We start from the raw sequence: 57,671 nt of genomic DNA, 5'->3' as shown, positions 1-57,671 counted from the left end.
TTTTAATGAGCTTTGTGGATTATTTGAGCTCTAAAATTAGGGCTACTATAGAGCATAGCTGTTTTTGGGAATACTATAAGGATGTAGACGAGCATATTCGTTTTTATATCCAAGATACTGCAATTGCCCAACGGAGATTTTTGCAGACTGTATTTAATCAGCCAAATCATGAAGCACCATTTATGACCGACTTGAAACAACACATTGAGAATATTGACGATTCGTATGTATATGGTCGTATAGATGATGCGTCTCATACTCATACGATTCAGCATGGTAGCAGCTTTGGTACCCCTTGGTCTTTAATGCATTTTTGGACACGTTCTCTAGACCGAACTGTTGATGCCGATTATTGGGGCTTTCAAAATACAAATGAGGACAATTTAACCGTTAAACCATATATGTTTTGGCGTATTGATAAAATTAAAGAAGGTCCAGTTTTGAGTTTACGTTACTATACGTGGTGGGAAAAGGGCGCCGGTGATAATGGTGAAAGCAATACCTGCTCATATAAAACCCGTGTGTATAACTATATTAAAGAGCATATATTATCATTAGAGAAGATTTCTGCTAAATTGGAGGCTATTAATGAGCTATATTGTTGTACAGCTGATAAGGGAGATATATGCTCTGAAGGTAATTTATATAAGCAATATGAAAACACTCTATTACAATTTAAATTGCATAAGATACTAATTGATTGGAATGATGCGGATAAGCGTGCACAATTTATATCCTTAATGCGTGATTTAAATGCAGAATTAACGCAGGAGATCGAGGACGTGAAATGGGACCTTGTGCGTAAAGGGGTGCTAAAGTAGAGGTGACCTTATGACAGAGGAAGAGTTATATAATCGTTATCATGAAATACAATCAACATATGTAGAGGTTAGATTTATTGATGGAGAGTCATTAATAGGTAAGTTGGACTCTTTTGTTTCTGGTGTAAATAATGAGCCAGATGAGGCCTCGATATATGTTGGTTGTTATGAATTATTTGCTAGTGAAATTAGTGAAATAGTAGAGATCTCATGATGTATGAGTAATAGTAGTTAGCATTTATAATTTTAGGGATAGTAATAGCATAGATTATAAAAGACTCGTATCACAGCAAATGATACGAGTCTTTTATGTTTATGTATTTTATTCGTAATAGGAATCAGCTAATTGACCATCTTGGTCTTGAATGATCCAGTTATTGTTGTTTTTTACCATGGTTACATTGCCGGTGAATGTTTGATGTTTGATACGGCCGTTAATGAGGTCTTTACTTTCAATGCGATAATTATATACGACGGTGTCTGGTGAGACGGATACAGCTTTTGCTGAAAGTAATGTGGTGGATAGGGTTGATTTATATCCATTGCGCCAGTAGTCGTAGGTACCGAGGCTAGCACGTTGTTCATCAGAGAGGTACGTGTAGGCATTAGCAAAGTCTTTATTGGTTAGGTAGCGATAGTAGTTCTGCAACGCTTTTGTACTTTCTTCAACCGCATTATTTTGTGCCACAGATTGTGTATTTGTTGATGCTGGTTGTGGGGCAGGTGTAGCTTTCACAGACGAATTATTACTGTTAGTATTCGTAGAATAGTGGGTAGGTGTTGTATTGTTTATGGAATTAAAACTAGTAGCGATAGTAGCAGCGCTCAAGCCAATGCTTATGCTTATGAGTACGACATAGGCAATGATATACAATGCGGTAGATGTGGAGGTTGGCGATGGTCGGAGCCCATATTGTCGTTGGATATCTGGGGTGATTTGGATATAGGAGGTTCTTTCACCATAGTTATTAGTATATGTATCACCTTTGGTTAGCATTAAGATTAAGAACCAAATAGGTCCTACGATAGGAATAAAGTTGATAAGGAAGAACCAACCAGATTTATTGGTGTCGTGTAGACGGCGGACGGCAATAGCTAAGCCTGGAAGTATTAATGCTAATTCGATAATACCTAGTAGGACATATAAGACGATAACAGTCATGATATTATTAGACACTAATTTAATGATACCCATTATAATAGGGATGATTGTTAGACAAAGAGAAATCATCAAATTATATCTGAAAAATTCGCTACGGCTGGCACGACCTTGAAATTCAGTATATTTCTTGGTGAGCACAAACGTAAGTGTATCTAATTCATTGAGTTCAAAAGGATCCCAGTCATAAACAGGACTGGTCTTTTGTGTTGGTGGAGTTCTTACTGCTTCTGGTGCAGTTGATGTTTTAGTAACTGGTGTTCCACAATTGCTACAGAATAATGTATTGGGCTCTAATGGGGTGCCACAATTGTTACATGTTAATTGTGCTTGAGGTTGGCCGCAAATACTGCAAAATTTAGCGCCCTCCGGTAAGGGGTTACCGCAATGTTGACAAATCATGATTCTCTCCTTGTCTTACTTTGTATATGATAAGAATATATTTTAATTTTAATCCTATAAATCATAGTGCTTCAAGTGATTTAATTCCTGAATTTTTTCTTAAATGTTTCTGAATTTTTCATCTTATTGAAATAGACTGCTTCTTTTGATTTTATGCAGTGACAAAGAATGTGAATTGGTTTGGCACTTGTTTTTGAATACGCATAATATAATCGATATCCATCAGCGGTTTCCATATGATAAATAGGGAATCCCAATGAATTGATTTTACTATTATGAGTGGCATCAATTTGTGTTGGATCATCGGTTACGTATAGGCGAGTGAGCATTTTTTGGATATAAACGCGCACTGTTTGATTAGTACTTGTATAATCCGCTAAGAATTGTTTTTCTAGTTCAAATTTTTCGTAAATTTGTTGTAAATCCTTAGCATCATTTAGACGCTTTGGATCGTTTTCATATTCTTTTTCATCTTCCGCCATCAATTGTAGTTGCATTTCTAGCTCATGAATTTTTTGTGCCGATTGATTTTCTTGGTCCGTCATCCTTTGTTGGAGCGATTTATTTTTCTCTTCGAATTCATTGCTACATTCTTGGTAATAAGAAGATTCCTCTTGTAATGATTTATTTTGTGCTTTTAATTCTTTATTACGGGCTTTAAGTGCATCGGACTCTTTAATTTGTGCTTGATATTGCTTTTCTATATGTTTTCGATTTTCTTGTACCGTATTTAGCTGTTGCGACATTACTTTAATCTGCTCTTTTAAATCATCCACAACATGTTGGTTTGTATGACTTGGATTTGCTTGTTGTTTTTGTAATTCCTTTTCCAGCTTTTGCTTAGTCGCTTCTATTTTTTGAGCTTTTTCTTGTGAAAGCGTTAAATCTTTGGAAAGAATTTTTACCTTATCATTTAATTGGATAATTCGGTATTGGTTATTTTGATACTCTTGATATTCAATGGAATCACTGGTAATCCATAAAGGCGCTCCATTTTCGTCGACGGAGAAGCTTTTACCATAAATCGTCATAGCGATGAATACAACAACAGACATCATGGCAGATGTTAATTTTCCAGAGGTTTTAATGAAGGAGTAAATAGAATAGCCACCTAATGCGCACCAACCAATTGGTCCTGCGATGATAGAAACACCTTTAGCCACACCGGTATAGACGGCAAAGGGAATGGTGATGCCTAGGAAACTCGTAAATATGGCATGGATGATTGTATTGATAGCGATGTAAGCCCCAAAGGAACTACCGACGGTGATAAGTGAACCAATACCTATGCCAGATTTTAAGAAACTATTACGCAAGACCTCACCACTTAGATGATCCGTTTGTAAGGATTGTTTGATTAACTCTTTTCGGTCAGATGATAAGCTATCGAGCTCTATATCGAGTTGACGAATCATTTCATTGCGCTCTTCATCACTTTGTTTTTCTAGGCTAGAAATGATGGATTGCAGTGTTTTTTGGTAAATAATATCCGCCTTTTGCTCGATAGTTAACTCTTCATTAATTGAAGAATCTGTTTTAGCTGCACTGGCAATAATTTTGTTAGATAATAGGGCTAGACTACTATCTGGTACATCTAATTCCTCGCGAACTTCTTCAATAAATAATGTATAGAGTTGCTCTTGAGAATAACTTTGTAATGCGCGAATCTCTTCTTTAATTTTGTTGTTGATATCTTGATGATTCTCTTTACTTTCACGGTCGATATCATCATTGGTTTTATTAGTTTTTCCAAAGAACTCATAACTGAGTTGAAAGCTTTTTTCCCTGTAGTTACAGTGTTATTGAATTTATCTGAGAAAATATTCTTCATCGTTTGCTGGCGAAGCAGTGCGATTAAATAGGATAGTTCCTCTTTAGAGGCCTTTTGCAAGCCGTCAAACAGTGTAGGTGCCTGATGATTTTTATAAGTAAATTTCGCAGTAGCCATAACGTAACCCTTCTCTTATATACACATTCATAAAACCTTCATATTTCATATAGTATCATACAACAACCTTTCGGAAAATCGTTTATGTGAAAGCTTTGATATCACTTACTATTTATTGTATATAGTTAAAAAGACAGAGTTGATATACGGAGTAATGTAGATATACTATAAACACAAAAAACTCTACCCTGGATCTCCTAAGGTAGAGTTTTCATTTATAAATCTCTATAATACGATACTTATTGTATCGTATGTTTGTTTGATATATAATTAACATAAGATAGTTAGACGAGGTTGGGCCTCTCTTCGTTATTGAAGGGAGGGGTAAGCCTATGAGTGATTATGAAATCATTATGCTCCTATTACAGGTGATGACTGTGGTTATCGCCTTTGGGGCGTTAATAGCGCTTATTTGTCTAGGAAAAGACAAATAGCCCTTCATTTCCACTAATCTGGAGATTAGTAAAAAACGAAAAGGCCATTTCTACATTATCATATAATTCAGAGATGAGCCTGACGTCACTACTCGTCTAGCTATCTTCTTATATTATAACGATGGTTGCGTTCATCGTCAAATATAGATGATCATAGTTATCGCCTTAGGGGCGTTAATAGCGCTTATTTGTCTAGAGAAAGACAAATAGCCCTTCATTTCCACTAACCCGGAGATTAGTAAAAACGAAAAGGCCATTTCTCAAAATTTCATGTTTTCCGAGATGAGCCTGACGTGTCTACTCGTCTGACTATCTTCTTATATTATAACGATGGTTTTGTTCATCGTCAAACACAGATGAACAAGCATATTCTTGTTTATATTATTATATGTTCTGTCATTTATGTAGGGTACGGACAACCAGGCAATCCGGATTATTTGGACACGTTGAAAAATATATTTGTTTCTACACATCCAGATACGTTGTGAGCCGCCTATAGTCAAGCCGCAGTGTTAATGATACAGGATATTCTACAGGCTATGGACGGAGAAACGGAATCGGACGCGCTCAAGACCTTGTCGAAGGATGTATTATTACAACATATTTGTGAGTTCATGTATAAAATGTACATGGCGCCTTCTGAAGAGGCAGCTATTGACGTCTATGATGACTGTGAACGTTGGCTGAATCCGTTGATCCGGCAATGTTGGAATATCCAATATACGATGGTCCGTCGTACCCTAAAGCAGGTGCCTACTTATGATGATGGCGTGCTCGGTTATGTGAAAGAACAGCAGGTATTTCCTCTTGTGGCACACATAATTCGGGAACTTTCAACAGAGAATCTGGGCGTCGAATTGCATCCGAAGGTGCATCAGTATAAGCAGTATTTGGATGTTCTCGTTCCTTATGTAGACCGCGTGGAGGAATTGTATCGCAAGCGGTATGTCGGGGTGGGCGATGAGCTCTTGTCCGTGATTGATGAATCCAATCCGTTCGGTATGAATCGTCCGTTTGGCAGGGATACTTCATTTGGCCTAGAAGGTTTGATTGATACGGATGATTCCTTTAGATTTGATGCCCCCTTTGGCATGAATAAAGCGGATGATATGCCGCCGGTGGACGTGGAATTATGTTGCCACGTGTATTGTGCGCTAGATGCGTGTCAACGTGCCATTCGCTGCGAGCGCATGTACCACAATGTGATTCCTATCGTGAATTTCCTTGACGATTTGGTCGCTCGTGCGGACATTCCTTCGCCGGATTCGTGGCAGTACGAGTATATGTTGAAAGTAGGTCGCCTATCCAAGTGGTATCGGGTGCTAGCCTATGCTTTCACAGGGCGTAGTGAGGCTGAAAGTCTCTTTAAAGAGTTGATTCAGGCTCAGGAGAAAGATCCATTAGAGTATGAAAGTTGTTCGGATGCATTTATTTATAACTTGGCAAATCCATCGAGTGCCTTTGATCTTAAGTATTTACAGCTTGCGTTATTGCATTTTTATGTAGAAACGGATAATCGCATAGGCTATGAGCGCTATATTAAAACCGTGTATCCACCGCTTTTCTCCATGCGTTTTGACTGGATTAGTCAGATGCATGTGCTCTTAAATGAGAATGGCCATGAGGTGGAAGATGAGTATACACAGGGCAATCATTATTGGAACTATACGAATGCGGTATTCTTGTTGTGGGTTAAGGCCGTATGGCACTTTCACCTAGACCATATGGATCAAGCCAGCTGGGACGAACTTGGTACCTTGTGGGATGCGACCTATGACAATCCAAACTACCAGCGTCATACACAGGATCATTACGCGTACCTTGAATGCGTCAAATACATGGTAAAATTGGCCGTTCATTTTGGCGACACCCATCGGGCCGAGATGTACAAGCGGAATTTACAAACCCTCATCGATGAGGAGTATCGATTTGGCTGGGCCGGTACTGCATTAGGCTATCCATGGAATGCATCGGATTATAGTATTATGGCTCAGATTAATGAAAACCTAGGCAAACTAGACCTTGCGAAGGAACAATATGATAAGGCCTACGCCTTGGTGAGCTTCGCCCAAGACAAATGGCGCTACTTTGAAGGCAAACATGGTAACATCTGGGATTTACCCATTGCCGTAGACCCAGAGGCGACACAACCTACACTAACCGAATGGTTAACAAACTATACACCGAAATTTTCTACCATTGAAGAGTACAAGAAGGCACTGGTATCTTGGATGAGCTATGTATTTCACTAAATAATGTTGTTTGAATAGTATATATGCATGAAAATGGGGGCTGTACTTAGCCCCTTTTTTTATATATGAAACATGAATAAAATATGAATTTATTGTTGACGGTGAATATATAAGAATCTATAATGAATATGATATAAGTTCGACAATATTCGATTTATCCTATAGAAAATAGTGTGGAGAGTAGCTAAGGGGTAAGAAAGAGGTTATACATGAAATTATATAAAGTGTTATTGGTAGCTAGTATATTAGGAACTATAAGTATGCCCGCAAGAATGGCAGATTTATATGCTAATGTCGATTTAGGGACAGATAATACCATTACGGCGAACACATCAGCTAATATTGCTATTGGTAATATGAATACTACGGATTGGGCTATGGCGGTAGGTTCAAACAATACCGCAAAACACGATTCTATTATCGTTGGTCGAAATAATTCCGGTAATGATAGCCATATTATTGTAGGTGCTAATAATACAGCGACTACGCCGCGATATAGACAAGCAATTGGGACAGGGAATTTTATCTTTGGTGTTCATAATAATGTCGAAGGTGATGGGTCCATTGTTGTTGGCCGAGCTAATACAGCTACATCAGAAAATCCGCATCAACCTAATACTATTATTGGTAATTCATCGACAGCTGAAGGTAATGGTATCGTAATAGGGTCTAGTTCGATGGCCACAAGTGGCAATATTGCTATTGGTAATTATGTGCGTGCCATTGGTACCCCAGATGCCGTAGACCCTAATAATGAATTTAAATTTTTAAAGAGTGATGCTAAACGTGGTGCAACTAGTTTGGTTTCCTTTGGTGGCAGACAGTTGAAAACAATTGCGCCTGGCGCCATGACCGAGACCTCTACCGATGCTGTCAATGGGGCCCAACTATATAGTGTGGCTAAAGAGGCTATGCGACATTCTACCGTTGCAGCTGAAACGTATACATACGATATTATCGTTACCGAAGGTAAGAATCCAGATGGATCTACTAAGTATAAATTAAAGATGGCTGATAACTATGTTACATCCAAAATTCCTACGGTGAATAGTAGTAGCTCTAATATTACGGTCGACAAGTATAGGCAGTTTAATACGACAAAAGATGATTATTATGTGTCGTTAAATCAAGACTTAGAGGGGTTAAGCTCTGCAAAGTTTGTAGCGTATGAGAATCCTGATTTTGCACCTTCAGTTGATGCTAATAGTTCTGAAATAAATAGTAATGAAGTACGATTCAACAATATTAGAGAGAACCTAAATTCCTCCTTGACTGCTCAAGGCGCTTATTTTAATGCTGCGCATAATACGGCCTCTTTACAAAGCACAGCGTTAACTTTCAATAATAGTATCGATGGCAACTCAAGTCAGTTTGGCACGAATGGTTTCTCTAGCCAAACGCATGATGGTAGACACATTGAATTCTCTACGAATCGCATTATGGCTGGTAATCAACAGATTCATGATGTGGCTAGAGGTGTAGACAACGCGGATGCCGTGAATGTGGCGCAATTGAAAGAGGTTGAAAGCAAGATTACAAATATTAATTCTGATGTGATTAATCAATCACGGGCGTATACCGATGCTCAAGTTGCTAAGGTCGGTGCAGGTGCGGCCGCATTGGCTGGATTGCACCCTTTGGAATATAATCCAAATGATAAGTGGAGCTTTGGTGTAGGTATAGGTAACTATAAAAATGCTAAGGCCACTGCATTAGGGGCCTTTTACCAACCTAATGACCATACCCTGTTTAATATAGCGACGACTCTTGGGGATAGTCGTAATATGGTGAGTTTAGGGGCAAATGTGAAAGTAGGATATCAAGATCCATCACTCAAAACGAGCCGCTTTGAACTGGCACAACAAATCAAAGACCTACAAGCCGATAATGCATCTTTACGCGCCGATAATGCATCCTTACACGCCTATAATGAAGAACTACGGGCTGAAGTGAAGGAAATTAAAGTAGCACTACAAAAATTAGAATAATGGCAAAACCTTAGCGTTAAACCTTGTGAATATCAAGCTCCACGACAAACCTTGTTCTCATGAACATAACGTGAAATTTAAGGTTGATATAAATTGTTAAATGTCTTACACTACAAAGTAATAATAAAACTATTTTTTTCGATATGCAGAGAGTTTGTGAATTAAATGGGGGTGCATTTTGTCCTTTCCGTAAAAGTTCTTTTAATTTATTGCTAAGTCTAATGAATATTGGTTTTTTAAGGACAGCTATTGCAACAGCACTTACCGATTGCAGTATTGAAAAACCATTCGTATTCCAAACAATGAGAACAACTATAATGAAAAAGAAATTACTTGTATTAGGTGCATTATTAGCAATTGGTGCTAACGTAAACTTTGTTGAAGCAAGCGGTAGTTCAACTTATACGACTGCAGTGGAATTTAAAGATGAGTCTACATCTTCTAGTATCTTTACCAATCTCACACATCTCGACAACTGGCCACATTTTGATAAACGGGGGGTGACTAAAATCGATGGATCGGTTATTCAATTACATAGTACAGAACCAAGAGATAGCTATGAGCCAAATCAATTAACAACTTTGACTGGTAAAGAACTTAGTTTTAGAGAGTCTGGTCAATTCTTGGCTACATACACTATGCATGGTATGGATGTATCGGATCATCGTAAGGGTATTACCGCAGTTGGTGGTAGTATTACGCTGTACGGTCATCCTACTGATTATGAGTATGATGGTGAGTATGATGATAATTATTATAGTACTCACCCAGAAAGAGATATGGAATTTTCTATAGATAATGTAGATGTGGGTGGCCAACAAATTCACGGTGTTCTTGCAGGAAAAGACGACACAGATGCTGTTAATGTAGGCCAATTGAAGGAACTTAGATCTCAAGCGGATATCAATACGAATGATATCGCTGATTTAAAAAATAAACTTGGTAATTCCAACATACTAAGCGAATCTAAACAATATACTGATCAACGTATTGCGAAAGCTGGTGCAGCTAATGCTGCATTAAGCGGTCTTAAATATTTGGACTATGACGCAAATCATAAGGTATCTGCTGCGGCATCCTTTGGTCAATATAAAGGTGCTACCGCTGGTGCTGTTGGTTTAGCATATCAACCAAATGAAGATGTATTAGTACATCTTGGTGCTACGGTTGGTAGTGAACATATGCTTAATGGTGGTGTATCTATTCGTGTAGGTGATACGACTAAAGGTGTTAAAGCTAACACTAAAAACATAGCTAAAGAAATGGACGCGATTAAAGCAGAAAACGCTGAGTTAAAAGCAGAGCTTGCTGAAATCAAGGCTATGTTAACTAATAAATAAAAAAAGAAGAACCTTTATGGTCCACTTCTTGAGGATATTGAATGGGGCCGTCCAGCCGAATCTTATGGCGACATCTACCATGGTTATGATACAGTGCGTATTGCTACAATCTCTAAGAGGTGAGTATATTGAAACATTTGCTTGTAAAACTCTTATTAAGCTCTATTCTTATCGTTAGTTGTATAGGGCAAACTGTGTTTGCCAAAACTGATGATGCAGGTGTCTTAGCTGGATTAGAATCTAATTCGGATATGTATTCTTATTTGAATTATTACCATTATTCTTTATGGCTAGCGGATCATCGTTATTCTAATCATGATATGTATACCTCTGCTGACCAATCAGTTCTTATTTCATTATGGGATTATAGTACACCGCCGAGTATGATATATATTATAAAATCAGGATATGCAACCAATAAAGGGGCCATGGTAGGTATGACACGAAGTGAAGTAGAATCCCTTTATGGGCCACTTCTTGAGGATACTGAATGGGGACGACCAGCCGAACCATGTGGAGACATCTATCATGGATATGATACATATACAGGATACTATGTGGGTGAATACGTAGGTTACCACAATGAAGGTTTATCTTTTGTATTCAATAAGTATACGAATCAAGTTGTATTGATTCGGTACCAACGTAATCGATATGGCAATAGTAATGTGCTAAGTGATGTAAAAGAATATAACTTATTACCTCATTTACTATAGTGGATAATATAATGTAGATATGAAAAGAAACCTCTACCTAGAATTTTTAGGTAGAGGTTTATCTATAAATCGGTATAATACGATACTTATTGTATCGTATATTTGTTTGATATATAATTAACATAAGATAGTTAGACGAGGTTGGGCCTCTCTTCGTTTTTGAAGGGAGGGGTAAGCCTATGAGTGATTATGAAATCATCATGCTCCTATTGCAGGTGATGACTGTTGTTATCGCTTTTGGAGCTCTAATAGCTCTTATTTGCCTCACTAAAAGCAAATAGCCCTCCGTTACCGCTTGGTAGCTAGATAAACGAAAAGGCCATTTCCTAAGTGATTTAATTTTCGAGATGAGCCTGACGTTACGACTCGTCTGGCTATCTTCTTATATTATAATAAGGTTATGATATATCGTCAAATTAAGATGAATGAGTGAGTTATAGTGTTTATATTATAATCTCTAAGAGGAGAGTCTTATGTTAAAACGTATTTTTATAATGTTCGCAGTAGCGTTAGCTTTCACCATACCTAGTCAAGCGATATCGATACAGGAACTCAAGTCGTCACCACAGTTTAAGGTGATGTATGAGGTAACGCCTGATGTTCCTAATGCGGATGAGCATACTACGTGGTATCTAGATACGAGTTCCATAGAGGTATTAGAGTATGCACCACCTATGTATAAAATTAAAGCTACGGTATACAATGCGTACCAATCACCGCGGAAACATGTTATTTATAGTGATTCCTGGATTGTATCCTATGACACTCGTTTGTCGCTGGCGAGTCAGGTATATCATGCAAAACAAGCCGGTGCTTCGTTGACGACGGTTATTGATGCGGCACAAATGAAAACAGGCATGGTGGGCTCCGAGGAACCCTTAGGCGTATTCTCTTTTGATGGGCAGTCGTTGCCGATTCAGGTGAAAGCCTCGACTCGTGCTATTGTGCGCATGGCTCCAAATACGACGCGTTATGATATAGCAGATACATTATTCTATGAAGCGTATCGTATGCATTTTGAGGATGTGGTGGTGAAATGAGGCCCATGATGAAAGTACTATATATAGCAATGGCGTTGGCGCTGTCTTGTGTGGTGCCCGCGCATAGCATGTCCATGCAAGAATTACAAAATACTTGCCGCTATGAAATGCTTCATGGCTTTGGTGAAAGCGGCAATGGTGATGGCACCTATATAGATAAGGATTCCATCAAGGCCTCTAACGGGCTGAATGGAACAAAGCAAATTACCATCACACAGTATGTACTTATGCCTGCTGGTGATACGATTCAGGAAAAGCAGGTTCTTTACACCTTTGATACAAAGCAGTCCTTTGCCAATTTAATTAAGAAATTGGATGCCCATCAATTAGCATCGTATAAAGATCTATGGTTGTCTAAACAAAAGAGTTCAGGGATTTCATCTACTATTATTGATTTTAAAGTGTTCCATGTAGATGGAAACCGATATGATGCACAAAGCGAAGCGAGAGATAGAAGGATGGCAACGGCCCCTGTAGACTTTGGCTTTGCAGGATATCTTTTGGCTAACCGCTTGTATGAACATGTGTACGGCCTGCAATTTGATGATGTAGTTGTGAAATAGGAGCGCTTATTTGCCTTACAAAAAAGCGAATAGCCAGTACTGCGATTGCGGTACTGGCTATTGCTTTATTTCTTGAATTTAATATAAAAATATTAAGCTTTCAAAATAGATGAAAGTAAGATGAAAATATCGTTGACGTAAAAATAAGCAGCTCTTATAATAATAGTAACTGTATAGTTTTGTCAGGATATATCTCTATTTATAAGGAGTTATAACTGAAAATCTATAAAGATATGTTGTGTGTGACTGAGACCGTGTAGGTTAGAGGGAGAGTTATCATGAATAAGCGATTATTAGTATTAGCAGCAATGATGTCTGTTTGTAGCAGTAATGTTATCGGTGCATCCGTAGATGTGGGCGCTGAGACGATTAGCGTTGGTACTCAACCAGCTGACCAACCATTTGTTGGTACCATTATTTCAAGTGATCAAATCATGATTAATGATAATTTTCCAGATGGGAGTAATGAGCGTACCATTATTACTTCTGGCACTTTAGATGTAGCGAATCATCAAAGAAGTATGAGTTTTAATGGCGATGGATTAAGCATTGTTGATGTGGCAGGTGCTAACTCTATGGCACCAGGGCCAGATCCAGATGCAGATCCAAGTACTATAAAAATATATTCTACACAGGTTAAGACTACAGGTATAACAGTTAGTGATGGTCAACCCAATGGCCTTATGCTGACATATGATGCTGAGGCTGGTATCCATGCAGGCAATATGCAAATACATGATGTAGCTGCTGGTGAGGCGCCTAATGATGCTGTCAATGTGAGTCAATTGCATGATGCTACTAGTCATATTAATAATGCCATGGTAAATGTGGATAACAAAATTAATAATGCTATGGCTACTATGGATCGTAAAATTAATAAGGCTGGGGCTGCGACGGCTGCTTTATCTGGATTACATTATTTAGATTATAATCCAAATGATAAATGGTCCTTTGCAACCAGTGTAGGCCATTATAAAAATACAACAGCGGGTGCTATTGGTACATCTTATCAACCAAATGAGAATACCATGGTTCATTTTGGGGTTGCTTTAGGTAGTGAAAGTACATTTAATCTCGGCGCCTCTTTTAAATTAGGCTATCAAGATCCTAATTTAAAAATGAGTCGCTTTGAAATGGCACAGCAAATCAAAAATTTACAAGCTGATAATGCTTCCTTACGCGCAGATAATGAAGAACTTCGGGCTGAAGTTAAGGAAATTAAAGTAGCACTACAAAAATTACAATAATGATATATAGGCACGCTCTCGTGAATATAGGATAGTATATTAATGAGAGAACGTACCTATTGCTGTTTGCATGGTGTTGAAACTAATTTTGAATTATATTCACAATATAATGAACTTAAAGTGAAAAATAAGATTGATGTAAATTGTCAGATGCTTTATACTATTCAACATGAGGAAAATTATTTTTTTCGATATATAAGGGTTTTGTGGTATGGTGAGATACAAGGAGAAGGGGATATGAATAGAAAATTATTGTTAATGGTAGGCGTATTATCTGTATTTAGTATGAATGTAATGGCAGAAAAAATTGATGGAAGACTGGTAGATAATACAAGTTATGTTTACTCACAGGACAAGAATCTTGACGTTTCGGCACCTGGACATACTTATACTAATTTAATGCCTGCATTAGATCCTGATGATGTAATAGTATCCGAGCAGATGTTTTCAATAAATTTAAAAAGAGATTTAGTTGATATGAATAGTGCTACATTTGAGACGTCCCTTGATGAGGATCAGCCAGATTTTGATGCTAATCCTGATGCAGACGACGTAGTTCGGCGTACTGTGATCAATGGCAATGGTATTACTATTACTAAAGAAAAGTATCTAGATCCTAATGATAATCCTCCACATGATGATAGCGAACGTGAAATATATAAAACTGTATCTTTAACAAATGACGGCCTTGATAACGGAGGAAATCGTATTACTAACGTTAAAAACGGTGAAAATAGTACGGATGCGGTTAATGTTAGTCAATTAAAGGAAGTAGAGTCTAAAATTTCTAATATCGGTCAAACAGCTATTTCCGCAGCCAATCATTATACAGATTTACAAGTAGCTAAAGTAGGTGCCTCAGCTAATGCATTAGGGGGACTTAAATATTTAGACTATGACCCTAATGATAAATGGAGCTTTGCAACTAGTGTTGGGCATTATAAAAATGCAAGTGCAGTAGCAATCGGGGCTTCTTATCAACCTAATGAAAATGTTATGATTCATGCTGGTTCAGCCTTAGACGGTAATAGTTCTTTTAATATTGGTGCAAGTTTTAAAGTCGGCAGTCAAGACCCACAACTTAAAATGAATAAATGGGAAATGGCACAACAAATTAAGGACTTACAAGCTGACAATGCAGATTTACGTGCTGAACTTCAAGAAATTAAATTGGCACTACAAAAAATAAGATAGTATATATTTTATAAATTATAGGCACAGCCTTATTTGCATAGTATACTTATGCTAATAAGATTGTGCTTATTTTTATGAGAGGAGACCTTTATGTCTAAAAAGAAACTGTTTATTGCTGCATTAGTCGCTGTTGTGGCGATTGTAGTGGGTTGGTATTTCTTGTATTTCACGAAAACCCCTGTGTATTCCTTGAATCTTGCTCGTGAAGCCGTAGAAAAACACGATGTGAATGCTTTCAAAAAACATGTTGATGTAGATTCTATCATCGGTTCAGGCTATGATGATGTTGTGGCTATGCAACTGGAAGATCCTGAAATTAAAGACAACCCACTTAAAGGCCTTGCTGAGGTGATGTTCCAAGGTTTGAAACCTAAGATTGTGCCTATTTTGAGTAATGAAATTTACAATGCCATTGCAAAGCAACCTGAAGATTCAAATCAAAATGCTCGTGAAAAACAAGCAGCTGATGATATGAAAGAAAAAACTGGTATTAAAGATCTTGAGTTCAAAAGCATTGGTTCTGCTACTGTTGATGGCAATAGTGCCGTTGTACCTGTTACATTTAATTCCAAAGAACTTAACCAAGACGTAACATTCAACCTTGCTATGAAGAAACTTGATGATGGTACATGGCAAGCCGTTAAAATCAACAACTTTAAAGAATTTCTTGCTCTTGTAGAACAACATGAAAAACAAGGCAAGAAAAAATAGAGACCTCAAAAATTCTAAATAGTTGTATAATAACAGAATAGAATACACTACACATACAAACAGCCAGTACTGCGATTGCGGTACTGGCTATTTGTGTATCTTAAGATAGCAGATTAGTTGTATTTAGTTTTCTAGTTAGCGATTCTCTGGAAACACAACATGCTCTTGTAGTTTAAACTCCGGATTATTCGTAGAATCAAAGAACTCAATCATATTCCGTAATTTTTGAACTTCATCAGCACTTAAAAAGTTCGGATAAAAGATGGTATAGATAAAACCATAGGTGCCATCATAGGATTCAAAGTTTAGGATTTGAATATCACTATATGGTTCATAACTATGTATGGATAGGCCAGGTATATTATTATTCCATACAACAGCGTAATTAATATACTCTGGTGTTGGGTGGTACCGGTATATATTCCAGAATGAATGTAAATTCCTACTGAAATTGTAATGCCCATCAATGATAAGATTACGAGTATACGGATTATTAGTAAGATTGATAGTAGAAACAAAAAAGGTTATGGATCCTTTTTTGTAATATCTAATATCTTGATAATCTTCTTTACTTTCACCTTCGAATAGGGCATCTTTAGGTACGCGATATTGTATGCCATTTAGATTTTCTATGCGTGAATATTGATTCAACTCATTGAGATTTTTTACCGATGGAAGCACGTAATTGGCGAGTAGATTGTCAGTAGGCACCTTATTCAACACCGGTTTATTATCGAAATAGGCGATACCTGCATGATATAGAGGATACCGTATGGCAAAGCCCATATGTTTAAAGTTGATGGTATCCACGGTCATCGTCGTTTTTTGACCGTTTTTGAGGTAAGGCATTTTCATGCTGTCCCAGGTGCTATAGCTAACAGTAGGGTATGAAAATACAGTCGCCTTTATATCAGAAATATGCTTTTCTGGACTCTTCTTTGCTTTATCTTGTAAGAACTTACGAACGTCCTTATCTGTTAGTTTTTCATAGGCAATTTTAGTGTTGCGCCAATCCTGATCTTTGTAATCTGCATAGTCGATTTCTAGATTAAGACTGCCATTATCAGTTATAACGCGATAATCCTCTATGGTGCGATCTGGATTTTTATACCGGCCAATATTATATTCGCTTTTTATGCCTGCTACGGGGAATGAAAGCCGGATTTGGCTGTATCGATTGTGAACGGAAATAACCGTATTGTGGTAATGCTCGCCACGATATATGGAGGCCTCTTTGGCATAGGCTAGTTCGTTTCTACTAATACCGTTGGCTTTATCGGTGCTCTTTAACGTTTCTACATAATTGGCCACATCCTGTTCAATGGCTGGGGTTGAGGCCTGATAATTTATATACGCATCTTTTGGAATTTTCGCATCCGCATCAGGAATGTTGACGTTGATGGCCTTTACTGGCGACAACATAGTGCTCATGATGAAAGCACCTACTAATAGTGGTAGTTTTTGCATATTAACCTCTCCTGCTTATATCATCTCTTTTATAGGAGCTATAACAATACTTATATTCTCTTTATTAAGTATAATTATATAACTTTCCTATATGTTAAGCAGTAATAAGTTTGCATGCCTCTATGCACTAAATTTTACACATCTACTCATTTATACTAAAGGTGTAAACAGCGTTAGCTTTCATCAAGATTAGTAAGGTAAAAGGGGGATGTCCTATGAATCAAGGTTTAGTGCGCCAAATTAATGATATCGTTAGACCCTATCGCAAAGCGCGGATGGGTCTGCTCATTGTGATTAGCGATCCTGTTGGCCAAAGTGGTCCGACGCCACCGTTGGCATGGCAGTATATGATTGGCCGAAATTGGTATAAGCATACGATTCATGGCACGGCGTCCGTGAATGGTGTACATGGACAGCAGCCGGTGGAAATGACCTTGTTTGCATGGCCTGAAAATCGGATTGCGGACTGGCACAGCGTGGGCGGTTGGTATACGCAGCGGTATGGGTATCCTTGCGTGCTCTGCGTGTCTCCTACGGGGCATACCAAGATGCTTCGTTATGATCATGGCAAGATGCGGTATGGCGATGACTTAGGGGACTGGGATCCTCATCAGATTGAGACCTATGGTAGCACTGTTTTAGGTGAAAGCTACGCTTGTACGGGCATTGACGTTGATTATCGGCGTATGCAATTTCCTGAGTTTAATCGTCAAGATGGCATTCATTTTGGTGCTTTATCTGATTATATTGGCAGTGAATATATTTTACTATTCCCCAAAAGGCGTATTAGTTTAGTACGTAGAGGAATATGGCGCCATTCGATTGAAGACCTCGCTAATATATGTAATGTTCCCTTTGATATAGTGGAGCAAACCTATCTCGATACGCCTGATGACCCAACGGAATATAGGGAAACCTTTTATGCTCTGTATGTGCGAAAATCAAGATTACAAGAAGTATTTGGCGTTTTGAAACGAACCCTTATGTCTAGAGCCATTACTTGGATGCTTTGTATCACACCAAGAGGGTATATGTATCATATTTCCCCATGTACAAATAGTGATACGGGGCTAACAACCAGCACCTTACCTAACATTGCATATGACCCACACGCCGATGAATTTTTGGACCTTCTCGCTAAAGATAGATGGGAACTATGTGGTAACTATGGACTGTTTTCACTTGATACATACAAATCATTTATGGAAACACAAGATTGCTACATCAAAACGATTTTGCCAGATCCAGAATTTACCTATTGCGCTCCATCAGTCATGACCGTCATAACAGGGCACAATATCATTCAGAACTTGCTGAAAACGCCATGTGTATGGGCATAAAAATAGCATATATATCGTCAAATACGAATAAACCATAAAACAATAGGCACAATGCTTCTCAGCATAGTATACTTATACTAAGAAGTGTTGTGCTTATTTTATGTTGAGAGAAGAGGGTGTAATATGATGCGTCGTAGCTTATTTATGATGGCGATGGCATTAGCTTTTACTATGAATGTTAATGCCGTAGAGATTGAGGTGCCGGCCGGACAACCTTCTGTACCTGGTGCAGACAGGAAAATTCCTGCAAATGCCTATGAAAATTATTCACATATCAATGAGCCTGCTGTTAAGGAGGTAGACGCATATGTGGCGTATGTTAAGTCTCATCCGAGAGCCTCAGATTCATTGATAACAAAAATTAATCAAGAGAAACCTGGATATGATAAAGCCGTTAGATTAGCAGAGTTTTCACAATCTACTGTTGTTTTGGTGCATGACAAAGCTAATGCGATTCGTTTCTCTGTGCCTGATGTTAGTATTCGAGGCGACGTGGTTACATCAAATACAGAAAAAAGACCATTATATGCTATTCGGAGTCTTACTGGATTTTTGCTTGTAGGTCCTCCTCATAGTAAGCAAATAAAGGGTTATGAGCATGGAAAGTATACATATGACAATTTAAAACAGACCTCTTGGAAATTCGTGTCGGATGCTAAAGAACATGTGATGTATACTGAATTCACTCCGTCTAATTCCAACCATACGTATGGCATTACATATGGTCGTTCTGTGACGAAGAATGATCCGTTTCAAAATCGACCTGCTGAAGTAGTTATGAGTAATTATATTATTCCGTCTATTGAATCGCTAGTGGGATTGGATTCTTATTCTAAGGCTGAAAGCTGGGGTAATTTTACGTATCGTATTCCCAAAACCGCTAAATTGATTAGTCAAACTATAGAAGAAGGTCGGTATGAGGTGCGAACCTATGAAGATAAGGGAATCATGATTCGTGTTATACGTCATGTATTTAAGAAAGATAATATAGATCGTTCTGGCGCCAGACCTCAAATACTGTGGTTTTTGGATAAATATGGCGACCTTGATATGCCTACACAATATGCTACTGTATGGAATAATGGCTTGCCAGGATTCTTGATTGATCGTCAAATAACCAAAGGTAACTCGTACTTGAGACACTATACAAAAGATTCAGTATATGCTTATAGTTATCGAATTCTTTATGATGAAAGTATGTCCTTATATAATCATAAACAGTTGAGAGATATGATTGAATATGTAGACTTTGATAATACAAGAACACTTCAAAAGGAACCGCAATGGAGAGTAGACGGGACCTATAAGAAGCAGTTAGAAGCAAATTCGGTTTATATTCCTTCGTATATGAAGAAAATAGCACTTTATAATCAATAAGATTATATTAATTTATAGTTTTGAGAGACTAGGAGAGAATGATGAGAACAAAATTTATAGTATTTAGTTTGGGTATTGCTGTATTACTGGCTGGCAATATGAGTTCTGTTGCTTCTTTGAACATAATGGGAGCAAAGTGACGAAGATTATCATAAGCGATAATTAAGTGATTTTTTATAAGAGGAGGTGACTATTAGTGTCATAGGCAGGTGTTGAGATTATCCGTGTAGAAAATCTTTATAGAATAAATCATCGTAGTTTAGTTTTATATATTTACCTGTGAAATATGCAGTGATATTGAATTATACCTGTATAACAGGTATAATAAAGGAGAAATATTCTATGATTATTAGTTTCAAGGATAAGGACACGGAAAAAATTTATCATCAATTATTTACTAAACGATTTTCTCTTTCTATTCAACGTTTAGCATTGAGAAAATTAATTTTGTTAGATAATGCTGCCTCGATTAATGATTTACGATGGCCTCCTGGTAATAGATTAGAATTGTTAAAAGGTGACAGAATAGAGCAATATAGTCTTAGGATAAATAATCAGTATAGGATTTGCTTTCAAGTAAAAGATATAAATTGTTTTTATAATGTTGAAATTGTGGATTACCATTAAAGAGGTTATACTTATGAAAAATTATATTCCTACTCCAACAATTAGTGAGATGTTAAAAGAAGAATTTATGGAACCACTTGGCTTGACAGCTTATCGACTCGCCAAAGATATTAAAGTACCTGTATCAAGAATTCAAGAAATTTTACATGATAAGCGGAGAATCACTGCTGATACGGATTTACGGCTTTGTAAATATTTTGGTATGTCTAATGGTTTTTTCTTGAGAGTTCAAATGGATCTTGATTTACGTGAGGCTCAAACAAATAGTCGTTTACTTGAAACGTTACAGTCAATAGAACGGTGTAGCGCTATTCCAACAGATGATATATAAAACAATAAATTGAAATTAATCGATTTATCTGCTACACTATACATATGAATAATGATTCTTAATGTTATATGTAGATAAAGGAGTTCCTATGTTATTTGTAGAATATCCAAAATGCACAACGTGCAAAAAAGCAAAGAAGTTTTTAGATGATCATCATATTGAGTACACAGACCGTGATATTAAATCTGAAAATCCTACAGCTGAGGAAATCGCTGCATGGTATCCTCAATCTGGTAAGGATTTGAAAGCATTCTTTAACACGTCTGGCTTGATTTATCGTGAGCAACAATTAAAGGATAAGTTGCCAGGTCTTAGCGAAGAGGAAAAATTAGCTTTGTTGGCATCCAACGGTATGCTCGTAAAGCGTCCAATTTTGGTATTAGAAGATAAGGTCTTGGTAGGCTTTAAAGAAAAAGAATGGATGGAAGCTCTCAATTTGTAAAAAAGTGTATATGCGATTTTTAGTGTATGTGTTGTGTGGGGTATTACTGGCTCCTACTGTGTGGGCCAGTGATACGGCGCCATCTACGAAAAATGGACAAGTGAATACTGAGGAATTTCATATTTCGCCGGCCTATTTGCCGGACCATCAGATTGGTGAAAGCGGACCGTTGGTAATGGATACAACAGAGCGTAAAACGACGCGGTATTCTAATGTTGATGCGGTGAATTCCGCTATCAATGCAGTGGCTGTGTCCAATATCAACAATGATATGCATACCAATGGTAAAGCATGGATGAAACGAACCACCGTGGCGCTTAGCTTTCAGAAGGATTGGAAGCCCCTCTACAGCGCAGAAACGGTGCAGCCCATAGGCCATTATGATGACAAATCCCGCCAAGTTTGGTTTACCCAAGGTTCCGTGGCGCGCGCTGCGGACATTGGTACGACCCTTAACAGCGGTTTTGGCTATCGCCGCATCAGCAGTGATGACCATCATTTGCATGGCGCGAACCTGTTTTATGATCACCGTTTCAAGGGCCAGCATAGACGTATGAGTGCTGGTCTTGAATATCTTTCTGGTGAAAGCGAGTTCCGTTTCAACTATTATCGTGGTATGAGTGATGAACATATGGTCAATGGTGCATTGGAACGTATTACCGATGGCTATACCGTGTCCTATGGAAAAACCTTTAAAAATGCGCGCTGGGCTCGCATCTATGGAGAAGCCTATCATTGGACTCTGGACCGTAGTGCTGATAAAAACGGATTGCGACTTGGCACTGAACTGCAACTAACACCGCGGGTGTCCATTGATATGGGATTCAATAAACCAGAACACTCTTCCGGTAGTGCCTATGGCAAAATCATGTTCCGCCTTGCTGGTACCGATATGGCGTGGTACGGTGGAAAACACAAACTCGATACAGAATCTACAGTGCGATCTAAAATGCTTGAAACAGTGAGACGAGCTAATACGATTGTTGTAGAATAATAGAATGGGGCTGTAACAAACAGCCTCATTTTTAGACTCATCGGAAAATATCCGCGAATGTTATTAAAAAAGATATAAGTGCATAGAAGTACACAATTTAAAACGTTAAAAATATGCTATAATTAATATACTATTTATAATTTAGAGAGAGTGTTTATTATGCATATTACAAAGCCTCTACTATGGCTGTTAGAACCGTATATCGTATACAAAGCCTATTTGTGGGGGCTTCGTTTTTATTCGCATCCTGTGACTTGGGAAGGGGAACCCGATTGGTTTTCTTTAACGCTAACCACATTACTTGCCATTGATGCCATTGTATTGCCGTTATTACTGCTATATCTGCCTGCGTGCAATCCAGATAAGAACGTTCCACGATGGATTATAAAAATCGTTAGCCCTCTAGATCGTTTTGTGGCTTGGGTTGAAAGTAAACAACTTGGGGCCGTATGGATGAAAATTATCGGTGCCTTATGGGCATTTTTTATATATCTCGTGCCTGTCTATATCGGTGGACAATTAGCTATGGCCGTTGTTGTAGCACTTATTTATGATGTACTCATCTGGGCAACCATGCAAGTATAATCAATCCATATAGGGAATTGTGGAATCCTTATATAAATATAGAAATAGAAAAATCGCGACTAGTTAATTAGTTTCTAATCAACTAGTCGCGATTTTTAATTTATTAGACATCAGTAAGTCCTTTTTAGAATTAGAACAGGCCTGTTTTAATTTGCAGAACATATATAAGGCTCATTAGAAATAGAACAGGCCTGTTTTAATTTGCAGAACTATATATAGGGCTCATTGGAATTAGTACAGGCCTGTTCTATTTTGTAGGACACATATATTTGTCTATTGGCTTTTATCTCCAAGTGTGAGCATTAAGAATACGATGGATAGGATATATGAATAACCGCTCATGTATTTCTGTAATAAACACATGCATAATTAGAATACAGTTAATAAAATCAGTAATTATCTAGCTTTATCCAAACACATGATGCGCACTATTAAAATTAATCTAAGCTTTGCCCTTATTCTGAATGGTATTGCCATTATCTTAGCCATGATTGGTACACTTTCACCAGTATGGGGCGCCCTCGTACACAATGGGGGGGCTTACTCGTAGTACTTAACTCTGCATTATTGTTGTCCTGGAAATATAAAACTAATTCTGACGAAGACAGAAATCCATATGTAGGCAAACTTGTAAGTAATCAATAATCTATATGTAGGAAAACTTGTAAGCAATCAATAATTCATAGTAGAATACTCTCAAAAGGAGGTTTATCATGAATACATTAGAATGCATAAAAACACGTCATAGTACACGTAAATTCAAATCTGAACCGATTGCACAAGAATTGCTCGACACCGTTATCGATGCAGGTCGTCGCGCGCCAACAGGGGGCAATTTACAACCTACACATTTTATGGTCATTACCAATCCGGATGTGTTGAAAGAACTAGTAACCCTTGTTCAAGAAGAGTATGGTAAGACAGAAGTAACGGAACAAACGCCACCATACATGGTGAACATCATTAAAATGTCCAAAGAGGGCAAATTTGTATTCCACTACAATGCACCGGTGCTCATCGTATTGGCTCATAAACCTGTGCTAGCCAATAATTTCTCTGATACAGCTTGTGCTATGGAAAACATGATGCTTGCCTGCAACGAACTAGACTTGGGATCCTGCTGGGTGAACCAATTACGTCACCTACAAGACAACGAACGCATAATCAAACGCCTTCGCGAACTTGGCATGGGCGATGATGAAAAAGTATATGCAAGCCTTGCCATCGGCTATCCAGACTTGCCAAATGGACTAAATCGCAGAGAACTCAATATCAAAGGAAATCCTGTAACCTATATTGACTAATAGCTACACACCGAAGGGTCGCATATGCGACCCTTTTCATTTTTTAAAAAAATGAAAATACACTTGCAAACATACCTATATGGGTATATAGTATATATAATAGTAAATACCTATGGGGGTATAGATATAAATTAGTAATACTATTACTAATGATACAGTTTAGTTGGAGGCAACTATGGCAACGCGAAGCACAATAAAAGATTGGTTTGTCAATCATACGAAATTAATACAAAAGGCAATGAACACACTAGATCATTCAGATGTAGTATCTATGCCTGTTATGCCCATCCATTGGAATAGCGTATCGCAAGAAGTTTTAACCTGGACCATGCTCGTTGATATGGCTGTTGTAGATGAAAAAACAACTCATACAAATTCATATCATACTTAAGGATAAATATATTCCTAATACTAAAGGGTGCATGTGGTTGCACATCGAAAATGAGTTTTTGATGTGCAATCCCATGCACCCTTTTTTTTATAATCTTTATAAATTCCTAATGGATTCTAATGTAAAATGCTATATTGCGATTAGCTAAATATAGATTAGCGTCCATGGCGGATGTGTGGGTGTTTTGAAGCCGACTTTGGCCCTGCGGAGCCCACAGGGCGGAGACAGACCCTTGCTTTATGCAGTTTTATAAATTCTTAAAGCACTTATTGTGTGGAATAGATGAGGGGGCAAAATGACTTCGGGCTCCGCTTGCGCAGTAGCGTGTCATTTTTCCCCCTCATCTATGAGCTTATAAGTTGCTGAAGAATTTACAAAGATGCATTGACCGCTTAATGGAAAATTGTGTACAATTATTTTAGAAATATTAATGTGTGTGTAATGGAGGGCTAGTTAATGGCAAAAATAGGTACATTAGCAGGTTATAATCGCGTTTCAGAGGTTCCAGAAGATGATTATTTAATGTTGGAAAATCAATTGGGATTTCCTTTGTATGTAGTAGCTAAGGAAATCGTAAATGCTTATCGTCCGCATTTGGAACCTTTGAATTTGACATATACTCAATACATTGTCATGATGGCATTGTGGCAATATGGTGAATTATCCGTCAAGGAATTAGGGCAAGTGTTGCGCCTCGATTCTGGTACATTGACGCCGTTGCTTAAGAAATTAGAACTAAAAGGGTTCTTAAAACGTAAACGCAGTCGTAATGATGAACGGGTGGTAATGGTTACTCTTTCAGAAGAAGGCCATGCACTTCGCAAGAAAGCTATCGATGTGCCTAAGAAACTAGTAGCTAGCACGCAAGAAGTTTTTACTGTTCATGAAGCTGCTGAATTGAGAAAGTTGCTTAATAAATTATTAGATACCATTGATGCAGCGCATGGTGTTATCAATCCTGAAGATATTAAACGATAAATATGATATAATTTAATTAGATATTGTATTATTGGGTCATTGGGAGTAGACCTAGTGTTACCCGTTTAGGGTGGAGGCGAACATTATGAATAAGAAATTAGTGACTACATTTGCTCTTGCAGCAACATTATTAGTTGGTTCTGTGGCGAGTGCTGCTGACTGGAACGGTTTGGCAAATTACCCAGAAGTGCCAAACAGTGCTAACGGTACAGAAACTTACTACTTTGACAAAGCATCTCAATTTAATTTGATCGATGGTAGCCGCAACTATGTATTCGGTATTAATGTAGTAAATATGCATAACAACCAATACGGCGAAGCTACATTGTTCAAATATATTGTACATCCTAGCTTGCACACTGTATATCGCTTTGCTCCAGATGGTCAATTGTACCAAATTAATCCTGGCACAAACGAATTCAACATGTTCAAAGCTGCTTGGAAAGAAGTATATGGCACAGAGTTTGCATTCCCTGATGTAAATGCTGTTCCTGCAACTGTAAACGTTCATGCATAATAATTAAATACTTATAATGATACGTATAATGGTGAAAGTTCTTTATAAGGGGCTTTCACCATTGTTGTATATATATGAATGTATAGATATCATATAATTATGATGTTGATAGATTGTATGTTAGGTGAAAGTCTATTAATTGTATGTTAGGTGAAAGCTTAATAATTATTTTAGGAGGTAAGGATGGCAAAATCTGAATTTGCGCAGGCCTATACGGAACGCATGTTCCCCGATATTGCATCGCCAGCAGGATATATAGACCCTGAGTTTGAAGATCTATTTGAAAACTTTGCCTTTCACGAGGTTATTATAGAGGATGGCTGTAATGTAGCAGCGCATAGCCGTTTCTTGGCCATTTTAGCTACCTTGGTTGGGGTAGGTGCTACAGATGAATACTCGTTGATGATGCCAGCTGCGTTAAATTTTGGTGTCATTCCCGATGAAATCGTGGAACTTATTTATCAAGCGGTACCGTATCTTGGCATCGGGAAGGTGCGTCCGTTCTTTAAGATTACTAATAAGATACTCGATTACCGAGATGAAGAAATTCAAAACCCACATCGTAGCACGATTACCAGTGAAAATCGCCTTGAAAAGGGCATCGAAAAGCAAGTGGAAATCTGGGGCGAAGGAATGCATAACTTTTACCAATCGGGATCTGAAGATACGCGTCATATCAATAAATGGTTAGCCAATATGTTTGGCGATTACTATACTCGTAAAGGGCTTAGAACTAAACAACGCGAGCTCATTACCTTTTGTTTTCTCATGGCGCAAGGCGGTTGTGAAGCGCAGCTTAAGGCGCATGTCATTGGTAATTTGAACGTAGGAAATGATAAGAGATTTCTGATTAGCATTGCCTCCCAATGTGTGCCGTATATTGGCTTTCCTCGTGTGTTGAATGCATTGTCTTGCATTAATGCGGGCTTTGCCGAATGGGAAGCAAATCAATAAATGGAACACAAATCAATAAATGAGAAGCCAATTAATGAATTGGAAATAAATCAATACATGATGTAGTAGCCAAGTGCTATTAGATAACAAGGAGTAGTATGATTCTTTCTGGATTAAGTTTAATTATGATTATCGCGTCCATTCCGGCGCTAATCATTGCTGCTGCAGGGCACGAGTATGCTCATGCTAAGGCAGCAGATTTACTGGGTGACCCTACACCGCGTATGATGGGGCGCCTTACGATGAACCCTTTTGTACACCTTGATCTCATTGGATCTTTGGCCTTGATTATAGGTGGATTTGGCTGGGCCAAACCAGTTGTTGTAAATCCCACCAATTTTAAGGACCCGCGGACCGATGATATGATTGTATCCATCGCAGGGCCTATGGCGAATCTTGTGATGGCCTTTATCGGCTACGTTGTTATGCGATGCTTGGAAGCAGCGAACCTATTGGGCAATGACTCCTTGTACCTCGTATTGTTTCTCATCGTCGTGTACAACATTAACTTTGCCATCTTAAATTTGATGCCTGTGCCACCACTCGATGGTAGCCATATTTTGATGAACTTCTTGCCTCTTAAATGGCAAATTCATGTAGCACGATTTAGCATGGTTTCCTTGCTCATCTTGATCGTTATATTAAATTCACCGATTGCTTCGCACATCTTTGTGCCCTTGCAAAAATCGATTCTTGGTGGTTTTGAAAGTATCGTTAACTTGGTGCTATAACCCAACAAAACAGTCCTTTAAATTTAAAAAAGCTATTAGTTGATTGTATATAATCAACTAATAGCTTTTGTGTTTTAGGTGAAAGGGCCCTATATGTGGTCCTGCAAAATAGAACAGGTCTGTTCTATTTTAAAACAAGGGATAATGTTAAATGCGTCCTTGTTCTTTTAGTTCCGCTAGTAATTTTACGATGCGCGGGCCACAGCCTTTGCCACCACAGGCACCAGTGCCTGCTCTAGTCGCTTCTTTGACAGCTGGAAATGTATGAGCCCCATTAAAAATGGCCTCTTTAATCGTTTTGCGTGTAATGCTACGGCATGTACACACCTTTGTTAATTTGTCCAGAATTGCCTCTGGTACTTGGTTATTTTCAAATTCCATATATTCCTCTTTGACTCACACGAGTCATTATATACTAAATTACATCGAAACTTTACGATATAGTTTAGTATAGCATAGAAAAGGTTGTTTTGTTAAGTACATATAACATGGTCGAAGATGATATACTATAAGCATTATAAATTATACTTGGAGGTTAATATGTTACGACGTATAGTAGCAGCGACTATGATTGGTGCTTTAGCACTCACATCAGGTTGCGCATTTCATAATCCCTTTGCCAAGAAGGCAGAGCCTGTAACCTATGAAGCGGTGGTGCAGAGTGAGCTTTCACCAGAAGAAAAGGTAGATAAGCTTGTGGCTAATATGTCCGATGCAGACAAGGTAGGCCAGCTGTTGATGATTGGTATTCACGGCACAACCTTGAATGATGATGCGAAATTTATGCTCAATGAATATCGAGTGGGTGGCATTATCCTGTTCGACCGCAACATGGAGAGTAAGGAGCAGGTGAAAACACTCATTACCGATATTAATAAGGCCGGTAAAAGTGCGGGACTTACGCCATTGTTCATCGGTATCGACCAAGAGGGCGGCGCCGTGGCGCGTATGGAGGACAAGTTGATTAAGGTGCCCCCTGCAGAAGAGCTGGGTCAAGGTTCTGTTGACCATGCAGCAAATCTAGCCAAACAAGTAGGGACTGAACTTAAGGACCTTGGATTTAATATTAATTTTGCGCCTGATGCGGACTTGGGATTAACCTATGGTCGCTCATATAGTACGAATCCCGACCAAGTCGTGAAGTTTGCAGGTGCGGTAGGCAAAGCTTATGACGAATCTGGCTTATGGTATTCGTACAAGCATTTCCCTGGCATTGGTAAAACCGATGTAGATTTACATGCAGACACTAGCGTGGTGCCTGTGTCTAAAGATGCGTTACTCGCTGAGGATACAAAGGTATTTGTAGACCTTATTAAACAGTCGAAACCGAATACGTATATGATTATGGTATCCCATGCGATGTATCCACAAATCGACCCTAATCATCCGTCTAGCTTATCCAAGAAAATCATCACTGATTGGCTTCGTAAAGATATGGGCTATAACGGCGTCGTCGTTACCGATGATATGGACATGGGCGCCCTTGCCAAACACTATACCTTCGGCGATATGGCTGTTCAATCCATCCAAGCTGGCAGTGACATTTTACTCGTATGCCATGAGTATGAACATATGCAAGAGGCCTATAATGGGCTTATGAAAGCCGTTAAAGATGGCACTATTTCTAAGGAACGTCTTGATGCGTCTGTAAAACGAATTTTGCTCATGAAAATGAATCATGGTGTATAAATACTAGGTTAATCCATAGTATATAGTGTATTCATAACAACGTATTTATCCCCTCATACAGGACTTTTTGATACCGATAGAGAATTACTAAGTATAGTTATTCTCTATCGGTTTATTTTTTATTCGTTAGGAGTGAAGTATATGTCTCGGAGAATTATGTTGAACGGCACGTCGTATTTTGGGCAAGGTGCGATTCAGGAGATTGTAAACGAAATTAAGAATCGCCATTTTAAAAAGGTTCTCGTTACATCTACGCCTGATTTATTTGAGTTTAAGGTTGCTACGAAGGTTACGGATTTGCTTGATGCGGCAGGCATTGCTTACGATGTATATGACAATATTAAGCCGAATCCAACCATTGAAAATGTAACATCTGGTGTGGCTACTTGTAAGTCGGCTGGTGCTGATGTAATCGTTGCTGTAGGCGGTGGCAGTGCTATCGACACGAGTAAGGCTATTGCTACGATTATGACAAATCCTGAATTTAGCGATGTGCGTAGTCTTGAAGGCTTGGCGCCTACAAAACATCCTTGCTTGCCGATTATCGCTGTGTCTACTACATCCGGTACGGCAGCAGAGGTTACCATCAACTATGTTATCACTGACGTGGAAAAGAACCGCAAATTTGTTTGCGTAGACCCTCATGACATTCCAATTATCGCTATAATCGATCCTGATATGTCCGCGTCTATGCCAACCGGCCTATGTGCTTCTACGGGGATGGATGCCCTCGTTCATGCCGTAGAAGGTTACATTACTAAAGGTGCGTGGGAACTCACTGATATGCTTCATTTGAAAGCTATCGAAATCATCGGCCGTTCCTTGCGCAGCGCAGTGGCTGGCGAATATGCAGGTCGCGAAGCGATGTCCGTAGGCCAATATATTGCGGGCATGGGCTTCTCTAACGTAGGACTTGGCATTGTTCACTCTATGGCCCATCCATTGAGTGCTGTGTACGATATCCCTCATGGTAAGGCTTGTGCCATGCTATTAACAGCCGTATTGAAATTCAATGCCCCTGAAACAGGTGCTAAATACCGTGAAATTGCGCGCGTTATGGGCGTGCCTAATGTGGATGCTATGGATGAAAGCGCCTACCGTCAGGCTGCCATCGACGTTATCCAAAAACTAGCCGACGACGTAGGTATTCCTAAATCCCTCAGCAAAGCTGGCGTAAAACGCGAAGATATTCCATTCCTCGCTGAATCTGCTTTCAACGACGCATGTACGCCAGGTAATCCACGAGATGTAACCATTGATGAAATCATTGGTATTTATGAATCTATATTCTAATTAAGTGTAATTAATAACAATATGGTACAGCATCTATATGGTAAATCATTACTCATATAGATGCTGTTCTTTTTTTGCTCACGAATTCGTGAGCAAGATATTTACATTATGTAAATATAAGGATATACTGTGAGTAAAGCGGTCAGGAGGTGTGAAAATGAAGCATACTGGGCATACAAAGAATACAGAAAATATAGGGTTGATTGAAGATTTGCGAACGGAATTTAAAAGTGATGTTAAGAAACTTTCAGAAGAAACAATAGTTGAGGCCGTTGTAGCATTGGCAAATACAGAGGGTGGTACATTATATATTGGCGTAGAGGATGATGGGACGATTACGGGCGTGCATAAAAACCACCAGTCTACAGCGGGGTTAAGTGCTATGATTTTTAATCGTACGGTACCTAATGTTTCTGTTAGTACAGATATTATGTACAGTTTTACAAAACCTATTATTAGTATTGCGGTTCCAAAGAGTTATGAGTTGATTTATACGTCGAGTGGACGGGCATTACAACGACGGTTAAAAGGGGATGGCACGCCAGAAAATTACCCGATGTTTTTACGTGATATTCGGCGTTATATGGTAAATGCCTATGGTCTAGATGTGTCGGCCTATCCGGTGTTAGATGCGACATTTGATGATTTGTCCTTGCTTGAGTTTGAAAGAATGCGCTCCATGATTTCTAAGTATAGAGGAGATCAGTCGCTACTTGAGCTGGATAATTTAAAATTAGCTCAAGCCTTACAATTAGTACAAACCGTAGATGATACCGTTCATCCAACAATGGCTGGATTGATACTACTAGGTAAAGGTGAGCGAATCAGGGATTTAATACCGACTGCAGAGTCTGCTTTCACCATGATGAAAGGCACTAAATTAATTAGGAATGTATCAGAGCATATCCCTGCACTGCAGGCCATTGAGCGCTGTATTGAATCGTTAGATTTAGTCAATATGATGACGGAGCTATTTCCTGGTCCGGTTGCTGTTCGATTGATGGATATAGATCCTATTTCTTTTAGAGAGGCATTAGTAAATGCTTATTCTCATAGGGATTACACAGAAATGGGGCGCATTCGTGTTGAAATTAACGATGAGCAAATATCAATCACGAGTCCTGGCGATTTTATGCAAGGGATTACACCCAATTCCGTATTGTTTGCAGAACCTCGTAGTCGTAATACCGCATTAGCCGATTCTTTCAAACGAATCGGATTGGCTGAAAAGACGGGGCGTGGTGTGGATAAAATTATTGAACCATCACTATTTGCAGGGCGTCCGGTACCTCGATATGACGAGTCTACAAGTACTTATGTGCGCGTTGTTTTTGATAAGGCACCCGTAGATGATAATTTTGTTACCCTAATTGTACAAAATCAGGTCAAGTCCAATATGGAACTTAGCTTAAGAGGGTTATTGGTTTTGTATAGTATACGTAAACTCAAACAATCTAGTATGGACGATATTATCCATGATTGTCAGTTATCTCCTGCTATCTGTGAAATGAATGTTCAACAATTATTAAAGATGAATATTATCCAATCGATCGATATGGATGGTAAGCAGTTGTATTATTTGAATACTGCTGATTATGTATATCGATTACATGGAACCTCGCAAGTATATGATGTTACACCGACTTATGGAAATCCATATATTAAAGCCTTCCATTCGTTGCTCAATGCTGTTGATCAAGTGACGCGTACAGACGTGGCCAATGCACTAGGTATTTCTAAACCGCAGGCGTATCGGCTCATTATGAAGTTATTCAATAAGGGAATTCTTGAAAAAGTAGGAAACGGAAAGTATACTAGTTATAAATATACTGATACGTATGTAGCGGAGAAACTTCGTTTAGAACGGATGACAGAGAAATCGTTATTGCCGTCCATTTAGAGAATCCTACATAGATTAGACTGATGTTCGATATATTTTCCACGAGGAGGAGAATGCATGAAACTATGGAAACTAAATAAACGCAGCTCTACCTTGGCAGATATGTCGATGAATCGCATATTACTATCTGAACTCATTGTTAAAGGGGCCTTAGTAGGGATTATCGCTGGATTCTTTGGCGCAGCCTATCGATATTTAATCCTTGAGTCTGAGCATATCAGGTGGCATCTAATGGGCGATATTTCCTTGGAATGGGCCATTGGTTGGCTCATTGCTATGGTCATATTCGCCTTTATTGTTGATCGATTGTTAACGTGGGCGCCATTATCTGGTGGTTCCGGTATCCCTCAAATTGAAGGGGAAATGCTCGGTTTATTCGACATGAAGCCGTATCGTACGCTCATTTCCAAGATGATTGGCGGCGTACTCACGGGCTTTGCAGGATTTTCCGTGGGCCGTGAAGGGCCAGCGGTGCAAATTGGCGGCTCTGCCGGTAAAATTGTGTCGTATTGGATGAACTCTGGATTGCGTGAACAGCGGATTCTTACCTCCGCTGGAGCTGGAGCTGGTCTGACCGCTGCCTTTAGCGCACCTGTATCCGGCGCCATGTTCGTTTTTGAAGAGGTGCACAAAAGCTTTTATCCGTACCTCGTCATTCCTACTTTTGTGGCTACGCTCATATCGAACTACATTACGGTAACTATCTTTGGCCTTACGCCGGCCCTCGGATTTTCCGTAACTTCAGGGATGCCGCTTGATTATTTTCCGGTTCTGCTCGGTGTAGGTATTTTAATGGGGCTCTGCGGTGTATTGTTTTGCCGCATGATATTTGCCTTTAAGCGTTTCTTCGAGTGGATGAAATGCTCTCGTTTCTTAAAACTTGTGATTACTTTTGTGACTGTGGCCGTTATCGGCTTTGATTCCCAGCTTTTATTGGGCGGTGGCAATGATCTAGTAGGCCAGCTAGCCTTTCAATCTCATGGTGTATTGCTTCTCGGTGGCATTGTGCTGGGTAAAATCTTGCTCACTACCTTTTGTTATGGCAGCGGCGCACAGGGCGGCATCTTTCTACCGATGCTTGTTATCGGTGCATCAGCCGGTGCTTTTTGTGAAAGCCTGCTTTCATCGGCAGGGTTAATATCTCCAGATTTTGTACCTCAATTTGTTCTTTGTGCCATGGGTGGCATGCTAGCGGCCGCTATGCGTACCCCAATTTTGGCGATTTTACTCGTTCTTGAAATGACGGATAGCTTTTCTAACATCTATGCCATCGGCATTGTTACCATCGTGGCCTACTTGGTGGCAGAACTCTTAAAAGAACCACCTATTTATGATTCCTTATTACAAGCCATGACAGGTCAAAGCAACCTAGAAAATGTTCAAACCTTCTTCCAAACCAAGGTCCCTGTAGTAGCATCCTATGTGGATACACAATTGCAAGACCTCAACTTGCCAGAGGGGACTTTAATCGTTAGCATTCGCCGGAATGGAACATACATCGTGCCTCTAAACGATGTAAAACTACAACCGGGCGATGAACTACAAGTATCGTGCGAACGAGGACGATTAAAAGCAGCAAAATCGTATTTCCAATCTAATTAGTTTAATTATGCTTGTAAGGTGAGCTACCTCAAAAAAGCCGACACGCTATCGCGCTAAAGCGGGACCCGAAGTCGTTTTTTCGAGGCAGCTCACCTTTTTTATTTCTTCAAGTATAGATTGGAAATATGTTTTCTCTGTTTTATTGTGGAGAAGTGTAAGGGGGTGCTAAAAGTGACTTTGGCCCTGCGGAGCCCGAAGGGCGTAGTCAGACCCGGCCGGTGGAGCTTTTAGCACACCCTTACTCTTATCTCCCTTTAGTATTTCTGTTATACTTACTATATATAACAGGAGGTGTCGATATGAAGACGTATTCTTTTCCGTATGATTATAAAAGTGTAGATGTGTCTATTGATGAGCGGTTTGTGCAAGGGGCTCTTGTGTCTAATGCGGCGGCGTATGTAGCTGAGAAGAGTCCCGCTGAGCTTGTAGAGGAGGCTCTTGATCATCCGATTAACAGTCTGCCTCTTGAAGAATTGGTTAAGGGAAAACGCAATATGGTTATTATTACGAGTGACCATACGCGCCCTATGCCAAGTAAGGTGACGTTGCCTATTTTGCTTCGTCGTATTCGCGCGGTGAATCCGACAATTGATATTACGATTCTGATTGCTACTGGATTTCACCGGGCCATGACGCACGATGAGATGGTGCATCGGTTTGGCGAGGATATCGTGAATAACGAAAAACTGATCAATCATGACTCTGAGGATGCTGAGAATATGGTGGAAATCGGCACGTTGCCATCTGGCGGCAAGTGTGTCATCAATCGTTTGGCGGTAGAAACGGAATTGCTCATCTCCGAAGGGCTAATTAATCCTCATTTCTTTGCGGGCTTCTCGGGCGGCCGCAAATCCGTGTTGCCTGGCGTTGCCTCCAAGGTGACGGTGTTGGCTAATCATTGTGCTGAATTTATTGAAAGCGAGCATTCCCGAACCGGTAAAATCGATGAAAATCCAATTCATAAGGATATGTTGTACGCCGCACGAAAAGCGAATTTGCAGTTCATCCTAAATGTTATCATCGATAGCAAAAAGGAAATCATCAAGGCTGTAGCGGGTGATTGTGTAGATGCCCATAAGGAAGGATATGAGTTTATTCGTTCCTTGTCCTCTGTGAAAGCTATTCCTGCAGATATCGTTATCACAAGTAATGGTGGATATCCATCTGACCAAAATCTATATCAATCCGTAAAGGGTATGACTGCTGGCGAAGCCTCTTGTAAGGATGGCGGTGTTATCATCATCGCTGCTTCCTGTAAAGAAGGACATGGGGGACAAGCATTATATGAGGCTTTCAAAAATATGGAAAGCCCTCAAAAAATCCTAGATGATATCCATGGCGTACCGCGTAATGAAACTAAACCATACCAATGGAAAATTCAAATTTTAGCGCGTATTTTGAATCACTATAAGGTTATCGTTGTGACTCAAGATTGCGATCATCAAGTCATTCGCGATATGCACATGACGCCTGCGTCCACATTAGATGAAGCATTGTGCATCGCCCGTGGCATTATGGGCGAGGATGCATCGATTACTATAATCCCTAATGGATCTACAGTGATTGTAGAATAGTTATGTCTATTGTATTTTTACAATGGAAAGTCCTTTACGTGGTAGTGTAGGAGTGTGATTATGTCTGATAATATAGTTTTGTTTTATTTATTTTTTATTGTAGTTGGTTTTTTTACCGCTATGTTTGGAACGATAATTGGAGCGGGTGGAGGCCTTGTATTTGTACCATTATTTATGTATTGGTTTCCAGAATGGTCTCCATCTATGATTGTGGGAACATCGCTATTTTCTGTTATGTGTAATGCCATCTCTGGGTCATTAGCATATTTACGGCAGAAAAAGGTGTATGTTAGCGCTGCACTTATATTTAGTATTTCCACATTCCCAGGTGCTATTTTAGGTGCTCGTATGTCTGGATGGTTCACTGGTAATGGATTTATGTTTGCCTTTGGCTGTTTTATGCTATGTGCTTCATTCTTGATTGGTTTTAAGAACTTTGGTAGAAAAGGAGAGCGTAAAGAAGAATCTTTGACTAAAGATCAAGTGACGTACAATAAACCAATCGGTATTGCTATTAGTGTTATTGTTGGTTTTATCTCTAGTATTTTCGGTATCGGTGGCGGCCTAGTACATGTGCCTGCTCTGATTTACATCATGGGTTTTCCCACACATTTAGCAACGGCTACTAGTCATGCTATTTTGGCTGTGTCGACTGCCGTTGGTGTTATTACACATCTTATAGAGAATCATATTGTATTTAGCATTGCTATTCCGGCTAGTATTGGTGCTATATTTGGGGCCCAAGCAGGCGCTCAAATAGCAAAACGCCTCAAAGCTAAGGCTATCTTGGCACTTATGAGCATCGGCGTATTTGCATTGGCGATTAAATTGATTATTAGCTCTGGGATATTGTTTTAAGTAGGATAGATATTCATATACATTGCTTTTTAAAATTAGTACAGGCCTGTTCTAATTTATATGGAGGCCTATATGTGAGGCTTTTAGAATTAGAACACGCCTGTTCTAATTTATAAGAGCACTTAAATATGATGCTTTTACAAATAGAACACGCCTGTACTAATTTATAAGAGCACCTAAATGTGATACTTTTACAACTAGAACACGCCTGTTCTAATTTACAAGAGTACCTATATAGTCTAAACATAAGAAAAATATATAAAAGGGCTGTAACAAAAATAGTTTTACCACATTTTTGTTACAGCCTTTTTGCTGTTTTTCATAGCCATATATGTTGTTTAAAATAAATCTGCATGTGTTCCAGTTCGGAATAGAAATAATTCAAGTACATCTGTATCTTTTCGATAAATTAATAGCCAATCTGGTTCTATATGGCATTTTCAACAATCTTAAGTTTCATTTTCAACATCCTTAAGTAATTCTGCAAAACTACTATACCGTTTGTATTTTTCCGGATGAGCTTTCATAGTTTCATATTCTGCTAAGGCTTGTATTGTTTCTGTATTTGGTTTTGCACGTTTTACTTCGAATGGGATACCATCATGATTTAATGCAGATTTTAAGAACATAGTGATAGCAGATGACATGCTGAGGCCTAAGTCATTAAACAATGCTTCGGCATCTTTTTTTAACAATTCGTCAACTCGTATATTGATATTAGTTGTAGCCATAATTATCACCTCTTTTTACAAATATTATATCAATTTGTAAAACAAAATCAAGCAAAAGTATTTACATGTTTTACAAATGTTGAGGCGTGATAATAATAGATTACTATTAAAAATCGAGCAAATAGTAGATCTATTCCTAAAACGCATAACTAATTTATATTGATAATTCCTAATGTATAATATACAGGATACTAGGGAAATTCACATAAATATTCATATATTGGTGTAGATCTGTATTCATGCTACATACCTCTTAATCCCCATGAATACACATATTGATAGGGGATACCCATAAGGGCTTTTATAAGTGGTTATCATATATTTTTATTGATGTGTGTTCCTAGGAAATGCACTTGTTTTTTTGGTAAATGAAATCAACTTTCAACTAAGATACATTTTGTATTGTGTATCTATAGAATTTATATTTCATATACAATTTATGCATAATGGTAGCGACCGAAATGAGAACGGCGTATACTAGTTATAAAAGAAATTTTCCTAAGGATAGGATTGGAGGCTTTTCAAGTGAGTATATTAGTTAAAGATTATGATCGTTTTGCCAAAGAGGCGCAAGCGATTTGTAAGGATCGTGTTTATACAGACCGTCTGCGCCGTTATGCGTATGGTGTAGATGCATCTTGTTATAGTTATTTACCAAAAGTAGTGGTAAAAGCAGAAAACGAATCCGAAGTACGTCGTCTTATTCGTTTGTGTCAACAATGTGGCACACCATTTACATTCCGTGCGGCTGGCTCTTCTTTGTCTGGTCAATGTTCCAGTGAAGACGTGCTTATCGTTTGTAATGATGGCTTCAAAAAAATGGAAGTTATCGACGATGGCAAAGCATTGCGTTGTGAATGTGGTGTTATCGGTTCCGATGCGAATGATTTGTTGAAACCATATAATCGTAAAATCGGTCCAGACCCTGCAACGCTTGCAACAGCATTGGTAGGCGGTATTTTGAACAATAACTCCTCCGGTATGTGCTGTGGTACTGCACAAAACTCTTATAAAACAATTCGCTCTATTCGCGTTGTCTTATTAGATGGTTCCATTTTGGATACATCTGATAAAAAGAGCATCGATCAATTCCTCAAAGAAAAACCACAAATGGTTGAAGATATTTTGCAATTGCGCAAAGAAATCTTGGCTGATGAAGAGTTGACTCATTTGATTCATCACAAATATAAAATCAAAAATACTACAGGTTACGGTTTGAACTCCCTTGTAGATTTTGAAGATATTATCGATATTATCAATCACTTGTTCATCGGTTCCGAAGGTACATTGGGCTTTGTATCTGAAATCGTGTACAACACTGTTGAAGATGTACCTCACAAAGGTTGCGGTCTCATGTTCTTCAGCACATTGAACGACGCATCTCTTGCCGTTGTAGCCTTGGCTAATATGGGCCGTGAAAAGGTTGTTGCTGCTGAAATGATGGACTATCAATCCTTAAAAGCAGTTCAAACTCTAGATAATGTACCTGATTTCGTTCGTGAAGTTCCAGAAGGTACAAGTGCTATCTTATTCCAAACTGAAAGCTATTCTAAAGAAATTGTTGATGAAAACTTGGCTTTCATTAAAGAACAATTGAAAGACATTCCAACAGCTATTCCAAGTCTTTATTCTCAAGATCCTAAAGAATACGATTCCTGGTGGGCAATCCGTAAAGGTATCTTGCCAATCGTTGGTGGTCAACGTAGAAAAGGTACTACTGTTATCACAGAAGACGTTTGCTTCCAAATCGAAGACTTCACTAAGGGCATCGAAATGCTTACTGAATTATTCCACAAATACGATTTCGTTGATGGTGGTGTAATCTTCGGTCATGCGTTGTCTGGTAACGTTCACTTTAACATTACTCCTGATTTCAGTGACCCTAAAGATACTAAGAACTTTGGTGATTTGGTAAAAGAAATGTCCGAACGCGTATCTGGTTTTGGTGGTTCTTTGAAAGCCGAACATGGTACAGGCCGCATGGTGGCACCTTTCATCGAAATGGAATGGGGCCGCAAAGCGTACGAAATCAACCGTCGTATCAAAGCTATCTTTGACCCTACTCGCATCTTGAACCCTGATGTTATGATTACTGACGATCCAGATGTGTACAAGAAAAATCTTAAAGCACAATGTGTTATCGATGATGCTTTCACAATCTGTATGGAATGCGGTTTCTGTGAAAAGAACTGCCCTAGCCGTAATTTGACATTGACACCACGCCAACGTATCGCATTGTTGCGCGAAACTAAACGCCTTGAAAATGAAGGCAATTTCGCTGTTGCAAACGAACTTAAAAAAGGTTATGAATATTTCGGTGTTGAAACTTGTGCTGCATGCTCCATGTGTAAAGGTCTTTGCCCACTTAGCATCGATACTGCACAAATCGCATTATCCATGCGTCGCATCGATCCTCCAGCACCTGGTTTGGCTAAGAAAATTTACGACAACTTCTCCAGTACTCTTGAAATGTGCCGTGCCGGTGTAAGCCTTGAAGGCATTGCTGGTGCTATTATCACACAAAAAGCAATTTCCAAAATCACTGAAGGTTTACATGGCGTAACTGGCGTAACACCTTATGTACCTAAAACAACACCTAAGGCTAACCGCTATAAATTGAAAAACCGCATTAAACCTACTAACTTTGAAAAGGTTGTATACTTCAGTACTTGTGCGAACCGTGCGTTCCGTCAAAACCAAGGTTATGATGATCAACGCAGCTTGCAACAAGTTGTTGAAAGCCTCTGCAATAAGGCTCAAATCGATATTATCTATCCTGAACATATCGAAAACCTCTGCTGCGGATTGAGCTTTGAAAACTACGATGACGTACATGAACGTGCTGTAAAAGATTTACACGATGCGTTGATGAAAGCATCTCAAAATGGTAAATATCCAATCGTTATCGACCATAGTGCATGCTTTAACCATGCGTTCAAACATATGCCAGATTTAGAAATCAATGATATTTCTGAATTCTTATGCAAATTCGTAGTATCTCGTCTTGACATTACAAAATGCGATGAACGCGTTATTGTTCATAAACAATGTAAAATCAAAGTATTGGGCAAATCTCAATATATTGAAGACTTGGCACGTCTATGCTCTGACCATGTATTCAATATTAAATCCTTCGCATGCGATGGTTTTGCTGGTCAAAAAGGTTTCTTCACACCAGAACTTAATAAATGTGCTACAAAAGACCTTGCTAGTGAAGTTGCCGAATACGGTGCTACACTTGGCGTAAGTTCCAGTTCTACATGTGAAATTGGTCTTGGTGAAAGTGGCGGCATTCCATTCGTAAGCGTTGCGTACTTGTTAGATCGTTGCTCTAAGGCTAAAAAATAATATGTAAAAGCTATAATTGATAGTGTTTACTAGTTGTATATTTCTATGCTATATTACTCATAGGTAGAGTGTATGAAATTACCGACAATATAACAAAAAAGGACGAGTTGCGGCTCGTCCTTTTTTTGTATATAGTTTTAGTATACCTATAATGGTATTTAACATATTACATGACGGTACTTAATAAATAATATAGAGGTTTTATATGAAATATATTCTATTATGTATATGTTTGCTTAGCCTATTAGGTTGTGGCACAGACATTAAGACTCAACAAGATACTAAACCTACAACAACAGCTAATGAACAAGCTAAAACAACGCAAGGTCAAGATGAACATGTAATTGCCGCCAAACAAGCTCTATCGTCTGGCAATTATAATAAGGCGATAGAAGAATCGACAATAGCTATTAATGTAAATGCCTATAATGCTGAAGCCTATTCTATACGAGGCTTTGCAACAGCACTTAATGGCGATACCGCCAAAGGCTTGGTTGATACAAAGCAGGCCTATGAATTAGATCCTAATAATGTGGCTAATTACTATAATATGGCCATGGTCTATAAGCTACAAGGTCAATTATCCGAGTCTAAACAATGGTTTGAAAAGGTATTAGAAAAGGACCCTAGTAATACTTGGTCTGTGTATGGTATTGCTACCATTTATGCAGACCAAGGGGATGATACTAAGGCCCTTGATTGGCTTGAAAAAGCAATTAATATTGATGCCTCTGTAAAGGCTGTTGCTGCTGAACAAGATCATTTTGAACGCTTTCACAATAATGAGAGATTTAAACAACTCGTTGATTTATAATGTTTTTTCTACTAATGCTTCTTGTAATAATTGTGAGAAATTAATGCCTTTTTCTAAGGCCCGTTCGTTAAGCCATGCGGGAATTGTTAATGTTTTTTTGATAGATTTGCTGTTTTTAGCAAGGTCAATATCCGTTTGCACTAATGTAGGATAGGTTGTATCTGTACAAGGTAAGTTTCGAATAGATGTAGGGGTTGGTAAACTTTCTCCATCTTCTAAGGCACCTAAAATATACAGTTCCATCGCCTCTTGGGCATTAGTTACAAGTTCTGTTAGTGTTGAACCAGTGCTGCTTGTATATTCTAAATCTGGAAACTCAGCCCAGAAACCATCAGAATCATCGTGGATTATAGCCGGGTATATAAACTTCATAGGGCCTCCTTATTTTAGTCCTGTTCTCTTCAAAATGGCATTTAATAAACCTGTAGGTACATCTTTTCCGTGTACGGCAATCACTTCAACTTGATCATCTTTTTTCAAACGATGGTGGCTACCGCGCTGCCGTACATCCTTCCAACCACTTTTCAACAGTAGGTTTAATAGATCTTTATCTTTCATATTCTCTCCTTTTATAGTAACACGTGTACACGTATAAAACAATTGTTAGGAGTTATTTCTTATTATCTGTAGTTTAACAGTATATAAATAAAAATAGGGGTGACCATTGGTCACCCCTGACTCTATTGGTCACTTGACAAGTAATGATAAATGAATTTTGCGTATTTATACTATTCTTATTATTTATAATAGGTATATAATTAGAATATATAAACTAAGCTGTATATTGATGAAAGGAGAGAATTCATCATGAAACCACTTGGCAAAAGGATGGCAATGGCTGTGTTGTGTGCACTAACGCTGACATTGCCTTTGTTTTTGAGCGGTTGTAGTATGTCAGAACTATGGCAAGGGACTGAGCAGAGCCGCAAGGAGATTGCACAGCGGTCGGAACAGAATCAGGTACAATTATTTAATCAATATGTGAAAGCCATAAGCCGATATAATCGCATGGCTGTTATGTTTGATTATGCGAATACACCGACGATTAATGATTTAAAAGCAGGTAAGCATTTAACTGTATTTAATACACCGAACTTTAAACAGTTACAAAAAGAATTAGAAGAAGCTAAGCAAGCCGGCATTCCTTATGATGAAATGAAGGAGCCCCTAGATAAGTTGCTTTCAAAATTGAATGAAATCACACCGGTAGCCGAAGAACTGGATGCATACTATAAATCTAAAGGATACACCACAGATAACTATGCTAAGGAACAGCAATTAGGTCCAAAATATGTACAGTTGTATGAGCAATTTGTGCCTATCTATGCAGATTTTGATAATCTGATGCATAAAATCAATCTCGATCGATTGCAACAACAGTTACAACAATTGCGCGATGCAGGTAAGAAAAACGCAGCCGCAGCACAAGAGGTTCATTTGAGACTTACCGCTGTTCTTGAAAAGTTAGATAGTGAAAAACAACCGGATGTGAATGCCATGAATCAAGAGTTACAAGCTATTGGCGATTTGTCTAATGGCATTACTAACTCTAACTATGACACTGTTAAGACCTCTGTAAACTCTACGATTGGTGCTATCCGCACTTATATGGGTTCGAAACAAGATAAGGACTATACTCGTATGATTGAGGCTTATAACCATTATATTTCTAATATGAATACGACCAATATGAATGAATTAGATTAATAAAATCTAAGTTTATATTACGTTAGACACGTGTAAAACGAACACATAAAAAGCTGTAGTAAATGAGAATTTCATTTGCTACAGCTTTTTTGTAATGTATTCTATTTTTTTATCTTAATACGTGTCGTCATTTGATTGGATAGGGTAAACAATACGAGTGCCACCCAGATGCAGCCGAAGGCTATGAGTTGGGCTGTACCAAAGCTTTCACCAAAGTAGAAGATGGCCAAGAAGAAGCCCATGGTAGGGGACAGGTATTGTAAAAAGCCGAGTATATTTAGTGGCAATAGGCGGGCACCGTATGAAAAGAGGATGAGCGGAATCGATGTGGTAAGGCCGGCACCGATGAGGAGGAGACCGGTCGGCGTTAGGTTTTCGATAAAGGTCCACGAGGTGGTGTCCATAGCCGTTAGATACCACAATGCCACCGGTGTGACGAGCCATGCTTCGAAGGCGATACTCGAAAATGGATGGATGGTGAGTCGTTTCTTAACGGCGCCGTAGAGGCTAAAGGATACGGCTAGGACGATAGAGACAATGGGTAATGTACCTAGTTGAACAGTCATGATAGCCACGCCCAAGATTACAATGGCGATACTTAGTTTTTGTGGCCACAGCAAGGATTCTTTGTAAATTAAAATACCGAGCAATACGTTGAGTAAGGGATTGATGTAATACCCCAAACTCGTGTCGAGTACGTGCTGATTTGTTACGGCCCAAATGTAGGTGAACCAGTTTATACTGATGAGCACAGCGGCCAGTAATAATAGACCAAACTGTGAGAGATGGGCACGTAGGTGTTGTATGTCGATGCGTAGTTGTTGACGGCCCGTGACGATGATGAGGACGAGCATCCAAAATCCTGACCATATGATGCGGTGCGATAATACGGAAAAGGATGATACTTGGTTTAAAAGCGCCCAATAGAGGGGCAGCAAGCCCCAAATTAAACAGCACAACAATGTGGTGCTGAGACCTTTTTTGTTTATTTCGTTCATAATACGACCTCCCACTAGTAGAATTATTATAACATGGTGGTAGTATAGCGGTAGCGAATTATAGAGGTAATTTCTCTAAATTGCACCTATGCATTTTTATCATTCTATATATGCGTTAGTTATAACTTGAAATTTGCTACTTATGATTAACTGTTATGTTCATTGACTTTGTGCATATTTTTACACTATATTGGACTTAGAACAACGAATATAGAGAATAGGTGTCGCAAGACTTAATAGAGAAATCGGTACAAGCCGATGCGGTCCCGCCACTGTAAGGACGAGCCTGCTTTCATACATGTCACTGGAGCAATCTGGGAAGGCGAAAGCAAGGTGTTGAGCCCGAGCCAGGAGAACTGCCTATTTGATAATCACCGTTATGTACCTACGAGCGATAGGAAGGGGATTGAGGTATGCTTTTTACAATAGTTTTAGTGTACCATTCAATATGTAACCTAACGTGTCACTCTCGGGTGGCACGTTTTTTTAATTGCCACGCTAGAGGGTCGTTCATATATGGCATAGGCTTAATAGTTTGACTGGAGATTCATCATCATGATGGACATATATTTGGCACCTATGGAACTCATATACGAAGCAACTCACTGGTACGGTGCGCTGTTCCCCTGTATGGTTTCAAGTTGAAAAGGAGGCACATATATGTCTGACAAAAAGACTTCAAAGGACGCTGAACGCGATTTACTGGCGCCTGTATCCTTTGATGAATTTGAGAAACCTACGTATGAACGATGGCAGGCTGAGGTTGAAAAGGCGTTAAAAGGTGGCGATTTCAATAAAAAAATGTTCACCAAAACCTATGAAGGTATTACGTTACAACCTATCTATACACCTGCATTGCATCAGGAAAAGATTCCAAAGGGCGTTTATCCTGGCGCTGGCGAGTTCCTACGTGGCACGAAAGCAAGCGGCTATATAAAAGATTCTTGGGGTGTATCTCAATATGTTGATGAATCCTTACCGAAGGATGCCAATCATGCAAGTTTATACGAAATTGTGAAAGGTGGCACTATTCACAACATTCGTCTTGATGAAGCAACACGCCATGACCAAGATGTGCAAGTAGGCGCATCTGTTGGTGTAGGTGGCACATCCTTGTATACGATGGCCGATTGCAGCCAATTAATTGAACGATTTAATCTTAAGGAAAATCCTTTATATATTGAAACTGGCGCATCTGCAGCGATTTTGCTCGGTATGTTGTCGGCTACTGTGAAAGCTTCTAAAAAGCAAACATCCGATTTGAAAGGTCTCGTTGGTGCAGATCCTATCGGCGTGTGGGCTAAAGACGGTGCATTGCATATGTCTTTAGATACTGCTTTTGATGAAATGGCACATACTGTTGTATGGGCCAAGGATCAAGCACCTGAGCTTAAAACCGTGCTTGTATCCGGTGATGTATACGCTAATGGCGGTGCCAACGATGTGCAAGAGGTTGCCTATGCATTGGCAACAGCTGTTTGCTACGTGCGGCAATTAGCACAACGCAACATCGATATTCATACCATTGCTAAGAGCATGATGTTTACATTCTCCTTGGGTGCAAACTTCTTCATGGAAATTGCTAAATTGCGTGCGTTGCGCGTGCTTTGGGCTCGCATTATGGAGGCCTTTGGTGCTGATGAAAGCGATCGTGCCGTTCATGTACACGGTAGAACATCGGCTTTTACAAAAACCGTATACGACCCATATGTAAACTTGTTGCGTAATACAACACAAGCATTCTCTGGTGTTGTAGGTGGTCTCAATAGCCTTGAAGTTTCTCCATTTGATCAACCAATTCGCAAATCCGATGAATTCTCTCGTCGTATTGCCCGTAACATTCAAGTTATGTTACAAACTGAATTCGAATTGCGTCAACCAGTTGACCCTGTAGGTGGTTCTTGGTATGTAGAAACATTGGCAGCTGAACTATGCGAAAAAATTTGGGATGAATTCCAAACTATCGAGTCTAAAGGTGGCATTATCGCTGCCTTGAAGGAAGGTTATCCTCAAGCGCAAGTTAAAACAATTCTTAATGAACGCTTTAAAAACCTTGCATTCCGTAAGGATGTAGCGGTTGGTAATAATATGTACGCTAATATGACGGAAGAATTGCTTGATCCAAAACCTGAAAATCAAGAAACATTGCGTCAAAAACGGGTAGCTCATCTCGAAGAATACTTGGCAACTGCAGATCCAGAAGCGGTTGTAAAAGCCCAATCTACACTCGAAGCAAGCACAACAGAACCAGGTGCATTGATTGGCCTTATCGAGCTCGGTGCATTGCAAAAAATGACAATGCGTCAAATCCGTAAGGCTTTGGATGCGGGCGATATTTCCTCCGAAACAATCGAACCTATTACGGCTCATCGTTGGACGGAACAATTTGAAGCTCTTCGTATGCGTACGGAAAATTATAAACAACGCACAAAAGATAATGTGAAGGTATTCTTGGCTAATATGGGCCCTATTCCTCAACATAAACCTCGTGCGGACTTCTCCACAGGCTTCTTTGAAGTAGCGGCATTCGAAGTAATCAAAAATGATGGCCATGAAACAACGGCTGATGCGGCTAAAGCGGCTCGTGAAAGTGGCGCCGATGTGGTAGTTATCTGTTCTACAGATGATACGTATCCTGAATTGGTTCCACCACTTGCGAAAGAATTGAAAGAAACTATGCCGAATGTAACGGTTATTTTGGCAGGGGCACCTTCTAAGGACCTAGAGCCTGTATATCGTGAAGCCGGTGTAGATGATTTCATCTCTGTTCGCGCAAACTGCTACGCTATTTTAAATACGTTACAAGATAAGAAAGGGATGTGAGCTCATGTTTAAAAATCCAGACTTCTCCTCTCTTGGCTTGGGATCTCAGTCTGCCACATCGCGCGATGCATGGCTTGCTGAACTTAAAAAAGAAACAGGAAAAAGCTTTGAAGACTTATATAACACGACAATGGAGCAAATCCAATTAAAACCTCTCTATACAGAGATGGATTATGAAGGGATGACACACCTTGACTATATGGCTGGTGTACCTCCATTCTTGCGTGGACCTTATTCCACAATGTACGTAACTCGTCCTTGGACAGTGCGTCAGTACGCTGGTTTCTCTACTGCGGAAGAATCCAATGCGTTTTATCGTCGTAACTTGGCAGCAGGCCAAAAAGGTTTGTCTATTGCCTTTGACCTTGCTACTCACCGTGGTTATGACTCCGACCATCCTCGCGTAGTGGGCGACGTTGGTAAAGCGGGCGTTGCAGTTGACTCTATCCTCGATATGGAAATTCTATTTTCCGGTATCCCTCTTGACCAAATGTCCGTATCCATGACAATGAACGGCGCCGTATTGCCTGTTATGGCGTTCTACATCCTAGCTGGTGAAGAACAAGGTGTTGATAAAAAGGTTATGGCCGGTACAATCCAAAATGATATCTTGAAAGAGTTCATGGTACGTAATACCTATATTTACCCTCCAGCTACGTCCATGCGCATCATCGGTGATATCTTTGCCTATACATCCCAGTACATGCCTAAATTCAACAGTATCTCTATTTCTGGCTACCATATGCAAGAAGCGGGCGCTACTGCAGATATCGAATTAGGTTACACATTGGCCGATGGTCTTGAATACATCCGTACCGGTGTAAATGCAGGCCTTCACGTAGATAAATTCGCTCCACGTTTGTCCTTCTTCTGGGCAATCGGTAAAAACTACTTTATGGAAGTGGCTAAAATGCGTGCGGCTCGTATGTTGTGGGCTAAGATTATTAAGAGCTTCGGTTCTGAAAATCCTAAATCTATGGCTCTTCGTACACATAGCCAAACATCTGGTTGGTCTCTTACAGAACAAGATCCGTTCAACAACGTGGCTCGTACATGTATGGAAGCGATGGGCGCCGCATTGGGCCATACGCAATCCCTACATACGAATGCGCTTGATGAAGCCATCGCGTTACCTACAGACTTCTCTGCACGTATTGCGCGTAATACACAACTTTACATCCAAGACGAAACTAAGGTATGTAAGGTTATCGACCCATGGGGTGGCTCCTACTATGTAGAAGCATTGACTGATGAATTGATCCGTCGTGCTTGGGGGCATATCCAAGAAATCGAATCCCTTGGCGGTATGGCGAAAGCGATTGACACAGGTCTTCCTAAGATGCGTATCGAAGAGGCTGCAGCTCGTCGCCAAGCTCGTATCGACTCTGGTCGTGAAGCGATTATCGGTATCAACAAATACCGTCTAGATAAAGAAGATCCATTGGATATCCTCGACGTAGATAATACGGCAGTACGGGAAGCGCAAATTCGTCGATTGGAACAATTGCGTGCTAACCGTGACGAAGATAAGGTTCAATCCTGTCTCGAAGCGATTACAAATGCTACCGAATCTGGTGAAGGCAACTTGCTTGCCCTTGCACTTGAAGCAGCTCGTGCTCGTGCATCTTTGGGCGAAATTTCCTTTGCTGTTGAAAAAGTTTGTGGCCGTCATAAAGCGGTTATCCGCTCTATTTCCGGTGTATACTCCAGCGAATATGAAGATGATGATGTAATCAAAGAAGTACGTCAAATGGCAGATGATTTCGAAGAACTCGAAGGTCGTCGCCCTCGTATTATGATTGCGAAGATGGGCCAAGACGGTCATGACCGCGGTGCCAAAGTTATCGCTACATCCTTCGCGGATATGGGCTTTGACGTGGATATCGGACCTTTGTTCCAAACTCCAGAGGAAACAGCACAAGATGCGGTGGATAATGACGTTCATATTGTTGGCTTCAGTTCTCTTGCAGCTGGTCACAAAACATTGTTACCTCAACTTGTAGAAGAACTCAAGAAACGTGGTCGTGGAGATATTTTGGTTGCCATCGGCGGCGTAATCCCTGCTCAGGACTATGAATTCCTACGCGAACATGGCGCAGTGGCTATCTTTGGCCCTGGTACAGTTTTGCCAGTAGCGGCGAAAAAATTACTAGAAACATTGACTAGCCACGTTCAAGACGAAGGCAATGACTGATAATAAACGGCCTACTCCGGATGAATTGCGTAATGCACAAAGCGTTGCTGGTGACAGTAAAGCTCCCGAATTAGGTGTAAAAAACGCAAATGCCGAGGGTAGTACGTATCGTCCGGACTGGGTGCCAGAAGATGCGAAGAAAGATGATACTTTTGCGTGTCACGTGATGAAAGGCGTCAAGGAAATGCACGACGGCCTCTTGTCTAGCTCCGCTCATCTGGCTCCGTCTGTACGTCCCGTACAGCGGCGAAAGAAGTTAACTGTCGCTGATTATGTACGCGGTATCGAGCAGGGGGACCGCGTTATACTTTCACGGGCTATCACATTAGTAGAAAGTAATAATAAGGAACACTTTAAATTAGCTCAACAAGTATTACAAGCTATATTGCCACGCACAGGTAAGGCGTTGCGCATCGGTATTACTGGTGTGCCTGGGGCCGGTAAAAGTACATTTATTGAAGCCTTTGGTAATATGCTCATTGAAGCTGGTTACAAGGTTGCCGTACTTGCTGTAGACCCTACAAGCCAAGTCACAAAAGGCAGTATTTTGGGCGATAAAACGCGGATGGAAACGTTGACGAAACATCCTGAAGCCTATATTCGTCCATCGCCGGCTGGTGGTACACTAGGCGGTGTAGCTCGTAAAAGTAGAGAAACGATGCTACTTTGCGAGGCTGCTGGATATGATATTATTCTTGTCGAAACCGTTGGGGTTGGGCAAAGTGAGGTTACCGTACGTTCTATGGTAGACTTCTTTATGCTCATCGTGCTTACTGGTGCAGGCGATGAATTGCAAGGCATTAAAAAAGGCGTTATGGAACTTGCCGATGCTATTGTAGTCAACAAGGCTGATGGGGATAACCTCAAGCGCGCTCTCATCGCTCGTAGCGATTACGATCGGATGCTACATTACATCCGTCCAGCTACGGAAAAATGGAAAACCCAAGCTTACACATGTTCAGCCGTTACGAAGGATGGTCTCGATGAATTGTGGGATGTAATCCAAGAATTTGCTGAACAAGGTAAAGAAAATGGCGTATTCTTAAAACGCCGTCAAGAACAATCCCTTCGTTGGGTACGCGATATGATTGACGAACACTTGCACAACCTATTCTTTAACAATGTAGTCATTCAAGGTCGTATGGGCGAAGTAGAAGCCGCAGTTTTAGATGGCGAAATGAGTGAATCACAAGCCGTCGAAGAATTAATAGGCGTCTTTGACAAGTCCTTAACATAATCTCTATACATACAGGCATAGTATCTATACTGCTATCGGTTTGTAATCGATAGGAAATGATAGGTACTATGCCTTTTTTTCATGAAATGCATAAGTATGACTTTTGTAAAAATCATATTTAGTATATAATTTAGTTATAGATGTATACTTTATGGGTTATTTTAAAAGGAGAGATTTATTTTGAATCCATTAGCAAAAAAACTGACAACAGCAGTATTGTGTGTAACTGCTCTTACCTCCCCATTATTCATGAGTGGCTGTAGTTTTTCTAAGATTGCCAATGGGGTGCAACAAGGCGCTCAAAAGGCATCGCAACAGGACATTAAAGTGTTCAATAACTATATCGAAGCGATTGGCGATTTTAATAGTTGGTCCGTACGCTTTGGATATGCTATCAATCCGTCCGTTCAAAAACTAAAAGAGGGGCAACATTTAACAAGCTTCATGGCACCACACTTTGATACCTTACAACAAAAGTTGCAAGCTGCTAAAGACGCTGGCGTACCATATGATGATATGAAGGAACCTTTAGACAACGTATTGGCTGTATTAAAGGATATTGTACCAGTAGCCAGTGAATTGGATACGTACTACCAAACTAATTCATATCAAGCAGATAATTATGCTAAGGAACAACAATTAGGACCTAAATACGTTCAATTATATGATCAATTCTATGCAGCATATAATCAGTTAGACGCAGTAGTTCACAAACACAACACAGAAAATCAACAAGAACAGTTGAAAGAACTTAAAGATTCTGGTAAGAAAAACGCAGCCGCTGTTCAAGAAGTTCATTTACGCTTAACGGCTTTATTAGATGGCTTTGAAGAAGGCAAACAAATCGATGTAAATGCAGCTAACCAAGAGTTACAAGGCATTATGGATGTAGCTGGCACCGTTACGAGTCCAGAATATAACACTGCTAAGTCTCAATTAAATACAACGATTGGTAGAGTTCGTACATTCTTAGGTGACCAATCAGCTGATCATTACAATGATATGATTGAATCTTACAATCGCTTCATTGGCAGCATGAATCGCTTGGATATTAATAAACTTGATAAATAATATCTAGCTATGTACGAATCGATTCTGTGCCATTTATGAAAGCCTGCGCTTCATAGCGTGCACAATATAAATAGTACATATAAAAAAATTCATACAAAGGTACATAAAATTGCACTAATAAGGGCTACATCAATTAGCATGTCTATTGATGTAGCCCTTTTTCTGTATTTTCTTATACTAGTTAAGATCTTTGTCAGATTGTATGCATCAACTAGTATATTTTTACTCATCTATCGTAAGCCTCATATGTTTTGATGTGTAAAAACGTGGTATAATTATTAGATAAGAGCCTAAAAGAGTGTGGGTTTTGGAGGTTAGTATGAGTAGCATTGCACATTTATTTGTAGCTGGTGGTTTCGTTATGTACCCACTCGTTATCTTTCTAGTTGTTACCCTAATGATTGGTATTGAGCGATTTTTTCTATACCGTAAATTCCGTAAGGACATGCGCCAATTCACGGCTGTTCTAAATAATCATCCAGGCTGGATTATGTTGCCAACCGTATTAGAACGAGATACACAAAATCTAGGTACTCTCTTTGCAAAGGCATTGCGCAGTGCAAAAAATTACAATGGTTTAGAAAACCGTTTACAAGACTTGGTAGGCTATACCGATGAACGCTTAAAACGTGGTCTTGGGTGGCTTAGCATGATCGTTACCATGGCGCCGTTGCTTGGCTTGCTCGGTACCGTTCTTGGCATGATCCGCGCTTTTGCCGTTGTAGGTGGTGACATTGGGGCTCCAACCATCATCACAGGTGGTGTATCCGAAGCCTTGGTAGCTACTGCTACAGGCCTTACGGTGGCCATCATTGCTCTTGCCTTTCACAGCTATTGTGCAGCAAAGGTGAATGATTTTATCGTAGCCTTAGAACATGAATGTGGCAGCATTCTCGATGCGTACAACGAGGAACATGACCTATGAGACGTCGTACATTAGGAGTGAAAAAAGAACCGACCATCATGATCATCCCTATGATTGATATCGTATTTTTTCTATTGGTATTCTTCATGGTCGGCACTTTATACATGAATACGGAGCAACAAATCCCGTTAAATTTACCATCCACATCGACTTCGACGGCTAAATCCATTGAACCGATTATTATTACTCTCACCACATCGCATAAACTCTATATCGATAACCGCGAAATTTCTGCGGATAATCTGTCCCAAGAGGTACAGGATATCGTGCGGACCACGCCACGACAGGCCTTTGTTATTCGCGCGTCTAAGGACGTGTATTATAACGAGGTCATCGCCCTTCTCGATATGCTGAAAGTAAACGGCGCTAAGTATATTAGTGTCGCTACGGATCGGAAGTGATTCTATGTTTGAATCGCATTATTTTCGACCGTTTTTGATATCCCTGTGCATCAGTATTCTCATGATAACGGGCATGGGGCTTTCACTAAAGGGCATGAGTGGCACTGGTGCAGGCCAAGAGGCAGCTGAGATTAGCTTTGATTTAGCCGATGCTGGTGAAAGCGAACAAGCCGAGGATCATCCGACGGTAACGCCGCCACCAGAGGAGGCAAAACCTCCTACAGATGCACCTGCGTCGGTAGCTCAGAAACAAGAAACGAAACCGCCTGTAAATACCGTAGAACCACAGAAAACTATAGATACAGAACAACCAGCATCGGCTACAAAACGTGAATGGGCTGTTCCAAAGGCCATAGAATCTGAGGCTACTGGAGGTGAGACAGGTGTTGTGACACATCAAAAACAGGAACAACAAAAGAAATTAGTAGGCAATGACGTATCGACGGATCCTAATGCAGAAGGTAATGGTCTCGATAATACAGATAAAGACCTATCGTTTTTTGCGGATGCACTCAATTTGCTGACGCCGGGTCAACGGGCATGGCTCGAACAATCGGATATTAATCCTACAGAATATTTGCGCCAAGTGAAAGAACAAGGCCAAGCATCATCTGTACGCGGCGAAGCCGTTGTGCGCGTTAACTTTGACGCTAGCGGCAATGTAATCGTCGGCGTTAATACCCCGCGTATCGTAGAGGACTCTGTTCCTCCTGATGTACGAGACGAAGCGATACGTATCATCAAGACGAGCGGTAGTATTGTTAACAAACGTGGACAAGTCGTGTCCTTAGCCATCCCTGTCGTACTAGGACAATAAAGAGGCATACCTCACATACATGGTTGTATGTAAGATATGCCTCTTTTTGTTATGCCTATGATTTGCTAGTTGAGTAATCTCTTGTTCGACTACATGCTATGTTATGAGTCTGTTGCTCAACTACGTGCTATTGTTTGCGTCCGTTGTTCAACTACTTACGTTTTAACGCCGTTTTCGTGCTGTTGAACACCGCATAGTAAATGATGACGCCACCGATGAATAATGTCACTTGCATTTGTGTTGTGTATTGGTCCACGCGCCATAATGCAAAGGCATAAAAGAACATAGTAATGAGCATAATTAAGAAAGCTAGGATGCGACGTACATTTGTATGAACCACATTGGATGTAGCGATGCGACCTTTATTGATGACTACATATATAAGAGATACTAAAATATCCACTGCGTATACGCCTAAAATCCAGTTGATAGGCATGTCGTTAAACACGAAGACGCCGAGGACGATAAAACTGATGAGAAAAAATAATTTCATCAACGTGCTTGCTGTTTGAGATTCCTTCGGTTGTTGTATCCGTTCTTTATGTTGTTTCTTTGCCATGATCTACTCCTATATGTGTATTATTAGTATGTTGATACGATATATCACTTATTTATACATTACTATTATAATAATAAATCACAAAACAATCTATACAAAATAAAATACCGAACATTAAGAAAATCTAATATATATATTATTCGGAAAATTGCGGAAGATTTATTGAACCAAGCTTTTACATATGGTACAATTATTATATAAAAAATCTAGCTTTCACCATGCAAAGGAGACATCATGATACCACGTTATACACGAGAAGAAATGGGCCATATTTGGAGCGAACGCAACGAGTTCGACACAATGTTATTGGTTGAAACATTGGCATCTGAAGCGCAAGCTGAGCTTGGCGTGATTCCGAAGGAAGCGGCAAAAATCATTCGGGAAAAGGGCAATTTTGATGTTGAAAGAATTCACGAAATCGAACGTGAAACAAATCATGACATCATTTCCTTTGTGACTGCTGTAGGCGAATATGTAGGCCCTGAAGCGGCTAAATACATTCATCTTGGCTTGACATCCACAGACGTTAAGGATACTGCACTTGGCTATATGATGAAACAATCTTGCGATATTTTGATTGAAGATTTGAAACAATTACACGCTGTATTGCGCCGTCGCGCTGCAGAATTCAAACATACGCCTATGATTGGTCGTACTCACGGTATTCACGGCGAACCTACTACATTCGGTTTAAAACTTTGCCTTTGGATGGCAGAGGTAGAACGCGATATCGAACGCATGGAACATGCTCGTAAAAGTGTTGCTGTTGGTAAATTGTCCGGTGCTGTTGGTACATACTCCAACATCGACCCATTCGTAGAACAATACGTATGTGAAAAACTAGGCCTTGAACCTGTTAAAATCGCGACCCAAGTCGTACAACGTGACCGTCACGCTGAACTATTGTCCACCATTGCTGTTGTAGGCGGTACATTGGATAAAATTGCTTTGGAAATCCGTCACTTGCAACGTACAGAAGTGCGCGAAGCTGAAGAATACTTTAGCCCTAAACAAAAAGGTTCCTCCGCGATGCCTCATAAACGTAATCCTATCACTTGTGAAAGAATTTGTGGTATGGCTCGTTTATTGCGTGGTTATGCACAATCTGCGTACGAAGACCAAGCTTTGTGGCATGAACGCGACATCTCCCATAGCTCTGTAGAACGCGTCATCTTACCAGATGCAACCATCGCGTTGAACTACATGCTTCACCTAACAATCCGTACCATCGATAAATTGTTGGTATACCCTGAAACAATGCTTAAAAACCTTAACCTTACAGGTGGCCTTGTATTCAGCCAAACAATTTTGACACACCTCGTAGACAAAGGTGCCGTACGTGACGAAGCATACCGTTGGGTACAAAAACACGCTATGGAACGCTGGCTCGAAGGCAAAGACTTCGCTACAGGTCTAAAATCCGATGAAAACATCAAAAAATACATGACCGACGAAGAAATCGATGCATGCTTCGATCCATATAAACTATTGAAACACGTAGATACAATAATGGCTCGTTTCGGCCTATAATTCTACCGGTACAGGACGGGCACCCTCCTCAAAGCCTCCACCGCCTTAATCTGTCCCCTTCGGGGACAGGGCAAAGTCGTTTTGAGAAGGGTACCCGTCCTTTTTCGCTATAGATTCTATGCCGAAATGAGCCATTGGGACGAGAAAAAGCTGACACGCTATCGCGCTAAAGCGGGACCCGAAGTCGTTTTGAGGAAGGTATCCGCCCTTTTCTCTATAAGTTCTATGCCGAATTTTTTATTTACAGTGAGTGCCGTATTTTCATATGGCGCTTTTATTTGTTAACGTACATAGGGGAGGTGGTGGTACCGGTAAAAACATGACTTTGGCCCTGCGAAGCCCAAAAGGGCGAAGCAGACCCGGCCGGTGGAGTGTTTTTGCCGGTACCACCACCCAAATCTGGAGGATACATGAAAAGCACCATAAGAAAATACGCACCGCCTATCTTTCATTGCATTAACGATTTCGGTCAAGGTTCTCTCGCTGCATTGATACCGTTTTTTATTGCTAATTTTAATCTCAATTATTATCAATCGGCTTCCATTATTTTCTGTAATACCGTGGTAGCGTCTATTGCTCAGCCCATTTTGGGGTATGTAGCGGATCGATGGCGCGTACCTTGGTTTATTCCGGTAGGCTTTACAGTGACTCTTGTGTCCATTAGCGCTATGGCGCTGGCTACGAACTATGAAATGATTCTTGCTTTGTCTCTTTTAGCTGGCGTAGGGGCAGCGTTATTCCATCCTGAGGCGGCTCTTTTGGTGAATCGCACGCAATCTCATGAAATTGGCAATGCTATGGGGCGCTTTGCGGTTGGTGGCAGCGCTGGTTTTGCCTTAGGGCCGCTCATTGCTGGTGGTGTTTATGTCTTTGGCGGCCAATTCCTCTGGGTATTTACGGCTATTGCCGCGCTCGGCGTGTTGCTATATCTATATGCTTTCACAGGTCATACTACTGAGGCCGAAGATACGCGTGAATGTGAAAGCCAAATTAAGGGCACAAATACAGGCATAAACGATTGGGTGAGTTTTACAAAGCTATTTTTCGTCATTGCCTCTCGATCAATTTTGTTCTCCGTATTATCGATTTTTATACCGATTTTATACATTACCGTTATCAATGGCGAAGCCGGTGCATCGAGCTTGGCACTTACTATGTACTTTGCCATGGGGGCTGTCCTCACCTATATGGGTGGTGCACTATCGGATAAGCTAGGTTTTCTAAAAACAGTGCGCTTAGGTAATATTATATTTTTACCATCCGTATTAGTGTTTATCTTCGTACCGAATGCATGGGGATTCTTTGGCGCCATGATACCGATGGCCTTTGGCGTATTCTCACAATATGGACCTATTACTGTTCTAGGCCAAAAATACCTTGCTAAAAATGCAGGCTTTGCATCAGGCATTACATTGGGGCTTGGCATTACATTAGGTGGACTCGTAGCACCTTATATTGGACATTTAGCAGATATTTACGATGTACAAACAGCGTTGATGACACTGATCCCTGTTGGTGCGTTAGGATTATTAATGAGCTTCTGGTTGAAAGAACCTAAATAAAATTATTGTTATACAGTACAGGCTTGTGCTAATTCTTGGGGACGCATAATATACGTCTTTAAAATTAGTACAGGCCTGTACTAATTTGTAGGTGGGCCCCTATATCCCTGTTTTTAGAATTAGAACAGGCGTGTACTAATTTGTAGGGGCACATACACCCCCCTTTTTGGAATTAGAACAGGCGT

Annotated in this window: 53 protein-coding genes and 1 riboswitch (1 of these 54 running past the window's edge); of the genes, 42 read left to right on the top strand and 11 right to left on the bottom strand. The window is 39.8% G+C overall.

Annotation, left to right across the window (positions count from 1 at the left end):
* Both HMPREF1504_RS08585 and HMPREF1504_RS08580 read left to right on the top strand, forming a co-directional pair.
* Positions 1-821, top strand: partial view of a PD-(D/E)XK nuclease family protein gene (locus tag HMPREF1504_RS08585; protein ID WP_038125120.1) — the 3' portion only. The gene continues 658 nt to the left of window position 1, outside the view; the window shows 821 of its 1,479 coding nt (coding positions 659-1,479); its start codon lies off the left edge, out of view; its stop codon occupies positions 819-821.
* 10 nt (positions 822-831) lie between these two features.
* Entirely contained in the window at positions 832-1,035 is a 204-nt protein-coding gene (locus HMPREF1504_RS08580; RefSeq protein WP_016476279.1) for a hypothetical protein, read from the top strand.
* Positions 1,036-1,143: 108 nt separating this feature from the next.
* Here HMPREF1504_RS08580 and HMPREF1504_RS08575 read toward each other — a convergent pair whose 3' ends face one another.
* From HMPREF1504_RS08575 to HMPREF1504_RS10595, 3 genes are all read right to left on the bottom strand, one after another.
* Complete coding sequence (locus tag HMPREF1504_RS08575) at positions 1,144-2,382, bottom strand: zinc-ribbon domain-containing protein (RefSeq protein ID WP_038125117.1); 1,239 nt, start codon at positions 2,380-2,382, stop codon at positions 1,144-1,146.
* Between the two features lie 80 nt (positions 2,383-2,462).
* Entirely contained in the window at positions 2,463-3,797 is a 1,335-nt protein-coding gene (locus HMPREF1504_RS08570) for a hypothetical protein (protein ID WP_232203348.1), read from the bottom strand.
* Between the two features lie 179 nt (positions 3,798-3,976).
* The gene (locus HMPREF1504_RS10595) at positions 3,977-4,330 is read right to left on the bottom strand and encodes a hypothetical protein (RefSeq protein WP_232203347.1); all 354 of its coding nucleotides are present in this window, start codon (positions 4,328-4,330) and stop codon (positions 3,977-3,979) included.
* Positions 4,331-5,303: 973 nt separating this feature from the next.
* Between HMPREF1504_RS10595 and HMPREF1504_RS08565 the strand changes: the two genes are divergently transcribed.
* The 9 genes from HMPREF1504_RS08565 (at position 5,304) to HMPREF1504_RS08525 (ending at position 15,815) form a co-directional block, all read left to right on the top strand.
* The gene (locus HMPREF1504_RS08565; RefSeq protein WP_232203346.1) at positions 5,304-7,016 is read left to right on the top strand and encodes a hypothetical protein; all 1,713 of its coding nucleotides are present in this window, start codon (positions 5,304-5,306) and stop codon (positions 7,014-7,016) included.
* 209 nt (positions 7,017-7,225) lie between these two features.
* Positions 7,226-9,004, top strand: a complete 1,779-nt coding sequence (locus tag HMPREF1504_RS08560) for a YadA-like family protein (protein WP_038125115.1) — start codon at positions 7,226-7,228, stop codon at positions 9,002-9,004.
* A gap of 317 nt (positions 9,005-9,321) precedes the next feature.
* The gene (locus tag HMPREF1504_RS10125; protein WP_051411707.1) at positions 9,322-10,344 is read left to right on the top strand and encodes a YadA-like family protein; all 1,023 of its coding nucleotides are present in this window, start codon (positions 9,322-9,324) and stop codon (positions 10,342-10,344) included.
* Positions 10,345-10,472: 128 nt separating this feature from the next.
* Positions 10,473-11,060 (top strand): hypothetical protein, encoded by a 588-nt coding sequence (locus HMPREF1504_RS08550; RefSeq protein ID WP_038125113.1) that lies wholly within the window; start codon positions 10,473-10,475, stop codon positions 11,058-11,060.
* A gap of 473 nt (positions 11,061-11,533) precedes the next feature.
* Complete coding sequence (locus HMPREF1504_RS08545; RefSeq protein WP_038125111.1) at positions 11,534-12,100, top strand: hypothetical protein; 567 nt, start codon at positions 11,534-11,536, stop codon at positions 12,098-12,100.
* Between the two features lie 5 nt (positions 12,101-12,105).
* Complete coding sequence (locus HMPREF1504_RS08540) at positions 12,106-12,663, top strand: hypothetical protein (protein WP_232203345.1); 558 nt, start codon at positions 12,106-12,108, stop codon at positions 12,661-12,663.
* A gap of 278 nt (positions 12,664-12,941) precedes the next feature.
* The gene (locus HMPREF1504_RS08535; protein ID WP_038125107.1) at positions 12,942-13,910 is read left to right on the top strand and encodes a YadA-like family protein; all 969 of its coding nucleotides are present in this window, start codon (positions 12,942-12,944) and stop codon (positions 13,908-13,910) included.
* A gap of 42 nt (positions 13,911-13,952) precedes the next feature.
* Complete coding sequence (locus HMPREF1504_RS10640) at positions 13,953-15,104, top strand: YadA family autotransporter adhesin (RefSeq protein WP_051411705.1); 1,152 nt, start codon at positions 13,953-13,955, stop codon at positions 15,102-15,104.
* A 90-nt stretch (positions 15,105-15,194) separates the two neighbouring features.
* Positions 15,195-15,815: a hypothetical protein gene (locus tag HMPREF1504_RS08525; RefSeq protein ID WP_038125105.1), complete on the top strand. Its 621-nt coding sequence runs from the start codon at positions 15,195-15,197 to the stop codon at positions 15,813-15,815.
* 135 nt (positions 15,816-15,950) lie between these two features.
* On the opposite strand, the gene HMPREF1504_RS08520 is transcribed toward HMPREF1504_RS08525, so the two are convergent.
* The gene (locus tag HMPREF1504_RS08520) at positions 15,951-17,282 is read right to left on the bottom strand and encodes a hypothetical protein (protein WP_038125103.1); all 1,332 of its coding nucleotides are present in this window, start codon (positions 17,280-17,282) and stop codon (positions 15,951-15,953) included.
* 215 nt (positions 17,283-17,497) lie between these two features.
* Between HMPREF1504_RS08520 and HMPREF1504_RS08515 the strand changes: the two genes are divergently transcribed.
* The 13 genes from HMPREF1504_RS08515 to HMPREF1504_RS08455 all read left to right on the top strand — a co-directional run bounded on the left by HMPREF1504_RS08515 (position 17,498) and on the right by HMPREF1504_RS08455 (position 27,853).
* Positions 17,498-18,622, top strand: a complete 1,125-nt coding sequence (locus tag HMPREF1504_RS08515; protein ID WP_038125101.1) for a hypothetical protein — start codon at positions 17,498-17,500, stop codon at positions 18,620-18,622.
* A gap of 123 nt (positions 18,623-18,745) precedes the next feature.
* Complete coding sequence (locus tag HMPREF1504_RS08510) at positions 18,746-19,999, top strand: hypothetical protein (RefSeq protein ID WP_038125100.1); 1,254 nt, start codon at positions 18,746-18,748, stop codon at positions 19,997-19,999.
* 342 nt (positions 20,000-20,341) lie between these two features.
* Positions 20,342-20,626, top strand: a complete 285-nt coding sequence (locus tag HMPREF1504_RS08505; protein ID WP_038125098.1) for a type II toxin-antitoxin system RelE/ParE family toxin — start codon at positions 20,342-20,344, stop codon at positions 20,624-20,626.
* Positions 20,627-20,639: 13 nt separating this feature from the next.
* A complete protein-coding gene (locus HMPREF1504_RS08500; RefSeq protein WP_038125096.1) occupies positions 20,640-20,957 on the top strand; it encodes a HigA family addiction module antitoxin in 318 nt (105 codons plus the stop codon).
* An 88-nt stretch (positions 20,958-21,045) separates the two neighbouring features.
* Complete coding sequence (locus HMPREF1504_RS08495; protein ID WP_005380753.1) at positions 21,046-21,399, top strand: Spx/MgsR family RNA polymerase-binding regulatory protein; 354 nt, start codon at positions 21,046-21,048, stop codon at positions 21,397-21,399.
* A gap of 10 nt (positions 21,400-21,409) precedes the next feature.
* Positions 21,410-22,393: an inverse autotransporter beta-barrel domain-containing protein gene (locus HMPREF1504_RS08490; protein WP_038125094.1), complete on the top strand. Its 984-nt coding sequence runs from the start codon at positions 21,410-21,412 to the stop codon at positions 22,391-22,393.
* 159 nt (positions 22,394-22,552) lie between these two features.
* Positions 22,553-22,978: a hypothetical protein gene (locus HMPREF1504_RS08485; protein WP_038125092.1), complete on the top strand. Its 426-nt coding sequence runs from the start codon at positions 22,553-22,555 to the stop codon at positions 22,976-22,978.
* A gap of 713 nt (positions 22,979-23,691) precedes the next feature.
* Complete coding sequence (locus HMPREF1504_RS08480) at positions 23,692-24,282, top strand: nitroreductase (RefSeq protein WP_038125090.1); 591 nt, start codon at positions 23,692-23,694, stop codon at positions 24,280-24,282.
* Positions 24,283-24,457: 175 nt separating this feature from the next.
* Positions 24,458-24,673, top strand: a complete 216-nt coding sequence (locus tag HMPREF1504_RS08475) for a hypothetical protein (protein ID WP_005381230.1) — start codon at positions 24,458-24,460, stop codon at positions 24,671-24,673.
* Between the two features lie 456 nt (positions 24,674-25,129).
* On the top strand, positions 25,130-25,651 hold the full coding sequence (locus HMPREF1504_RS08470) for a MarR family winged helix-turn-helix transcriptional regulator (protein WP_038125088.1): 522 nt from the start codon (positions 25,130-25,132) through the stop codon (positions 25,649-25,651).
* Between the two features lie 85 nt (positions 25,652-25,736).
* Positions 25,737-26,168, top strand: coding sequence for a hypothetical protein (locus HMPREF1504_RS08465; RefSeq protein WP_038125086.1), 432 nt, complete (start codon positions 25,737-25,739; stop codon positions 26,166-26,168).
* 183 nt (positions 26,169-26,351) lie between these two features.
* A complete protein-coding gene (locus HMPREF1504_RS08460; protein WP_038125084.1) occupies positions 26,352-27,122 on the top strand; it encodes a carboxymuconolactone decarboxylase family protein in 771 nt (256 codons plus the stop codon).
* A gap of 98 nt (positions 27,123-27,220) precedes the next feature.
* Entirely contained in the window at positions 27,221-27,853 is a 633-nt protein-coding gene (locus HMPREF1504_RS08455; RefSeq protein WP_005378174.1) for a site-2 protease family protein, read from the top strand.
* Between the two features lie 147 nt (positions 27,854-28,000).
* Here HMPREF1504_RS08455 and HMPREF1504_RS08450 read toward each other — a convergent pair whose 3' ends face one another.
* Positions 28,001-28,234 carry a (2Fe-2S)-binding protein gene (locus HMPREF1504_RS08450; RefSeq protein WP_005378014.1) on the bottom strand — a complete coding sequence of 78 codons (234 nt, stop codon included), beginning with the start codon at positions 28,232-28,234 and terminating at the stop codon, positions 28,001-28,003.
* A 159-nt stretch (positions 28,235-28,393) separates the two neighbouring features.
* Here HMPREF1504_RS08450 and HMPREF1504_RS08445 point away from each other — a divergent pair, with 159 nt between their 5' ends.
* The 6 genes from HMPREF1504_RS08445 to HMPREF1504_RS08420 all read left to right on the top strand — a co-directional run bounded on the left by HMPREF1504_RS08445 (position 28,394) and on the right by HMPREF1504_RS08420 (position 36,769).
* Complete coding sequence (locus HMPREF1504_RS08445) at positions 28,394-29,542, top strand: glycoside hydrolase family 3 N-terminal domain-containing protein (protein ID WP_038125082.1); 1,149 nt, start codon at positions 28,394-28,396, stop codon at positions 29,540-29,542.
* 141 nt (positions 29,543-29,683) lie between these two features.
* Positions 29,684-30,835: a lactaldehyde reductase gene (gene fucO, locus HMPREF1504_RS08440; RefSeq protein WP_038125080.1), complete on the top strand. Its 1,152-nt coding sequence runs from the start codon at positions 29,684-29,686 to the stop codon at positions 30,833-30,835.
* Between the two features lie 157 nt (positions 30,836-30,992).
* Complete coding sequence (locus HMPREF1504_RS08435) at positions 30,993-32,735, top strand: RNA-binding domain-containing protein (RefSeq protein WP_038125078.1); 1,743 nt, start codon at positions 30,993-30,995, stop codon at positions 32,733-32,735.
* A 57-nt stretch (positions 32,736-32,792) separates the two neighbouring features.
* On the top strand, positions 32,793-34,337 hold the full coding sequence (locus HMPREF1504_RS08430) for a ClC family H(+)/Cl(-) exchange transporter (RefSeq protein ID WP_038125076.1): 1,545 nt from the start codon (positions 32,793-32,795) through the stop codon (positions 34,335-34,337).
* 299 nt (positions 34,338-34,636) lie between these two features.
* Positions 34,637-35,911 (top strand): nickel-dependent lactate racemase, encoded by a 1,275-nt coding sequence (larA, locus tag HMPREF1504_RS08425; RefSeq protein WP_038125074.1) that lies wholly within the window; start codon positions 34,637-34,639, stop codon positions 35,909-35,911.
* A 60-nt stretch (positions 35,912-35,971) separates the two neighbouring features.
* Complete coding sequence (locus HMPREF1504_RS08420; protein ID WP_038125072.1) at positions 35,972-36,769, top strand: sulfite exporter TauE/SafE family protein; 798 nt, start codon at positions 35,972-35,974, stop codon at positions 36,767-36,769.
* Between the two features lie 338 nt (positions 36,770-37,107).
* On the opposite strand, the gene HMPREF1504_RS10255 is transcribed toward HMPREF1504_RS08420, so the two are convergent.
* Together HMPREF1504_RS10255 and HMPREF1504_RS08415 are read right to left on the bottom strand one after the other, a co-directional pair.
* The gene (locus tag HMPREF1504_RS10255) at positions 37,108-37,200 is read right to left on the bottom strand and encodes a type II toxin-antitoxin system YafQ family toxin (protein WP_369759942.1); all 93 of its coding nucleotides are present in this window, start codon (positions 37,198-37,200) and stop codon (positions 37,108-37,110) included.
* Positions 37,201-37,218: 18 nt separating this feature from the next.
* On the bottom strand, positions 37,219-37,500 hold the full coding sequence (locus tag HMPREF1504_RS08415) for a type II toxin-antitoxin system RelB/DinJ family antitoxin (protein WP_005378172.1): 282 nt from the start codon (positions 37,498-37,500) through the stop codon (positions 37,219-37,221).
* Positions 37,501-38,025: 525 nt separating this feature from the next.
* Between HMPREF1504_RS08415 and HMPREF1504_RS08410 the strand changes: the two genes are divergently transcribed.
* Positions 38,026-40,848, top strand: coding sequence for an FAD-binding and (Fe-S)-binding domain-containing protein (locus tag HMPREF1504_RS08410; protein WP_038125070.1), 2,823 nt, complete (start codon positions 38,026-38,028; stop codon positions 40,846-40,848).
* Positions 40,849-41,053: 205 nt separating this feature from the next.
* Positions 41,054-41,662 (top strand): tetratricopeptide repeat protein, encoded by a 609-nt coding sequence (locus HMPREF1504_RS08405; protein ID WP_038125068.1) that lies wholly within the window; start codon positions 41,054-41,056, stop codon positions 41,660-41,662.
* Here the strand turns inward: HMPREF1504_RS08405 and HMPREF1504_RS08400 are convergent.
* On the bottom strand, positions 41,657-42,034 hold the full coding sequence (locus HMPREF1504_RS08400) for a type II toxin-antitoxin system HicB family antitoxin (protein ID WP_038125066.1): 378 nt from the start codon (positions 42,032-42,034) through the stop codon (positions 41,657-41,659). The genes HMPREF1504_RS08405 and HMPREF1504_RS08400 overlap by 6 nt on opposite strands.
* Positions 42,035-42,043: 9 nt before the next feature.
* Positions 42,044-42,220 (bottom strand): type II toxin-antitoxin system HicA family toxin, encoded by a 177-nt coding sequence (locus tag HMPREF1504_RS08395; protein ID WP_038125064.1) that lies wholly within the window; start codon positions 42,218-42,220, stop codon positions 42,044-42,046.
* A gap of 249 nt (positions 42,221-42,469) precedes the next feature.
* On the opposite strand from HMPREF1504_RS08395, the gene HMPREF1504_RS08390 reads away from it, so the two are divergent.
* Positions 42,470-43,369, top strand: a complete 900-nt coding sequence (locus HMPREF1504_RS08390; protein WP_038125062.1) for a DUF3829 domain-containing protein — start codon at positions 42,470-42,472, stop codon at positions 43,367-43,369.
* Between the two features lie 101 nt (positions 43,370-43,470).
* Here the strand turns inward: HMPREF1504_RS08390 and rarD are convergent, their stop codons facing one another.
* The gene (rarD, locus tag HMPREF1504_RS08385) at positions 43,471-44,367 is read right to left on the bottom strand and encodes an EamA family transporter RarD (protein ID WP_038125060.1); all 897 of its coding nucleotides are present in this window, start codon (positions 44,365-44,367) and stop codon (positions 43,471-43,473) included.
* Between the two features lie 202 nt (positions 44,368-44,569).
* Positions 44,570-44,746, top strand: a riboswitch (cobalamin riboswitch).
* 281 nt (positions 44,747-45,027) lie between these two features.
* Between rarD and HMPREF1504_RS08380 the strand changes: the two genes are divergently transcribed.
* From HMPREF1504_RS08380 to HMPREF1504_RS08350, 7 genes are all read left to right on the top strand, one after another.
* The gene (locus HMPREF1504_RS08380) at positions 45,028-47,190 is read left to right on the top strand and encodes a methylmalonyl-CoA mutase family protein (protein ID WP_038125058.1); all 2,163 of its coding nucleotides are present in this window, start codon (positions 45,028-45,030) and stop codon (positions 47,188-47,190) included.
* A 4-nt stretch (positions 47,191-47,194) separates the two neighbouring features.
* The gene (gene scpA, locus HMPREF1504_RS08375) at positions 47,195-49,384 is read left to right on the top strand and encodes a methylmalonyl-CoA mutase (protein WP_005381170.1); all 2,190 of its coding nucleotides are present in this window, start codon (positions 47,195-47,197) and stop codon (positions 49,382-49,384) included.
* A complete protein-coding gene (gene meaB / locus HMPREF1504_RS08370) occupies positions 49,377-50,621 on the top strand; it encodes a methylmalonyl Co-A mutase-associated GTPase MeaB (protein ID WP_005381256.1) in 1,245 nt (414 codons plus the stop codon). Before scpA ends, meaB begins: the two co-directional genes overlap by 8 nt.
* Before the next feature lie 180 nt (positions 50,622-50,801).
* Positions 50,802-51,692 carry a DUF3829 domain-containing protein gene (locus tag HMPREF1504_RS08365; protein WP_005378072.1) on the top strand — a complete coding sequence of 297 codons (891 nt, stop codon included), beginning with the start codon at positions 50,802-50,804 and terminating at the stop codon, positions 51,690-51,692.
* Between the two features lie 319 nt (positions 51,693-52,011).
* The gene (locus HMPREF1504_RS08360) at positions 52,012-52,617 is read left to right on the top strand and encodes a MotA/TolQ/ExbB proton channel family protein (protein WP_005378212.1); all 606 of its coding nucleotides are present in this window, start codon (positions 52,012-52,014) and stop codon (positions 52,615-52,617) included.
* Positions 52,614-53,018, top strand: coding sequence for a biopolymer transporter ExbD (locus tag HMPREF1504_RS08355; RefSeq protein ID WP_005378118.1), 405 nt, complete (start codon positions 52,614-52,616; stop codon positions 53,016-53,018). The genes HMPREF1504_RS08360 and HMPREF1504_RS08355 overlap by 4 nt, the downstream gene beginning before the upstream one ends.
* Positions 53,019-53,079: 61 nt before the next feature.
* The gene (locus HMPREF1504_RS08350; protein ID WP_005381157.1) at positions 53,080-53,835 is read left to right on the top strand and encodes a hypothetical protein; all 756 of its coding nucleotides are present in this window, start codon (positions 53,080-53,082) and stop codon (positions 53,833-53,835) included.
* Positions 53,836-53,986: 151 nt separating this feature from the next.
* Here the strand turns inward: HMPREF1504_RS08350 and HMPREF1504_RS08345 are convergent, their stop codons facing one another.
* Positions 53,987-54,394: a hypothetical protein gene (locus tag HMPREF1504_RS08345; RefSeq protein WP_038125055.1), complete on the bottom strand. Its 408-nt coding sequence runs from the start codon at positions 54,392-54,394 to the stop codon at positions 53,987-53,989.
* A 234-nt stretch (positions 54,395-54,628) separates the two neighbouring features.
* On the opposite strand from HMPREF1504_RS08345, the gene purB reads away from it, so the two are divergent.
* Together purB and HMPREF1504_RS08335 are read left to right on the top strand one after the other, a co-directional pair.
* Positions 54,629-55,924 (top strand): adenylosuccinate lyase, encoded by a 1,296-nt coding sequence (gene purB / locus HMPREF1504_RS08340; protein WP_005377976.1) that lies wholly within the window; start codon positions 54,629-54,631, stop codon positions 55,922-55,924.
* Positions 55,925-56,334: 410 nt separating this feature from the next.
* Positions 56,335-57,486 carry an MFS transporter gene (locus HMPREF1504_RS08335; RefSeq protein WP_038125053.1) on the top strand — a complete coding sequence of 384 codons (1,152 nt, stop codon included), beginning with the start codon at positions 56,335-56,337 and terminating at the stop codon, positions 57,484-57,486.
* The last annotated feature ends 185 nt before the right edge of the window (positions 57,487-57,671 follow it).

The organism is Veillonella sp. ICM51a (assembly GCF_000524355.1).
GTDB lineage: Bacteria > Bacillota > Negativicutes > Veillonellales > Veillonellaceae > Veillonella > Veillonella atypica.
This window is presented reverse-complemented; position numbering and strand designations above follow the sequence as displayed.

What these genes read in the sequence shown, in the direction of transcription:
- HMPREF1504_RS08445 (WP_038125082.1), top strand. Translation starts at nt 28,394, where the DNA reads ATGTTACGACGTATAGTAGCAGCGACTATGATTGGTGCTTTAGCACTC.
- larA (WP_038125074.1), top strand. Translation starts at nt 34,637, where the DNA reads ATGAAGACGTATTCTTTTCCGTATGATTATAAAAGTGTAGATGTGTCT.
- HMPREF1504_RS08575 (WP_038125117.1), bottom strand. Translation starts at nt 2,382, where the DNA reads ATGATTTGTCAACATTGCGGTAACCCCTTACCGGAGGGCGCTAAATTT.
- HMPREF1504_RS08495 (WP_005380753.1), top strand. Translation starts at nt 21,046, where the DNA reads ATGTTATTTGTAGAATATCCAAAATGCACAACGTGCAAAAAAGCAAAG.
- HMPREF1504_RS08510 (WP_038125100.1), top strand. Translation starts at nt 18,746, where the DNA reads ATGATGCGTCGTAGCTTATTTATGATGGCGATGGCATTAGCTTTTACT.
- meaB (WP_005381256.1), top strand. Translation starts at nt 49,377, where the DNA reads ATGACTGATAATAAACGGCCTACTCCGGATGAATTGCGTAATGCACAA.
- HMPREF1504_RS08345 (WP_038125055.1), bottom strand. Translation starts at nt 54,394, where the DNA reads ATGGCAAAGAAACAACATAAAGAACGGATACAACAACCGAAGGAATCT.
- scpA (WP_005381170.1), top strand. Translation starts at nt 47,195, where the DNA reads ATGTTTAAAAATCCAGACTTCTCCTCTCTTGGCTTGGGATCTCAGTCT.
- HMPREF1504_RS08490 (WP_038125094.1), top strand. Translation starts at nt 21,410, where the DNA reads ATGCGATTTTTAGTGTATGTGTTGTGTGGGGTATTACTGGCTCCTACT.
- HMPREF1504_RS10640 (WP_051411705.1), top strand. Translation starts at nt 13,953, where the DNA reads ATGAGAGAACGTACCTATTGCTGTTTGCATGGTGTTGAAACTAATTTT.
- HMPREF1504_RS08405 (WP_038125068.1), top strand. Translation starts at nt 41,054, where the DNA reads ATGAAATATATTCTATTATGTATATGTTTGCTTAGCCTATTAGGTTGT.
- HMPREF1504_RS08355 (WP_005378118.1), top strand. Translation starts at nt 52,614, where the DNA reads ATGAGACGTCGTACATTAGGAGTGAAAAAAGAACCGACCATCATGATC.
- HMPREF1504_RS08465 (WP_038125086.1), top strand. Translation starts at nt 25,737, where the DNA reads ATGAATAAGAAATTAGTGACTACATTTGCTCTTGCAGCAACATTATTA.
- HMPREF1504_RS08435 (WP_038125078.1), top strand. Translation starts at nt 30,993, where the DNA reads ATGAAGCATACTGGGCATACAAAGAATACAGAAAATATAGGGTTGATT.
- HMPREF1504_RS08515 (WP_038125101.1), top strand. Translation starts at nt 17,498, where the DNA reads ATGAATCAAGGTTTAGTGCGCCAAATTAATGATATCGTTAGACCCTAT.
- HMPREF1504_RS10125 (WP_051411707.1), top strand. Translation starts at nt 9,322, where the DNA reads ATGAAAAAGAAATTACTTGTATTAGGTGCATTATTAGCAATTGGTGCT.
- HMPREF1504_RS08505 (WP_038125098.1), top strand. Translation starts at nt 20,342, where the DNA reads ATGATTATTAGTTTCAAGGATAAGGACACGGAAAAAATTTATCATCAA.
- HMPREF1504_RS08380 (WP_038125058.1), top strand. Translation starts at nt 45,028, where the DNA reads ATGTCTGACAAAAAGACTTCAAAGGACGCTGAACGCGATTTACTGGCG.
- HMPREF1504_RS10595 (WP_232203347.1), bottom strand. Translation starts at nt 4,330, where the DNA reads ATGGCTACTGCGAAATTTACTTATAAAAATCATCAGGCACCTACACTG.
- HMPREF1504_RS08450 (WP_005378014.1), bottom strand. Translation starts at nt 28,234, where the DNA reads ATGGAATTTGAAAATAACCAAGTACCAGAGGCAATTCTGGACAAATTA.
- HMPREF1504_RS08390 (WP_038125062.1), top strand. Translation starts at nt 42,470, where the DNA reads ATGAAACCACTTGGCAAAAGGATGGCAATGGCTGTGTTGTGTGCACTA.
- HMPREF1504_RS08545 (WP_038125111.1), top strand. Translation starts at nt 11,534, where the DNA reads ATGTTAAAACGTATTTTTATAATGTTCGCAGTAGCGTTAGCTTTCACC.
- HMPREF1504_RS08535 (WP_038125107.1), top strand. Translation starts at nt 12,942, where the DNA reads ATGAATAAGCGATTATTAGTATTAGCAGCAATGATGTCTGTTTGTAGC.
- HMPREF1504_RS08460 (WP_038125084.1), top strand. Translation starts at nt 26,352, where the DNA reads ATGGCAAAATCTGAATTTGCGCAGGCCTATACGGAACGCATGTTCCCC.
- HMPREF1504_RS08335 (WP_038125053.1), top strand. Translation starts at nt 56,335, where the DNA reads ATGAAAAGCACCATAAGAAAATACGCACCGCCTATCTTTCATTGCATT.
- HMPREF1504_RS08360 (WP_005378212.1), top strand. Translation starts at nt 52,012, where the DNA reads ATGAGTAGCATTGCACATTTATTTGTAGCTGGTGGTTTCGTTATGTAC.
- HMPREF1504_RS08560 (WP_038125115.1), top strand. Translation starts at nt 7,226, where the DNA reads ATGAAATTATATAAAGTGTTATTGGTAGCTAGTATATTAGGAACTATA.
- HMPREF1504_RS08485 (WP_038125092.1), top strand. Translation starts at nt 22,553, where the DNA reads ATGCATATTACAAAGCCTCTACTATGGCTGTTAGAACCGTATATCGTA.
- HMPREF1504_RS08520 (WP_038125103.1), bottom strand. Translation starts at nt 17,282, where the DNA reads ATGCAAAAACTACCACTATTAGTAGGTGCTTTCATCATGAGCACTATG.
- HMPREF1504_RS08475 (WP_005381230.1), top strand. Translation starts at nt 24,458, where the DNA reads ATGGCAACGCGAAGCACAATAAAAGATTGGTTTGTCAATCATACGAAA.
- HMPREF1504_RS08430 (WP_038125076.1), top strand. Translation starts at nt 32,793, where the DNA reads ATGAAACTATGGAAACTAAATAAACGCAGCTCTACCTTGGCAGATATG.
- HMPREF1504_RS08395 (WP_038125064.1), bottom strand. Translation starts at nt 42,220, where the DNA reads ATGAAAGATAAAGATCTATTAAACCTACTGTTGAAAAGTGGTTGGAAG.
- HMPREF1504_RS08480 (WP_038125090.1), top strand. Translation starts at nt 23,692, where the DNA reads ATGAATACATTAGAATGCATAAAAACACGTCATAGTACACGTAAATTC.
- fucO (WP_038125080.1), top strand. Translation starts at nt 29,684, where the DNA reads ATGTCTCGGAGAATTATGTTGAACGGCACGTCGTATTTTGGGCAAGGT.
- HMPREF1504_RS08420 (WP_038125072.1), top strand. Translation starts at nt 35,972, where the DNA reads ATGTCTGATAATATAGTTTTGTTTTATTTATTTTTTATTGTAGTTGGT.
- HMPREF1504_RS08415 (WP_005378172.1), bottom strand. Translation starts at nt 37,500, where the DNA reads ATGGCTACAACTAATATCAATATACGAGTTGACGAATTGTTAAAAAAA.
- purB (WP_005377976.1), top strand. Translation starts at nt 54,629, where the DNA reads ATGATACCACGTTATACACGAGAAGAAATGGGCCATATTTGGAGCGAA.
- rarD (WP_038125060.1), bottom strand. Translation starts at nt 44,367, where the DNA reads ATGAACGAAATAAACAAAAAAGGTCTCAGCACCACATTGTTGTGCTGT.
- HMPREF1504_RS08500 (WP_038125096.1), top strand. Translation starts at nt 20,640, where the DNA reads ATGAAAAATTATATTCCTACTCCAACAATTAGTGAGATGTTAAAAGAA.
- HMPREF1504_RS08570 (WP_232203348.1), bottom strand. Translation starts at nt 3,797, where the DNA reads ATGATTCGTCAACTCGATATAGAGCTCGATAGCTTATCATCTGACCGA.
- HMPREF1504_RS08525 (WP_038125105.1), top strand. Translation starts at nt 15,195, where the DNA reads ATGTCTAAAAAGAAACTGTTTATTGCTGCATTAGTCGCTGTTGTGGCG.
- HMPREF1504_RS08565 (WP_232203346.1), top strand. Translation starts at nt 5,304, where the DNA reads ATGGACGGAGAAACGGAATCGGACGCGCTCAAGACCTTGTCGAAGGAT.
- HMPREF1504_RS08455 (WP_005378174.1), top strand. Translation starts at nt 27,221, where the DNA reads ATGATTCTTTCTGGATTAAGTTTAATTATGATTATCGCGTCCATTCCG.
- HMPREF1504_RS08580 (WP_016476279.1), top strand. Translation starts at nt 832, where the DNA reads ATGACAGAGGAAGAGTTATATAATCGTTATCATGAAATACAATCAACA.
- HMPREF1504_RS08350 (WP_005381157.1), top strand. Translation starts at nt 53,080, where the DNA reads ATGATAACGGGCATGGGGCTTTCACTAAAGGGCATGAGTGGCACTGGT.
- HMPREF1504_RS08540 (WP_232203345.1), top strand. Translation starts at nt 12,106, where the DNA reads ATGATGAAAGTACTATATATAGCAATGGCGTTGGCGCTGTCTTGTGTG.
- HMPREF1504_RS08400 (WP_038125066.1), bottom strand. Translation starts at nt 42,034, where the DNA reads ATGAAGTTTATATACCCGGCTATAATCCACGATGATTCTGATGGTTTC.
- HMPREF1504_RS08470 (WP_038125088.1), top strand. Translation starts at nt 25,130, where the DNA reads ATGGCAAAAATAGGTACATTAGCAGGTTATAATCGCGTTTCAGAGGTT.